The organism is Bellilinea caldifistulae, from assembly GCF_001306055.1.
Lineage (GTDB): Bacteria > Chloroflexota > Anaerolineae > Anaerolineales > Anaerolineaceae > Bellilinea > Bellilinea caldifistulae.
The window spans coordinates 1-52,103 of record NZ_LGHJ01000001.1 but is presented as its reverse complement, the minus strand read 5'-3'; the positions used below and the strand labels follow the sequence as shown (position 1 = coordinate 52,103).

Below are 52,103 nucleotides of genomic sequence, written 5' to 3'. Positions count from 1 at the left end.
TGGAGGTGAAGAGGTCAAATCAAGATACACAGCCCCTTTATTTTAGGGTGGATACCCCATCGGGTGCGGCTTTTCCACCCCTCAAACAGCCTGCTCGGCGTATTACGCTTGATTTTTCAACTCTCTCGTCAATTAGCGGGGCAGCCCTCGTCTTTATCCCAGGTTTCAATGTTCCATAGCGGACTGCGCGCGCCGGCGTCCATCTGAATGCCGCACACCTGCGGGCTGGCGAGGGCAATTTGCAGGCGGAAGTAGAGCGGGACGGCCGGCAGTTCCTCCAAAAAGGTCTGCTGAACGGCTCGCTGAGCCTGCTGGTAGGCGGACGGGTCGCGCGGATCGGCGCGCAGGGCAGCCGCGCATTGGGCATCGTAAACCGGACTGCTCCAACCGCTGATGTTGGTGCCAATCCAGCCGTTGTTGGCGGCAGGAATTTGCGCCGTGGTAAACAGATTGCAGGGCGGTGTGGTGCGTCCGGACTGCCAGGCAAACTGAGCCAGGTCGAAATTGCGCCCGAACAATGCCCCTTCCGGGCCGGGGGCGTAGAGTTCAAATGGTTCAACCAGTTTGAGGCTGACACCCACCCCGCAATTGCGCAAATTTTCGGCGATCATCTCGGCGGTCATTTGATGCAGGTGGTCGGGAGTGGTGCGGTATTCGAACGTCAGGGGAGTATCGTTGAGGACATTCAGCACGCCAACCGCGGTGCGGGGGGTGGCCGGGTCATTGTCCAGATCGCGCCAGCCGGCCTCATCCAACAGACGTTTGCCCAGGTCGGGGTCGAAGGGGGGAGCGCTCAGGTCATCGAAAGCCAGGGGGTGATTGGGCGGGAAAAAGCCGTTCGGCACGGCGGAGTAACCGTACAGCAGCCGATCCACCAGCCCTTGCCGGTCAATGCAGGCGGCAATTGCCTGACGGGTGCGTTTATCCCCAAGGAGATCCTGCCGGTAGCCGCCAAAGGGGGTGTAACCGCCGTCGTAAGCCGCCGGGCGGATGCCAAAGGTCAGTTGCTCCCAGGTGGTGGTCGGTACAGCCTGAATGACGGCGGCCTGCTTTTGCTGCAACTCATTCAGGATATACAGCTGACCCTCCCAGTCCACGGTGTCATCCACAAAGTCACAGTCGCCGCTGGTCAGGGCGGCAATGTTGTTATCGGCCGGTTCGCCGAAGAAGCGGAAAGTGAGCCGGTCGAAGCGCGGCAGTCCTTCGGCAGCGCGGAAGTAATGGGGGTTGCGGCTCAGGCGGATGCTCTCGCCGGGTGTCCAGGTCTCAATCTGGTAAGGCCCCCAGCCCAATGGGTGGCGATTGACTTCCTCGTTTTGCAGCAATTCGGCGGCGGAGAAATTGCCCCACGCGTGTTGGGGCAGCGGCAGAAAGAAGTGCAGGGCGTAGTCGGCTGGCAGATAACCGGGAATGCCCCGCCACTCAACAGTCAGCTCATCCACGGCGCGGTAAGCCGCCGTGCGCAGAGTCAGCCAGCGCACGGCCGGGGTTTGCGGATCGGAGGCAATTTGGAAGGCAAACACCGAATCGGCGGCAGTGAGCGGCACGCCGTCCTGCCAGAGCAGACCGGCTTTCAGGCGGAAGGTGAGGGTCAGGCGTTCCATTTGCAGCGGAGAAACTCCATCCCAGCGGACAGCGCAATCCGCCGAATGACAGCCGGCCGGCAGCACGCGTACGCCGGTATCCAGCACGGCCGGTTCGCCAGCGGCGTCCAGCACATCCTGCCCGCGTTCAACCGAAACGGTCTCGTAGACTGCTCCGCCGTTCTCCGGCGAAGGCAGGCTTTCCAGAATGACCGGCTGGGGCTGGTAAGCCCGGTAATCGAACGGCCCGTCGTAAATCGCTTCCAGAATATTCCACATGGCCCGCGAGCTGCTGCCGCCGTACAGGTACAGCGATTGGGGTTCCTGGCCGATGCAGATGGTCAGCTCGCGCGGGGGCACGGGCGTTAGGGTGGGCAGGGGCGTATCGGTTGGCAGGGGTGCGGTTGGGGTGACGGCCGGTGTATTCACCGGCCCGCCGCTGCAGGCAGCCAGCAGCGTGGCGAGCAGAATGAGCAGCAGGGGTTTCATCAGGCGCATGGTGAGATTCTCCGTGGCAAGTAGCCAGCAGAGATTATAAACTGTAAAAGCAGGATAAACAAATGCTGCTTTGACTTGTTCAAAGCTAGTCAGAAGTTCAACCTGAAATCGCTATTTTCATTCAAGACAAGTAGGTTTCTGGTAGTTGTCATCGCAATGTTCATCTTATGGGTTGTTCTCATCATTTTATGCAAACTCACGGAGAAGGTCTTTCAACGTGTTAACAGCTTTTCTTAATGCTGGCTCGGTCATCTCTTTGAAAAAAGGCTGCTTATGAATTGGCTCGTCAACCTTTCTTTCGCCTTCCAGCAAGGTGATGATATTCAAGTCCACATCGAAATAAGAAAGAAGCGTATGGGTCGAAGGGCTGCCATAAATCACGGGTTTCAATGGCTCACAGTAATCACCGGTTAGCTGGCTTTCTAATTGGAACAATACGCATCTCAAGTTTGGTACAACTTGCTTAAGCAAAGAGAAATCCACCAGAATTCTTTTTAGCATAGCATTTTCGGTGTAAGCCTTACATTCGATACCCATGATAAATCTACCGTCCACATTCACGTGGACATCTGTCCTAAGACCATAAAAATATTGTTCAATATGTGCCTTAATATAGTCTGCCACTTCAACAGGTCGCACTCGCTTCAAATATTCGATTTTCAAGGGGATTCGTATCGTTTCTTTGAAAAAACTTAATCTATTAGGATTTCCTTCTAATTCATCCCATGCAATTTCAACTAAATTTTTAGCAATACTTTCTACAAGAATTCCTTTTGCTGATCTTATAATTCCACCATAAGATCTGTTACCTTCATCGTTTTCTGTATGTGCTCTCTCATCAATACCGCCTACTAAAAGGTTATAAGCATTTCTAATTTCAGCTATACTTTTTGGCATTCCATCCTCCTAAAATAGATCAAGGTTAATCCTCTTTTTTGCTATCTCGCAGTATTCTTGGGAAATATCGATTCCGATAAACTTCCGTCCCAGTTTTTTGGCTACAGCAGTTGTCGTACCAACCCCGTTAAAGGGATCTAACACCACATCCCCCACAAAAGAAAATAATTTGATAACCCGCTCTGCTAACTTTTCTGGAAACATGGCAGGATGTCCAAATTCTTTCATTTTCCGTTCGGGGGCAATGTTCCATTTTGCCACCACCCATTCTTTGAACTCTTCCGCAGAGATATCTACATGTTCAGGTTTCCCTGCTTTTTTCAGTGTCCCTTTGGCAAAAATTTCGATAAACTCCCACGTGTATTTGAGGTAGGGATTACTAGGGCTTTTCCACGACCCCCAAGCAGTGTATTTGCAATTGTAGTTATTTTTTTCCCAGAGTATTTCACCTTTCCAGATCATCTTTCTGGACAGAAAGAAGTTACTAATCATGTGATGAGAGGGAATATAGTCAGAAAACAAGGGCTGAATGTTGACAGCTATTCGACCGCCATACTTCAATACTCTTATACATTCGTCAAAAATGGCAAACAACTTGTCAAAATACTGTTCCCACTTGTGGGCATCGTCTTGTTGATCATATTCCAATCCAAAGTTATAGGGGGGTGATGTAAAAATCAGGTCTATGGAATTATCAGGGACGGTTTTTAAGACATCCCGGCTGTCACCACAAAGGATGGTATTGGTTAACTCTTCTGGTAAGGAATTATTCTCTTTTGAGAAGTTGTTACTGCGGGCATAGTAATACTGAGATCTATTTTCCTCTTTTGTTTTTCTATTCCTTACCTTCCGTTCAGTATTAAAGCCAACGTATTGACGCTTTCCTGCTTTGATGCCATAACTACCAATTTTGCTTACGTTGTCGTAAACGGTTTGGAGGACTTTTGCCACTTTTTCTGAATCCGAAACATGGGTCGGGTCGGCAGAAAAAAGATCACGAGCCGTCAAGGCTTGAAGATGTCTTTTCAGTAATTGCAAGTCAAGCGTATGGAAGTAGAAGACATAGCCATCGGCATTTGGCTCGATATACGGCAATGGTTCGGGTTGCTGTGCCAGATATTGATTAACCCGCTCCACGATCTGGTTATCACATAAAAAGTTTAATGAAAAGTGGATTGATTTATATTCTGACATATCTAAATGCCTTCCCTTTGATTATACTCAATAAGAGCAAAAAACTTTTAGAGAAAACCTCTTACCGCCCATTTTGATTGATGACTCATCCAAACATCCACCTGATCGGGCGGGTGATGATTGCGGCAGCGGTGTGGCTGTACGGGTAGATCGGTGTAAAGATTTTGAGAGTTTCACAAAGAGTTTTACTTCCCGTTCGAAACCTGATAATTCTCTTCCACGTAGATGAATATGGTTTGGGCGCCTTCGCAAGACGCATCAATTCAACTACAGGAAAAAAGGATACTCACAATGAAAACCACAACAAAACCAAAGATTATCGTTTTTCTGTTACTGACCTTTGCCTTAAGCTCGTTTTTTTATGCCAGAATCGTGTCCACTGGTTCGGTTGGCAACTACACAATCGGTTTGATGTGGTGCCCCGGGATTGCCGGCATACTCACCCAGTTGATCTTTGAAAAGAAATTACGCGGTTTGGGATGGAAATTAAGGCCATTTCGCTACCTGCTGCTGGCATATTTCTTACCCGTTATCTACGGACTGGTAGTATACGGTTCGGTCTGGTTGAGTGGATCTGCGCCTCTGAATATAGACCAACTGGCGTTGCAGGTATCTCAACAGACAGGAGAAACAATCAGCCCGCTGAATTTTGTGGTCAGTCATGTTTTGAACATGGCAACTTTCGGAATGCTGTTTTCTACCTTTGCTGCCTTGGGGGAGGAAATTGGGTGGCGTGGTCTATTCGTTCCTGAATTGGCTAAAGCGGGCTCTTTCACCTCAGCATCGGTCATCAGCGGAATTATTTGGGCTGTGTGGCATTTTCCTCTTATTCTCTTTGCCGATTATCACAACCCCGGCACACCTGTGTGGTTTGGACTGGTTTGCTTTACCCTGATGGTGTTGGGAATCAGTTTTACGATGGCGTGGTTGAGGTTGAAATCGGGCAGCCTCTGGCCGGCCGTTTTGCTCCACGCCAGTCATAACATCTTTATCCAGGGGGTGTTCACACCCCTGACGGGTCAATCTTCACTATCACCCTATTTGATTGATGAATTTGGAATTGGTTTGGCGTTGATGGGCTTGCTGCTGATCTGGATCTTCTGGCGGAAACGTGCGGAAGTTGCATCGGTGTGAAAAGGCGAAGTCGTATTTCACCATTTCGCTCTTCAGGTCAAATGCAGTACTCGGATATCCATTCGCTGGCGGCTCAGGCATCCCAGCCAGCGACTGAGGCGGGCAACCCGCCGGAAATAGGGCGGCAATTCGGCCGGGTTGCCCGCCTCTTGAAAACCAAAGCGCGCATAAAACCCGGTCAATTCGGCGCGGCAGGTCAGGTACAGCGGGGGCGGATTTTCCGCCAGCAGTTGACGGATGATGGCGCTGGCCACGCCGCGCCGCCGCCACTCGCCCACCACAGCAATCGAGGCCAGCTCGCGCGAGCCGTCGCGGTGGGGTTTGACCTGCCCGCAGCCGATCATGCGCCCGTCCTCATCCACTGCCAGCCAGAAACGCCGCCAGTCCAGTCCCAGCGGGTTGAGCCGCTCGGCATAAATCAGGCGGCGGATGGCGGCAGCATCATCGGCTTCGGCACGGCGTAAGCGGTACACAGGGCTAAAAATTCCGAATTGAAAAGCATCTGCCAGAATTATATAATAAGCATGGGGTGGTTGTCTGAATCACCTCCCTGCCGGCGGGGGTAGCGGCGGGGTTGTCCATCGTTTTCGGAAAGGAGGGGAGGGCGATGGACGCTGAACTGACTTGTGTACCGGCCAGAGACGAGCAGATTGACGAGTTTCTGGAATTGCTGCGTTTGGATGCCGAAAATTACCTCATTCCCACCATGGAAGTGATGGGCTGGTCGTGGGCGGAATTCGCCCAGCGCGTGCGCGGGGTGGGGCGGGTCTTTTGTGTCTATCAGGGCGAACACAAAGTCGGCTGTTACTGGATTGAGGAGCGCGAGCGGACTTTGCACCTGCACGGGATTGTGGTGGCGCGCGCCTTTCAGGGGCGGGGCATCGGCTCGCGCATCATCCGCCGCCTGGCTGAGGAATACCGCGGGCACATGGACGCCATTGAATTGGGTGTCCATCAATCCAACCAGCGCGCCAAAGCCCTTTACGAACGTCTGGGGTTCGTCACGGTGCGTTATTTGCCCGAGGTGGGATTTTATATCATGCAATTACCCATCCAAGAAGAAAACGAAGCAGGCCGATTGTCTGTGGCGGCTTAATCCATCTGGGGAGGAAGGCGATGAACGAGAGGAGATGCCTTTTCATTCCGTTATGGATTGTCCTGATTGGACTGCTGAGCGCGGTAGGCTGCGGTGGCGGTGGAGTTCCGCCCACCCCCACCGGCGGGACGGCAACTGCCACTCTGACCCCTTCGCCGACCTCCATACCGACCCCCACGCCGACCCTGCTGGCCGCTTCGGCTGCCACTCCGACTCCGCAAATTTCTCCCACACCCTTGTGTACGGATCTGGAATTGGAGATTGATTACCAGCAGGTGCAGCAAGTCGAGGGTCTTTATGCGGAATTGACCGCCAGGGGGCGCATTCCCCTCACCGTGAAAGCCGATTACACGCCGCCGCGTGTGGAAGGAAACGGCCAGGCCGAGGTGGGCGGCGGCGGTCATGCCGGGAATTGCACCTGGGTTTACACCGGATTGCTGGAATACGATTTGAAGGGTGATTTACTGCTCGACCGCCAGCCGCCCGTCATCGCACTGAGCGGCAAACGCGATGCGCGCAACCTGGCGGCAGTCGGATCGGAATGTTACGGCGGGCTGCTCTCGCCGGTCATTTCGGAGGATTTAGCCCTCTTCGAGATCGAGTATCGCGACCGGGCAACCCTGAAATATTCTTTCACTGTCCCCACCATTCACGGCGAAGCGGTCTGGACGCTGCATTTTCGATGCCGCTGATGGCTGACCATACGCCGTTTTGGGGATAAGCAATTCCAACAATCGGTGGAAAATCGTCCTTGCAACTGCGGTAATCACCCTTCAATCTGCAGGAGAAGCATTGCGGAGAAAGAAAGGTGATCTTTGTGGGAGAAGGGTTGGGGATGAGGCCAATCCACAACTATTTGGATTGTGGTTTTGGGAAGATGCTGAACTTTTAAGATTAAGAGGTGTTTTTTCCGCCCCCCTTCAGGTATAATATAAGACAAATGTTCGATATTCGAGGGCGGAAAGATGCCGGTCAACTACCTACAAATTCAAGGACAAATTCAAGCCAAATGTCAGCAAGCCAGTCAGAATCAGCAGGTTTATCAGGATCGGCTGGAGCAGGCCGTCAGGCTGCTCCGCCAGTACGCCGCTGACCTGGATGACCTGCGCGACCGGGTGAATGAAGCCCGGCAGGCGGACCTTTCTCTGCGCTGTGCCGTGCCGTTGACTGAACGGCTGGACACCGTCCGCGATGCGCCGGTGATCCGGGAATTACCGCCGTTGCTGGCGGCGGACGGTTCGCAGGTCAACCCCAGCCGGCATGATGCGGTGGAATTTGCGGTCATCAACACCGGCATCTTTCGGATTTTGCCCGCCACCCATCTCACCCCCAGCGAAGATGCCGAAACTCAACTGTACCTGCTGGATGACCTGCGTAATCCAGATGCGCCGCTGACCGAAGAAGTGGTGGCGCTGCGCCGCGACTTGAACGAGCGCCGCCTGCTGGCCGAACGCGCCGCCCGCGAACCCTCCCAGCCGGTGATCACCTTGACCGACGGGCCGCTGGAACTGTACCGTGAACCGCGCAACAATTCCCAATTTGATCATTTGTTGAGTGAGTACCTGACCGTCCTGCAAAAGACCGGCCGGCAGGGAGCAGTTAGCGCCGGTTACGTGGACAAACCGGGCAGCGACCTGGTGGTGCGCCTGCTGGAGCTGACCGCCGAACCGCGCCAGCCAGTGCAGGAAACCGCCCGCCGCCGGCCGTTGGGCGGAGTGCTGGACCGGGTGATCTTTGCCGGGCTGCTGGCCCCCGGTCAGCGCAGCGCGGTATTTGCCATTCAATCGTCCATGGCGGAGCGTTTTGCGGTTTATGACCCGGCTCTGCAACCCTGTTTCTTTTATCTGAATGTCGGCAACCATCCTGCCCGGCCGTGGATGGCGCGGGTGGAAATTCCCCGCGGTGTTGCTGAACAAACGGACCTGGTAGATGCGCTCCACGCCGTTTTATTGCAGCAGTGCCGGCAGATGGGCAGCAAACCATACCCCTACGCACTGCACCGCGCCCATGAAATTGCCCTGATCACGCGGTTGGAGAAAGAACAGATCGAAACCATGATCGCCCGCGCCATGCGCGCCATGGGTTTAGCGGTGGGGGAGAAAAGTCCCAAGCAGTATCATAAAGACAATTTTTAGGCGGGAGGTGGAAAAATGACCAATTCTTCACTTCACATCGGGCGGCTGCTGCGTTCAACCACCAGCGATTGTGTGATCGGCTGCCGCGCCAGCGAGTTAAACCTGCCGGCTTTTGGCGGCATGGTGCGCATCCCGCTGGCCGAGGGGACGCAGATTTTTGGCCTGATTCACAACATTCAAATCGAGGACGACGGCTTGATCCGCCAGTTGATCACCAGCGACAACGTTCCGCCGGATGTGCTGCTGGATAACCGCAATAACCGCAATGTACCGGTAGAGATTGGCGTGATTTTCATCGGTTACCAACAGGATGGTGTCATCAGCCACCTGCTGCCGCCGCGCCCGCCGCTCAGTCTGGATGAAATTTTCACCTGCACGCCCCAGGAGGTGGTGGCCTTCACCGGCAACGGGCGGTTTGGCTACCTGCGCCACATCCTGCGCCGGGATGATTTGCCGCAGGCCGAACTGCTGGCGGCTCACATCCAGCAGGCCGGGCAGATTCATCTGACTCACGGCAGGCCGGATTGGGTGGAGGCGGTTACCCGCGAGCTGGTCACCCTGCTGCGGGATGATTACGACCGCCTGATGAGCGTTTTGAGCGCAATTGGCGATATCAACCTGTCTTGATTTGGAACGGGAGGAAATGCAATGACCAACAACCCCGAAAACACGTCCGAAAAATCGCTGGGCTATGTGGTCGGCGGCAGCCTGAAAGATTCGCTCAGTGTGCGCCTGACCGTCCCGCCGCAGGAGGTCAAAGAGGGCTCGTTTGTGGTGATCGAAAGCGGCGACTGGCGTTTTTACGGCACGGTAACCGACCTGCAGCTGGGCAGCACCAATCCGCGTTTTGCCGACGAACAAAGCGAAAACCGCTTGCCGCCGGAGGTGGCGTGCCTGCTCCACGGTCAGACCCTGTTCACCAATCTGCAGGTGCTGCCGGCGTTGATGCAGGAAGTCGGTCCCGACCCGGCTTCGCCAGAATATGAGCAGTGGCGCAGCCAGCACCCCGATGACAGCGGACTGCAGCCCCAGCCGGTCAAGACCGTGCCGGCTCATCATGCGCTGGTGCGCAGCGCACGCGCCGAAGATGTGGCCAATATCTTCGGCGAACCCAGTCAGCGCAATTTTGTGATCGGCTACACCCGCGAGCAGAACCTGCCCATCCCGCTCGATCTGGAAAAGTTTGTGCAGCGCTCATCGGGCATTTTTGGAGCAACCGGCACCGGCAAGTCATTCCTCACCCGCCTGCTGCTGGCCGGGCTGATTGAGTACAACAAAGCCGCCACGCTGGTTTTTGACATGCACAACGAATACGCCTACGACGACATCGCCTCGGACACCAAAGAGGTCATCCCCGGCCTGAAAAGCAAATTTAACCCGCGCGTGCGGGTGGTCGGGCTGGGGGCGGGCGCTTCCATCCGCGGCCAGTCGCCCGATTTTAACCTGACCCTGGCGGAAAGCGACATCCTGCCGGAAGACATCGAGATGCTGACCCGCGAGCTCAACCTGCGCGAGACCACCCCCGCCACGCTGGAGGCGTTGTGGCACGATTTTGGGCGGACCTGGTTCAGCGAATTCAAGAAGATGCGCAATGGCGCAATGGAGGAAGACCCGATAACCGGCAAAAAAGTGCCGGCAACCGACAGCGTCGCCTTTTGGGCAAATCAGGCGGGTGTGAATGTGATGGCCGCCGAAGGCCTGCACCAGAAACTGGGACGCCTGTTCAACAAACCCTACATCGTCCCCAACCCGCCGCAGGACAGTCTGGCAGAGATCATCAACCTGCTGGCCAGCGGCAAGCATGTCATCCTCTCGTTTGGCGACCACGAAACCGACCTGGATTACCTGCTGGTGACCAACCTGATCACCCGCCGCATCCGCGATGAGTGGGAAAAGCGCACCAACGCCTACCGCTCCCACCCGCAGAAAAACCCCGAACCGCGCCCGCTGGTGGTGGTGATCGAAGAAGCCCACAAACTGCTCAACCGCGAGATGGCCGCCCAGACGGCCTTTGCCACCATCGCGCGCGAGATGCGCAAGTACTACGTCACCCTGCTGATTGTGGATCAGCGCCCCTCGCAGATTTACGATGAGGTCATGTCGCAGCTGGGCACGCGGGTGAGCGCCTGGCTGGGCGATGAAGCCGATATTGCCGCGGTGCTTTCCGGTCTGGCCGGGCGGGACGCCCTGCGCGGGATGCTGGCACGCCTGCAGCCCAAGGAGGAAGCCCTGCTGCTCGGCTGGGGGGTCAGCCTGCCGATTGTGGTACGTTCACGCCGCTACGACCAGCGCTTTTTCGAGGAGCTGCGCGGCGCGTCGCCACCCGGTCGCAGCGCCGATGACGCCATCCGCGAGCTGTTTGGGTAAGCAGGCGGCGTGGCGGTCTCCCGCAAGGCCGTCGCGGAGGAAGGGCGGGAGGAGAAAAACAATCTTCTTTGCGGCGCAGCGGCATTGAGCCAGTTTTTTGCAACCCATAGATTCTCTTGAACGCCGTGTTTTCTAAATTCCATGGACACGCCTTCGTGTATAATTTTCATAACCAACAGCGAGCGCCACATGCGGGTGTGGCTGGCGGCGGGGTGGAAGATGGAAGCACAGGCAGAAACCGAAGATAGCCGGAGAACCCACTCTGTTGTGGTGTTTTACCTGCTGGCTTTTGTGTTTTCGTGGCTGGGGTGGTTACCGCAGGCTTTGCACGCACGCGGGCTCTTTCCCTTTGACAGCCCCTTGTTCAGTCTGTTGGGCGGATGCGGCCCAACCCTGGCAGCCGTGGTTACACTCTTATTTTTCCGACAGAAGCATCAAATTCCGGCTTTGTTTTCGGCTTTATTCAGGGTGCGGGCTTCAGCGGGGTGGTATTTCTTTGTGGCAGGTTTCTGGTTTGTTGCGGTTGCTCTGGCGCTGGCGGGGATGGGAATTGCCGGCCTACCCCTGCCCGCTTTGAGTTCGCTTGGGTGGTTGAGCCTGATTCCGGTTTTTGTGACCATGGTAATCTCCAACGTTTGGGAAGAAATCGGCTGGCGTGGATTTGCCCTGCCGCGACTTCAAGAGAAATTCTCTGACTTGCAAACCGCGCTGGTCATGGGCCTGTTGTGGAGCGTGTGGCATCTCCCGCTCATGCTCAACCCCCAATCGCCGATGGCTTCCCTGCCGTGGTACGGGGAAGTCCTTTTCAGCCTTTCGTTGACGGTCATTTACATCTGGCTTTACCGCCAGACCGGGGCCAGTTTATTCTTTGTCACCGTTTTTCACGCCATGTCCAACACCGCCGCGTTTGTGCTGCTGGAACTGGGCGTTTTCGTTTCTTCGTATCCCTTTGTGGTGGGGATTACTACCGTTTTTGCGGTTGGGATTATTCTGGGGTTTGGGACAAAACAATTCAGCCGCGCGGCGGTTGGTCAGGCCGGGCGTTGAAGAATCGCTCTCCCCTTCTTGGGGGAAGGGTGTTACCCGTTCCGGCGGCTTTGCTCAATCCAACGCTGCAGCGTCAAACAGGTTTGCGCCATACGTCCGGCATCCAGCAGGCGCAGGTCATCGCGCCGGGTGTGATAGGCACGCCAGAAGGCCGGAGTGCCGCTGGTTTCGATGCCGGTGGCACGAAAGCCGGCCCGCACGAAAGCCTCAAAATCACCGCTCCGCCGCATGGCCAGGTAGGGACGCGCAGAAGGGTCAGCGTTTAGCAGTTGAGCCGTCAAATGCGGGTCGGTGGTAAAGCCCCGCCAGCCGCTCACCCCGCTGAAGACGCGCAGACCGTCCCCGCTGCCTACCATGTCCACGCTCACCACTTCAAGCCGCCCGGCGAGCGGTTTCAGGCGGTTAGCGGCCTGGTAGGCACCAAACAGCCCGCTTTCTTCGGCGCCGGTGAAGAGCAGTCCCACCCGCCGGTGCAGGTGCGGCTGCTTTGCCAGCCAGCCGCCCAGTTCCAGCAGCACGGCAACGCCGGAGGCATTGTCATTGGCGCCCCGCGTAAATGCCCCGTTACTGCCACGCTGATCGTAAAAATCCAGCCCGATGTAGATCAGACCGACTACTCCGAGCAGGGCGCGCACCAGACCGAGCAGAAGCGGGGGAATTGGCATCTGCAAAATGGCCAGCCCGCCGAGAAACGCCGCAATCCAGCCGGCCCGTGTGAGAAGGGCGTGCCAGGTAACCCGCAGGGTGTACGCAAAGCCCTCAACATAGGGTAAAGCGCGTGCCGTATCCACGTGGGCAACCAGCAACAGGTCAAGATCCTCCGGCCGGCTGCCTTCCGGCAGGCACAGCAGGTTTTGACTGTGAGCCGTGCGCGGCAGGCGGTATTGCAGCCACAAACGCAGGGATGGCAGCAAACTGACCCACACCGGAGACAGAACCGCCAGCCATCCGAAAGTCGGCAGCAACCAGGCCGCCGCAATCAGCCAGAGGGCTGCCAGGGTGTAGTAGGGGAAAAAAGCCGGCAGCGGTGCAAAGGCAAATTCCTGCCATTCGGGGCGGTAGCCCAACCCGCCCATCCGTTCGGCCAGCCAGTCCTGAGCCTGTCGTTCAGCCGGGCTGCCGGCCGGCCGTGCGCCGATGGTTTCGGTCAGGTAAGCGGCGCTGGCGCGCAAAGCATCCGGCAGGCCAGGGTTCTCATCCATCGCGGCAGGCAGTCAGCACAAAGCGGTCGAGCGAGTAGCGGAACAGCAGCGGGTCATGACGAAATGCGGCGCGAATCGGGATGCCCTCGGCTTCAAGCAGGGCGCGCTGGGCGGCGTGTTCTTCTTCTCCCTGATTGACAATGATCAGCAGGCCGCCGGGCTGCAGACTTTGCCAGGCGGCTTGCAGCAGGGCGCGCGGCTGGAACAGACTGCCGGGCAGTCCCCATTCAAGGTGGTCCTGACTGAACACGAAGGGAAACAGCATGAAAATCAGGTGAAAAGCGAGCGGCTGGGCGCTGAATCCGCGCGGGATGTAAGTCACGCCCGGCAGGTCGCGGATATGGCCGATGGCGTGATCGTAACGCGAGTGCAGGTCGGCGTAGACGCGGTAGGCGTCAATTTCGTAGCCTTGCAGGTCAATCTGGCGGGGGTGGGGCGTCCGCCACCAGCGCAGCAGAGCCGCCAGCGCCTGCACATAAAACCAGTGGGATGGGCCGATGTCGGCGGCGCGGATTTCCTCCGGCAGGCTGATCTGGCTGGCTTCCAGAGCGCTTTCCAGCAGGTGCAGGTAAAACAGGTTTTCGCGGTAGTTGACCGGCGTGGTTTGGGCGGCGAATTCCTCCAGGTGATAATCCCGCACCAGCCGCCCGGCCAGCGCCACGGCACGCGGGCGTTCCTCGGCCGGCAGGGGCGCAAACGGGTCAACCTCCGGCCGGGGGGAGATGCGGAAACCCGCCCGTCGCCAGCGGAACAACTGACGCAGGGGATAATCCAGCCGGTTACGCACATCGAAAAGCAAGTGACGGAGGAAGTTTTCTCGTCTGCTCATTCAGAATCGGAATATCGTAATTCTTTGACTAAAAATCGGTCTATTTCGTCGTAATTAAGCATGTATTTTGGCGGACGCGGCTGACCGTTGCTGTTTCTGCCCTGATGATAAATTTCCAAAAACTGCTCGTTTTCTCGGTTTATGACGAGGAAAAGAATTTCCAATAAGTCAGCCCGAGTTTTGCGGTACCGCGAAATGCTGGTGCGTTGTAAGCGTTCTATCTCGTATTTCGATTTACCACCCTTAAGCTGCTCATGCCACGTTTGGAAGGTGCGATTATTATCGTTATATTCCACATCGCATAATCCAATGATTAATCCATGAGCACCGTATTGTTCAATTGATCGCTGTATGGCTGACATATCATTGAGAATTGAGCGATGGTCATCGGATTTTATTGCTTTGGCTTTAAGATCCCAATTAATGTTTCTTTTGAGGTCAAAAGAAGCCGTTTTTACCCTTCCAAAACGATCGCCGGGTATTTGAAAATGCTCTCGTAATTTTTGAAAACACAAATACTCAAAATAAAACGACCACCATTCCATTTGCCGCCAGTTATAGTTGGCTGTTTTGAGTTCCAAGATACTTTTTTTCCCATCCCAGAAAGTAGCAAGATTACTTAACCGTTGTAAGGCAATCTCAATATCTTCAAGGACGTCTTGTTGTAGCAGCATTTCTAAAACAATCGCTCCTGTTGGGGATAAACTTCCACTTCCAGTCTTTTCCGGGCAATCTGACAGTATTCTTCACTGATTTCAATGCCGATGAAATTGCGATAATTTTTTCTTGCCATGACGCACGTCGTACCGCTGCCACACATCGGGTCAAGCACTACATCACCGGGCTCAGAAAAACACAGAATCAAATCCTCGGCCAGCCTATCGGGAAAAGTGGCCGGGTGCTGGAGTTTCAGGCGGTTGCCTTCGGTATTACTGGTGGCGTATTGCCAGACTGTGCCGCGGCATTTCATTGGATTGACGGCTTTGGGTTGAATGACCTTGAAACCGCCATTGGTCAGTCGGTCGGTGCCGGTATAGATTTTGCCGGCGTGTTTGCTGGGCACCATCAGATGTTCTTTGTGGAAAGTTTTCGGCTTTTGTCCCTTGAAAAACATGAAGACGTATTCGTGATCCACCCGAAAACGGGTGTTCCACCAGGCGCCGGGGTTGCCGTCGCGTTTGTAGATCACGGTTTCAAACAGCTTCCATCCAATTTGATCCACCCAATTAACCGCCAGTCGAAACGAAGTGAGCGTTTTGGCAAAGTTGCGAGTTGCATCTCCAATCACGACTACCGCTACACCGCCCTCTTTAGTCACCCGTAGCAGTTCTTTTCCCAATGTTTCAAAATCAAAGCGCCAGTTTTTCTTATAATCCCGAATATCATCATAAGGCGGGGAAAATACACTCAAATCCACCGATTCTGGCGGAAAATCGGCCAGTTCTTTCAGGCAGTCCGCCTGGATGATTTGATTCAGACGGGATTGGAGGGGGGGAATATCGTTCATCTTTTCTAGTATAATCGAATCGTGCCGAAAACGCTAATTCAGTACGTTTGCCAGAACTGCGGGCGCACCTCACCGCGCCAGCTGGGACGCTGCCCCTCGTGTGGCAGTTACGGGACGATGGTGGAGGAGGTGATTGCCCCACCAGCCGCCAAATCCAAGCCGGCCCGCGGGCTGAGCAGTCAGTCGCACCCGCGCCGTTTGGCGGAAATTTCCGGCGATGCCGAGGAACGCCTGCCGCTCGGCATGGCCGAGTTTGCCCGCGTGCTGGGCGGCGGCATCGTGCCCGGCTCGATTGTGCTGGTCGGCGGTGACCCGGGTATTGGTAAGTCCACCCTCACCCTGCAAATGACGCTGGAACTGGCGGCCCGCTTTGCCCCGCAGGGCGCGGCGGTGCTGTATGTTTCCGGCGAAGAATCCGAGCGGCAGATCAAAATGCGCGCCGTGCGCCTGCTACAAAACAACCACGCCGATCAGCCCTTGCCGGACAACCTCTTTCTGGTCACCGAGACCAATCTGGAGATCATTTTTGAGCATATCCGGACGGTCGCGCCGCTGTTGCTGGTGATTGACTCGATTCAAACGGTTTATCTGCCAGAACTGGGCAGCAGCGCCGGTTCGGTGGGGCAGGTGCGCGAATGCGCCTCACGCCTGCGCGAACTGGCCAAATCCAGCGGGATGGCGGTGTTCGTCATCGGGCATGTGACCAAAGAGGGCATCATTGCCGGGCCGCGCGTGCTGGAACATATTGTGGACACGGTTCTCTATCTGGAAGGCGACCGTTATCAATCCTTCCGGCTGCTGCGCTCGGTCAAGAACCGCTTTGGGGCCACTTCGGAGGTGGGGGTGTTTGAGATGCGCGAGCGCGGCATGGTGGAGGTGCCCAATCCCTCCGAATTGTTTTTAGCCGAGCGGATGGTCAACGCGCCCGGCTCGGCAATTGCGGTCACGATGGAAGGTACCCGCCCGCTGCTGGTAGAAATTCAGGGGTTGACCAGTTATTCCAACCTCGGCAACCCGCGCCGTACGCCCAACGGGGTTGACCTCAACCGCCTGCTGCTGATCACCGCGGTGTTGACCCGCCGGCTTGGGCTGCGGCTGGCCGATCAGGATGTGTTTGTCAATGTGGTGGGAGGATTACGAATCAACGAACCGGCAGCCGATCTGGCGCTGGCTGCGGCGATTGCTTCCTCAATGCGGGATGTGCCGGTACGTGCCGATGCGGTCTTGATCGGTGAGGTGGGACTTTCCGGTGAACTGCGTTGGGTTGGACAGATGAATGCCCGTCTGCGCGAGGCGGCCAAATTGGGCTTCCGCCGGGCGGTTATCCCGCGCCGTGCCCGCAGCAATGAGCCGTTGCCGGAGGGCATCGAGATTCAACAGGCACGCTCACTGCGCGAGGCTCTGCAACTGGCCTTGTTTGAGGAAGGTTGATCCTCTCCGCCGGGCGGGGATCAAACGGCGCGTCTAATCCATCCTGCCGGGCGGGGTGAGCGGGCTGCTCAACTGGCGGCGCTGACGGATCACCCGGATCATCACAATTGCAAGGGTAAGGGCGGTGATCGGCAGGGCAAAACCGAGCATGATCTGGCTGAACAGCGGCAGAATGGGGTGACGGACGGCATCCAAAATCAGGTAAGCGGTATAGGCAATGTAGTAAAAGAAGAACAACGCCCCCTCGCGGCGTAAAATTTTTGTGCCGGAGAAGAAGATGGGGATGCAGGCCAGCGCCACGGCGGTCATCACCGGCAGGTCGAAGGTCCGCGCACTTTCCGGAATCGCCACGCCGCCGGGGGTGATCAGGGCGGTCAGTCCCAGCACGCCCAGCAGGTTGAACAGGTTGCTGCCCACCACGTTGCCTACGGCAATATCCCGTTCGCCGCGCAGGCTGGCAATCACTGAGGTGATCACTTCCGGCATGGAGGTACCGGCGGCGATGATGGTCAGGCCGATGACCAGTTCGCTGATGCCCAGGGCACGGGCAATCTCAACCGACCCCTGTACCAGCCAGCGCGAGCCGAGTCCCAGCATTACCAAACCGGCAACCGCCAGCAGCGTATTCAACCCCAGCCGGCGCGGCGCGGATTGCGGCGGGCTGCCGAATTCGTGCTCGTATTCCTCTTTGACCTCGGCGCTTTCCCGCTGGCTGATGCGAAACAGCAGGTACAGATAGCCGATTAAACCGGCAAAGAAAATGATCCCTTCCATCTGGCTGAAACGCCCGTCCAGCGTCAGCAGCAGGGTCAACAGGGAAACCAATACCATCAAGGGCACGTCCAACCGCACCAGCTGTTGGGAGATGGTCAGCGGGGTAATCATGGCGGAAAGCCCCAAAATGAACAGCACATTGAAGATGTTGCTGCCGATGACGTTGCCGACCGTCAAGCCCGCCTGCCCGCTCAGCGAAGCGATCAGGCTGACGGCAAATTCCGGCGAACTGGTGCCGAAGGCAACCACGGTCAACCCGATAATCAGGGGAGAGATGCCCAGCGCAGCGGCCAGCCGCGAAGCGCCGCGCACCAGCCCCTCGCCGCCGGCGATTAGCAGGATTAATCCTCCTGCCACCATCAATACCGACATATTTTTGTCCTTTTCGATAGATTATGGCGTATTTTACAACAAGCCTGCCGCGAAATGCAATGAAACGGGTTTGACATTCCCAAACTCCCGGCGCCGGGTTGAAGGAATGCTACCCCGGCACCGCTGAGAGAGGGAAGTGGACTGCATTATAGAAGTATCAGGTTTGGGCGCTGAAAGCGTTTCAGACACACCAGCACAAGGACGGTATCTGCCGCCAGCAGAATCAGCATACCCAGCGTCAAAACGGCATTCAGGTCCAACGTCATCAAGCGGGCGCTCAACCCGGCTTTGATTTCCTCCGGCAGGAATTGGGCAACCAGCATGGGTATGAACCACACGACCAGAAACACCACGCTCATCTTTTGATACGCCTGGCGTGCTGTTTTCGAATGGAGCGAAACCAGAACGCCGATACTGGCAATCAGCACAGAAGCCAGCAAAGAGAAAACCAGAACGGCTGCAAACACCAGCGGGTCGTAAAAAGCCGGCGAACCGGGAAAGGCGAGGTTGACGGTTACGGCTCCCAGCAAAAGGCTGACCAGCATAATGCCCCAGGCGTAGAACACTGCCGCCCCAATCTTGCCGAACAGAATTGCCTGTTCCGGCAGGCGGCTGGCCAGCAGGGTTTCCAGGGTGTGGCGTTCGCGTTCCCCGGCGATGGAGTCGGTGACCATGCCGAGGGTGAGAAAAACCGGCAACCACGACCAGATCAAAATGAGCAGAGGGGTGGTCAGCCAGTCGCGCCCGTTTTGAAACGGCATGAAAATACCCAGCAAAGCCACAATCACCGCCACGCCAAGCAGACCGGATCGCGCCGTGCTGCGGGCAAAAAACATCTCCTTCCATTCTTTGTAAATGATGGTGAGGATGTCAGTGAACATGATTTTCCTCCAGCAAACTTAAGAAGGCTTCTTCCAGTGAAGCCGTGCTTTTACGCACTTCCTCGATTTCTGCTCCCTGCTCGACAAGCAGTTTGACCAGCGCTGCCGTTTCGGCAGGCTCTTTCAGGGCAATTTCCAGATGATCGTTGAGAAACTTAACCCCACCGACGCCGGGCTGGCTCTGCAAGACCGTCAGCGCCCGCTCGTTCAGCCCGCGGCCAAAAACTTGCAGACGCGGCTGCCCGGCGCGCGTGCGCAATTCCACCGGACTGCCCACCGCCAGCAGTTGACCATCCCGAATTACGGCTACCTGGGCGCACAATTTTTCGGCTTCGCTCAGGTTGTGGGTGGTCAAAAAAATGGTGGTGCCTTCCTGAGCAGTCATGCGCAGTAAATCCTCGCGCAGGGCTGCCGCGGTGGGTACATCCAGCCCGGCAGTTGGCTCGTCCAGAAAGATCAATGGCGGACGGTGGAGCAGGACGCGGGCGATCGCCAGCTTTTGTTTCATGCCGCGGCTCCATTCAGCCACGGTTTCTTTGCGTCGTTCCCACAATCCCAGTCCCTCCAGCAATTCCCGAATGCGCTTTTTGCGGCTGGCTGCGTCCATGCGCCAGATGCGGGCATATAAATCAAGATTGTCCTCTGCACTGAGCCGTTCGTACAGGCCGGAATGTTCAAGCAGCGCTCCACAGCGCGAGCGTACGGCTTCCCCCTGTTGCAGCGGATCCATCCCCAGAACGCGCACCTGTCCGGAAGTGGGCGGCAGCAAACCGAGCAGCAGGCGAATGGTGGTGGTTTTCCCGGCGCCGTTCGGGCCGAGCAGACCAAAAATCTGTCCGGCAGGCACTTCCAGCGTCAGGCGGTCCACTGCCCGCAGGCTGCCAAAATCGCGGGTCAGTTGATGGGTTTGAATGGCGTAGTTCATTTCCTGTTTACTCCTGTGAATGTTGGTCCAATTGGTTCAGCCAGTGTTTCATCTGGCTCAGATACCGATCGAGGGCGGTTCTTCCCTGTTCGGTAAGCGAGACTAGCGTCAGGGGCATTTTACCCTTGAAGGTTTTTTCAATCTGGATGTAACCGGCGTTTTCCAGTTTGCTCAGGTGGGCAGAAAGGTTGCCTTTGGTCAGGCTGGTTTCGTGCTGAAGGTAGAGGAAATCGGCTTTTTCGACCACCGCCAGTATGCTGACGATGGCAAGACGAGCCGGTTCGTGCAGCAGCCGGTCAACGGCGCTCCAGTTGGGCAGGGCTTCTTCCTTCATGACTGTTCCTCATCGTTGGCTGGCGGCAGCGGGTTGTTGCGCAGGTAGCCAAGCAGGGTGATTCCCCCGCTGATGAACAGGCCGATACCCAGCGCGCCGAAGAACAAGACCAGATCGTAAGGGGCGGGTAAATTCAAGCGGCTGCCGAGTAAGCCAAAACCAAACTGCCAAACGGCTAAAAGGTAGAAACGCACCAGTCCAATGCTCGCCCCAATCGAGAGGATCAAAATGGCCGTCAGCAAACCGGTCAGGGCGGGGATGAGTCGCTCGGTTTGGGCGGCGGAGAACCAGGCACTCATGATCGTCACGATCAAGGCCACGCCGATGGCGATGCCGGCGCTCAGAAAACGGCGGGTCGGCTTGGGGCGTGGGTATCGGATGTAACCGGTGCGCGGGTAAGTCAGCCGTTCTTTCAGCCTTGCTACCAGCAGGCGGGCAAGAACGCCTCCGCCGATCACCATCACTGGCAGGCCCACCGCCGAAAGCCAGCCTTTCCAGCCCGCTGGTGCGAGCAGGGCAATCGCCAGATTGATCAGCGCCATCAAGAGAATGACAGCGCCGGCCGCCATTTCAGAGAGCCCGTCCTCGTACCAATAACGGCGGGTGCGCTTTTGAGCGGTTTCAAGCGGGGATTTCATGCGGTCTCCTGATTTTATAAACTGGTTTGTATTACAAACTAGTTTATAACAATTTGGAATTTTTGTCAAGAAATTGCCCTTTGGGAGTTGACGGTAAACCACGTCAAGGTTTGGCGAGGGGATTTGTTTCTCTTTTCGACAGCGGGGAAGTCCGTCGCCTCGGCTGATCTTCGCCGTTTTGCGAAATAGCGCATTTCAAAGCAGGTTCAAGGGTGCTTTGACAGATTGGATTGATTCCCTTACCATAAACTTACCGGCGTTCTTTTTTCCCACGAACCATTTTCTAAAGGATCGAATGGCGAGCAACTTTCCCCCTCTGGTCTGCATCGCCGTTTCCGTCCCACTTCTGAAAAACAGGATTGTTCACCTTTTTCGTGGAGGCACACACTGCAGCCCTGGCATGCTCGCCCCGCCAGTAGCGATGGGAGCGTTGATATTTGCCAGTGCAACGGGACTGGTCATGAAACAGTAAAACGGGGCGTGCCAGCGACGTTCGACATGTTTTTCCACACACGAGGGCGGCAAAACAGCCAAAGCACTTCATGGCCAATTCGGCGCACGAAGTTTATCGAATCGCTCATGCCTATGGCGAAGTCAGCCGAATGCTTTCGACAATGGCATCGGCCAGCTGTTGAATTTCGGGCGAAAGCTCGACATCCTCATAATAACGAGAACCAACATCATCCAGACTGATGGTAAAGATCAGATTACCGACCGGGATTTGATAGGGCAAATCCTCTTTGTAGCCGTAGAGGACAACTTTATCCTTGCCCTCGTAGCGGATGATTGTCTTGCGAATGGTTTGACCGACGAACTGCACCGTGCCAACATGAACCGCGTCACCCGCCGGCACGCCGGTTCTTAAGATATGTTTCTTTTCATTCGAGTATTTGAAACGGACTGCCAGACGAATCGAAGGCTCACTATCCGGAAACAGGTATATAGAATTATCACATTCTATGAGATTCCAATCCGAGGGGAATGCTATTGAGAAAGGGTAAAGGTAGTGGTTATATCGAAACCAATTTATTTCCCTTTCAGGAAGGAGCTTCACAGCAGAGACAAATTCCTTGCCACAATATTCTTGGAAAAATATTTCATCCTCTTCCGTAGGGGTTGGAATTCGGGTGGGTTTGAGTGGAATGACCGTTTCAATTTCATCAACCATTTGGGGAGGTGTCGATTTTATCTCTGATGAGGGGGTAATTGTTGGCAAATTTCGAGTCTCAATTGGAGTAGAAGGGAAGTTGTCAATTTCTCCCCTGCAATTGCTTATAAAAACCAACCCTGCAATCAGAAGAAGCTGACGAACAATGCTTTTTATCATCTGCCCTGACCTCCAAAAGAGAAAATCATTAAAACCGAATTGCTCAGTTGTAAATTGTCCACATGTATCCTTCGGGAGCGGTTACACTCAAATTACGCGTCCTTCCGCAGGATGTACAAATCAACATCTCGGTTATGGTTACTGTCCCTCCTCCAGGATAGTTCGCTATAAAGGCAACGTGACCAGGAGATCCTGACCACCACGCGATATTCATCCCTCTATTCGGATATCTTCCCCTGCGCCAATCCGGGTAATCGGGCACTTGTCCATACCACTTACCTGCATCTCCTCGGAACGGCACATAACCATATTTGTAATACACCCACCAGACACAATTTCCCTTGTTGTTACAGCACTCAAAGGGATTACCCGGCGATGTATATCCACAACAGGTTGTGACAAGAGGATTGACTGTGGCAAAGCCTTCCAGCGATAAACCTTGAAACGATTGGGATGCATCTTCCCCCTTGATCGGCTCCTCATTCAAAAAACCAACGGAGTTCAAGACCCTTTTATAAAATTCCTCACCCGATTGATCTCCCCTATGGGTGTACCACAAGCGATAGATATATTTTTCTCCGCTCCACAGGGTCGTCCAAAGAGTGGATTCTTCATAACGAACCGCTTCAATTTCACCGATAGTGATGCGAGACGCAACCGTTCCCAACGGCTGACGGGTATCTTCATACCATTTCATCCACTCATCCATTGTCATTCCCATCGTTTGCCAGATATCCAAATCCAGCAATCCTTGCGAACACCAAGCCGTATAACGCCGGATAATCGCCTGCGGGTCAACAAACGGCTGCGGCTGATCAATCGTAATGCCGATTTGAGCAATCCTTCGCTTCGGTCACAAATTCAGATAACCCTTCCCGGCAGGTTTCATCACGAATTCCCCCATCGGGTAACGGCGCTCCCCCCACCACGGAAAAGCCCACCATAAAGACCAAACCAATCATTCCAAGATTAAAAAGGTTTCTCTTATTCATTACTTCCCTCCCCTTTTCTCTCTTGCACCCATTCGGCCGATTTAAATATACCCTCTCTCAAGACAAACTTCAATATAAGGATTTCCCTTAATTTTTCTCTCGATTTAATTCAACAAAATATGCTGCAACGGCTGCAGTGCGATTGTTCACGCCCAATTTTCGATATACTCTGGTCAGATTAGATTCGACCGTTTTTGGGGAAATTTGCAAGTTTCTCGCAATTTGAGAATTGGTCTTTCCCTCGCACAACAATTCCAGTATTTGCTTCTCCCGTTGGGTCAATCTCAGTTTTATATCCATTCGCCAACTTTAGTTCCAATTTTGTCTTTTAGCGCAAACGGGGGGTGAATAAAAATTCAAAAAATGAAGGAAAAATCCTCTTGCTCAAGGGGGCGATTTTCCACCCACGGTGAGATATAAAAAAGACTAATTTTTTTATAGCAAAAAAGGTCGGCTATAGGAAGTGCCGCCGGTCATGCTCCCCACCATGACTTTGAACATAGCGAAAAAGGGTCCTATTCTCTTCTAAGGATAGACATATTCCACATAAGGGTACTGATGGGTAGAATTCAACGTAAACTGGTGATTACCGAGACTGGCTGTTTTTTTGATATACGAACCACCTGGACATGGGTAATCTTTGTAATAAACATATTTTGAGTCCTCGTAATAACTGCTATTTCGGTTATTTTTATTCTCTGACCGAATATAGTAAGAATAAACATCGTTTGTGCAAATCTGATAAACCGTCCACCAGGTGTAGCCAATAATTGAGATATTTGTGACGGTGCTACTTTTGACAGACGCAGTCCATGTATTGGTGTAGGTGTACACACTTTTTTCTGCAAAATAGGTGATACCCGAAATGGAGCCGGAAACGGTTTTGCTGCCGCCACCAGCCGAACTCTCACCAAATTGGGTGACCAGCAAAATAAAAGCCAGCCATAGAATAAGCCGCTTTTGATGCCTGTTTGTGATCATTGCTTTATCTCGCCGGTGAATCGGGCAACTACCTCGGCAGGCGGGGCAGGTGAATATTCAACTTCCACCTCGAGGCGATTGATTTGTTTATGACTGCCATCGGTCAAAACTGCCCAGTCCTCGCTGAGCAAAAATTGACCAGTTTCCCAGTCATAATAGGAGGTTGAAAAGGATGAAACAATGGCTCCTTCCACCCCTTCGGTATAACCGGCAGAGGGATAGAAATCTTGGGAAAAGACCCGCAGCAAACGCTTGGCACCCTGTTCGATAAGGGAGAAAGTTGCGCTTTTACCGCCATCGTACTCGATCATTCTTTCGAACAGGTCAAGATATAGCCAGTGTTCCTCTTGCCAGCCGGGTAAATTTTCTGGTTGGATCATCTTTCCAAAAGAACCATCACTGACGATTGTCTCAAGTAGAGGTTCTCCTTTAAAACTTTTTACAACAGAATAACCCGCCACTACTTTTAAGTCCTCATTCACCAACAACCATGTTTCGCGCACCCAGTTCTTGGGGATGATTTGTCCGTTCATTGGAACCACAACATATTCCTCGCGGTTGGTGAAGTTCGTCAGCGTCTCGCGCACCATCACCCAGCCGGGTTTGAAGAGATGTTGCTTTGCCCGTTCGACCAAAGCCTCGCGCACCTGTGCCGCGCTCATTTCGACTTCTGCGGCCATGACCGGTGTAACGCTTTGCGCGGCTTGGATCACTTCTCCCACAGCCGTTGGTAAAGCCGTCTGCGCTGCCGCTTCACTTTTTGCCTCACCCGGTTTTTGTGCCATCAACAAGATGAAACCCGCTGCCAGCACCAGCAGCGCAATCAAAACAATATAGGGTTTTCTGTACATATCGTCCTCTCTGCTTCAGCGTTTTTCACCAAAGCCATCATAGCAAATTGAAGAACAAAGGGGAAGTACCGCCGGTCACGCCCCCCACCATGACTTTGAACATAGCGAAAAAGGGTCCTATTCTCTTCTAAGGATAGACATATTCCACATAAGGGTACTGATGGGTAGAATTCAACGTAAACTGGTGATTACCGAGACTGGCTGACTTCTTAACAAAATATCCGGGATTGCAGGAATATTGATAGTGGTCAATCCATTTTATGTCTTCAAAGTAGTTACTGTTGCGGTTACTTTGATTCTCAGAACGAGAGTAATAAGCATAGACATCATCGGTACAGATTCGATAAACCGTCCACCAGGTATAGCCAATGATAGAGATGTTTGAAATTGCGCTACTTTTGGCAGACGCAGTCCATGAGGTAGTATAGGTGTACACACTTTTTTCTGCAAAATAGGTGATACCCGATATCGAGCCGGAAACGGTTTTGCTGCCGCCGGCTGCAATAACCTCACCTGACAGGATTACCAGAAATAGAAAGACAATCGTGAAAACCCTAAATGAGATTGATTTTGATTTCATTATTCCTCCGGCGTGATTGAAAACCCCTCCAAAACCGCATCCGGTGGGGTGGAATTGCAATCAATGCTCATTTCTAGCCGACCAACAAGTTGGCGGTTGCCATCTGTCAGCGTTGCCCACCCCTCACTGAACAGAAACTGACCGATTTCCCAATCATAATGATCCTCAGTGCTAAACGAAATAAGGGGTTGTTTCAGCCCCTCCATACGAATAGGGGAGGGAAAAACGTCTGAATAAACTGCATACAAAACCCGCTTTCCATCCAGCGAAAGAAATTGAAAAACAACCCTTTGAGTCTCACCCTGCTCAATAAGTCGGTCCAAGGTTTCGGTTTTCGTCCAGTAGTCAATCTGAACATTTGGAAGAATTTCGGCATTAAACGCCTTTCCAAAAGATCCATCACTGGCACGCGTCAAAGATACGATTGTGTCATCCAGCATTTTTTTCTCGGAAAACATTGCCTTAACCTGTAAACCTTCATCCACCAACAACCATGTTTCGCGCACCCAGTTCTTGGGGATGATTTGTCCGTTCATCGGAACCACAACGTAGTCTTCGGCCTTGGTGAAATCGGTGAAAGTTTCGCGCACCAGTACCCAGCCGGGTTTGAAGAGATGTTGCTTTGCCCGTTCGACCAAAGCCTCGCGCACCTGTGCCGCGCTCATTTCGACTTCTGCGGCCATGACCGGTGTAACGCTTTGCGCGGCTTGGATCACTTCTCCCACAGCCGTTGGTAAAGCCGTCTGCGCTGCCGCTTCACTTTTTGCCTCACCCGGTTTTTGTGCCATCAACAAGATGAAACCCGCTGCCAGCACCAGCAGCGCAATCAAAACAATATAGGGTTTTCTGAACATATCGTCCTCTCTGCTTCTGCGTTTTTTCACCAAAGCCATCATAGCAAATTGAAGAACAAAGGGGAAGTACCGCCGGTCATGCCCCCTGACATGACTTTGACCCCTATTGACAAATTGGATTGATTCCCTTACCATAAACTTACCGGCGTTCTTTTTTCCCACGAACCATTTTCTAAAGGATCGAATGGCGAACAACTTTCCCCCTCTGGTCTGCATCGCCGTTTCCGTCCCGCTTCTGAAAAAAGGATTGATCGCTTTCCTGAAGGAAGAATTCCCTTCCTTCAAATACCACATTCTCGATGATGATTCGTTCCTCGCTGCCGATTCCCAACGGCCAGAACCGGATGTGCTGATCCTCGATGCACCACGCCTTGCTGCTCTGACTCAGAACGCTTCCGCTCCCCCCCTGCCTACCGCCACAAAGACGTTGCTGATCGCCCCCCACAGCAGCCTGCCGGTCATCCTGCGCGCCGTGCAGCGTATCACCATTCATGCCTGGCTGCCGCTGGAAATTGAGTTGGAAAAATTGGCTAAGGTTATCCAGTTTTTACTGGATGGCCGCACTGATTTCACTTCCCTGCCGGAGATGCTGGACACTTTTCTCCGGGAACGACCGCTGCGATCGCCTTTGAGCAATCGCGAACGGCAGGTGCTGACGTTGATTGCCCTGGGATATGAAAACGCTCGAATTTCTGAACAACTTGCCCTCCAACCCGGCACAATTAAGAACTATGTAACCATGGCTTACCAAAAAATCGGGGTCAAGAGCCGCGCCGGGGCGGTGGTCTATATGTGGAAAAATCCCGACTTATTCCTTCTGCCCGGCGCCGAGGTCACGGATGACCTGCTGGAAGAACCGCCCCCTCAGGGTTAACCGTCACCTGCCGGATATGACACTATTCCTTTCCTTATAAGGGGATATTGTCTGACGACAGGACGCGGTATAATTGAAACAACTTCACCCTGAGGCAAAACCGAATGACCGAACGTAAAATCCGTGTGCTGATTACCAAACCCGGTTTGGATGGCCACGACCGCGGCGCCAAGGTGGTCGCCCGCGCTCTGCGGGACGCCGGCATGGAAGTCATCTACACCGGCCTGCGCCAAACGCCGGAGATGATTGCCGAGGCCGCCTTACAAGAGGATGTGGACGCGGTGGGGCTTTCCATCCTCTCCGGCGCTCACATGGCGCTGGTGCCGCGCGTGCTGGAACTGTTGCGCGCCAACGGACAGGGCCATGTGCATGTCTTTGTCGGCGGCATCATCCCCGAAAGCGACATCCCCGCCCTGCTGGCAATGGGCGTGCGCGCTGTCTACGGCCCCGGCACTTCCACCCAAAAAGTGGTTGAAGACCTGCGGGCTGCCATCTTACAGGAAAACCACGCCTGAGGCCGTCCTTGATGACCACTCTGGCTGAGGAAGTGCTGGCTGGCAGCCGCCTTGCACTGGCGCGTTTGCTGACCTTGATCGAAAACGAGGACCCCCAAGGCGAGGCCGCCCTCGACCGCCTTTTTCCCCACAGCGGACGCGCCCACTGGATCGGTGTGACCGGTTCACCGGGCGCCGGCAAGTCCTCTCTCGTCAACCGACTGGCACAAGCCTTCCGCCGGCCGGCAGACGGCAGTCCGCCGCGCACGGTGGCGATTGTCGCCGTGGACCCTTCCTCGCCCTTCACCGGCGGCGCCCTGCTGGGTGACCGTGTGCGCATGCGCGACCTGAGTGGTGACCCCGGCGTGTTCATCCGCTCGATGGCCTCACGCGGCGCGCTGGGCGGGCTGGCCCGCACCACCCCCGCCGTCGTTCAGGCGTTGGACAGCGCCGGTTTCGACATCATCCTCATCGAAACGGTCGGTGCCGGTCAATCCGAAGTGGAAATTGCACGGCTGGCGCACACCGTCCTGGTGGTCGAAGCCCCCGGCATGGGTGACGATATTCAGGCGATCAAAGCCGGCATTCTGGAAATTGCCGATATCCTGGTGCTGAACAAGGCCGACCTGCCGGGCGCCGAAAATGCCCTGCGCACGCTGCGCGCCATGCTGGAACTGGGCCGCCCGCCCCACGAAGAAACGGCGGAAAGTTTGCCGGTCGTCTGGCGTCCTCCGCTGGTGCCTACCATCGCCACCCAGAACGAAGGCATCGCCGAGTTGCTCGGGCACATTCAGGCACACGCTGCCTACCTCCGCCAGTCCGGCGGCTGGCAGGTGCGCGACCGCAGCCGCCTGCAAACTCAACTGGAAGAATTGCTGCAAACCGCTCTGCTCAAACGCTGGCGCAGCAGCCTGCCAGAGGGGCAGTATCAGCAAATTCTGACCGACCTGCAGGCACGCCGCATTTCGCCCTATCAGGCGCTCCACAGTCTGCTGGGCGAACCCCCTCTGCCGCAATCCATTCAGCGCGGGTCTACTGCGCTGTTCAACGCTTGAATTGAAATCCCAACCCAAAGTGAGGAGAAGAAATCACCATGGAAAGAACCAAAATTGCCGACCTGCGCCAGCACATTGGCGAAAAAGTCAAAGTGCAGGGTTTTTTGCAAACCCTGCGCGATCAAAAGAAAATGCAATTCCTGATCCTGCGCGACCTGAGCGGCCTGGTGCAGGTGGCCTTCTGGAAGGCCAACGACCCGGCCCTGGCGGAGAAAATTTCCGCCACCCCCACCGAAAGCGTCGTTTCGGTCACCGGCACGGTGGTGGATAACCCCATCGTCAAACTCGGCGGGCTGGAAATTCAACTGGAAACTTACGAGGTGATCGGCCCGGCCGAAGCGCCCATTCCGCTCGACCCGACCGCCGAAGCCCTGCCCTCAATTGATTACCGGCTCGATTGGCGCTTTCTGGACATGCGCCGCCCGCCGGTCACCCTGCTTTTCAAGGTACAAACCACGGCTGAAGCGGCCTTCCGCGAATACTGGCTGAAGCACGATTTCATTGAAATCCACTCGCCGAAACTGATGGGTTCACCCAGCGAGTCCGGCGCCGAATTATTCGAGGTGCAGTATTTTGAGACCAAGGCCTATCTGGCTCAGTCGCCCCAGTTCTACAAGCAGATGGCCATGGCAGCCGGTTTTGAGCGCGTCTTTGAAATTGGGCCGGTTTTCCGCGCCGACCCGTCCTTCACCTCGCGCCACATGACCGAGTTCACCGGCATTGACATGGAAATCTCTTACATCGAATCGCATGAGGATGTGATGCGTTTTCTGGAAAACATGCTGCAATATGTTTATCAGCGGGTCAAAGACGCCCACGATGAAGAAATTAAGCAGCACTTTGGGGTGGATCTGCGCGTCCCCAGTGTCCCCTTCCCGCGCATCACCATGGCGCAGGCCCTGGAGATTCTCAAAGAGGTCGGTTATCAAATCCCGCCCGAAAAGAAAGGCGATATTGATCCCGGTGGGGAACGCGCCCTGGCCGACTACATCAAGCGCACTTATGATCACGACTTCTTCTACCTGATTGACTGGCCGATCAGTGTGCGCCCGTTCTACCACATGCGCCACGCCGATCAGCCGCACCTGACCAAGTCGTTTGACCTGATCGCCAACGGCACCGAAATCGTCACCGGCGCCCAGCGCGAACATCGCTACGAGATCCTGCGCCAGCAGGCGATTGAAAAAGGCCTTTCCATCCAGTCCATCCAGTTTTATCTGGATTTCTTCCGCTACGGCTGTCCACCGCACGGCGGTTTTGGGCTGGGGCTTTCGCGCTTGCTGATGGTCATGCTCAACCTGCCCAACATCCGCGAGGCGGTCTTCCTCTTCCGCGGGCCAAACCGCCTGCACCCCTAGGAGGGGCGATGATTTACGGCAATGGATTGCGGCTGCGCGCTGTCGAAAAAGACGACCTGCCCCGTTTTGTACGCTGGCTGAACGACCCCGAAGTACGCGAAAATCTGCTGATGTTCGCGCCGATGTCGCTGGATGAAGAGGAAGAATGGTACAGCAGCTTGTTGAAACGCCCCAAGGAAGAACGTCCGCTGGTGATTGAAATCGAAATCGGCGGGGAGTGGCTGCCCATCGGCAACATCGGTCTGATGAAAATTGAATGGCACGCGCGCCATGCCGAAGTTGGCCTGTTCATCGGCGAAAAGCAGTACTGGAATCGCGGTTACGGCAGCGAAGCCCTGCGCACGATGGTGGGCTATGCTTTTGACTACCTCAACCTGAATAAGGTCTACCTGCATGTCTATGAGACCAACCCGCGCGGCATTCGGGCTTACCAGAAAGTCGGTTTCGTGGAAGAAGGCCGCCTGCGGCAGGATGTGTACAAACACGGCCGTTTCATTGATGTCATTGTGATGAGTGTCCTTCGTTCGGAGTGGTATTCACGCGCCGACTAAGGTATACTTAGGATAGAGAAGAGAATATGCCTACACATAATCATTCCCGCCACGAACGGATGATGTATGGTGACATACGCCTGTATGCAGGCACAGCCTGCCCGGAACTGGCTCAGGACATTGCCAGCTACCTCAATCTGCCCCTGTGCGGTCGGGATGTGATCGAATTTCCCAATGAGAACCTGTTCGTCAAACTGCACGGCAGCGTGCGTGGGCAGGATTGTTATGTCATTCAAACTACCTCGGCACCTGTCCACCGCAACCTGATGGAATTGCTCATTCTGCTGCAAACCCTGCGGCTGGATTCGGCGGCGCGCATCACCGCCGTGGTGCCCTACCTGTGCTACGCCCGCTCGGACAAGAAAGACCAGCCGCGGGTACCGATTACCGCCCGCCTGGTTGCCGATATGATCGAAATTGCCGGCGCCGACCGCTACATCACCATGGATTTACACGCCGGCCAGATTCAGGGCTTCTTTTCCATCCCCGGCGATGTGCTGACCGCCTTCCACATGCTCACCGACTACTTCAAAACCATCCTCAACCGCCTGCACTCGCCGGTGGTGGTCACAGCCGATTTGGGATTTGCCAAAAAAGCGCGCAACTACGCCGCCAAACTGCAACTGCCGCTGGCGTTCATCGAAAAACGGCGGCTGGCTAACAACGCCAAAGCCGAAGCCCTGACGCTGATTGGGGATGTGTACGACCGGGATGTGATCCTGGTGGACGATGAAATTGATACTGGTGGCTCAATCGCCCAGGCAGTCAATCTGGTCAAGGAAAACGGCGCGCGCAACATCTACATTTCCTTTGTCCACGCCGTCTTTTCGCGGGATGCCGCCCAGCGGCTTGCGGCTTTGCCGGTTACCCAATTTGTCACCACCAACACCATCCCCATCCCGCACGAAAAAGCCGCTCTGTTCGGCGAGCGGCTGAAAGTTCTTTCGATTGCCCCCCTCTTGGGGGAAGTCATCCACCGCGCCAATGAAGGGCGCAGCGTGGGTGAGATGTTCAACGAGTAACCCGCTTCCCCGCCCGATCTGTTCGATGAACCATGCCGGAGCTGCCTGAGGTCGAAACGATTGTACGCGCCCTGCAAAACGGCGGGCGGGGAAGTCCCCCGCTGGTCGGGCGCGTGATTGAGAAAGCCGAACTTCACTGGCAGCGCAGCATTGCAACCCCTGAACCCGCCCGGTTCACACAAAAAATCTGCCATCAGCCGGTCAAAAGCATCAGCCGGCGCGGTAAATTCATCCTGATCCATCTCAGCGATGCCGTCCTTTTGATCCACCTGCGGATGAGCGGTGACTTGCGGCTGGAACCCGTCACGGATGAGACCGGCAGCCCGATCCCGCCGCTAATTCACGACCGGGTCATTTTCCACCTGACGGACGGCTGGCGGCTGGCGTTCAACGACCCACGCAAGTTCGGGCGTCTCTGGCTGGTGGATGACCCGCACAGCGTGCTGAACGGTTTAGGCCCGGAACCCCTGGATGAAGGTTTGACCGCCGCAGTTTTTTACCAACACCTGAGCCGTTTTCGGCGCCAGTTGAAGCCCCTGCTGCTCGACCAGTCGGTCATTGCCGGGCTGGGCAACATCTACACCGATGAGGCGCTTCACCTTGCCCGCCTTCATCCGTTGACCCCCTCCAACCTGATCAGTCTCGAAGACGCCGCCCGACTGCTGGACGCCATTCGCAGCGTCCTGCAAGAGGGCATCCGCCGCAACGGTGCCAGCATTGATTGGGTTTACCGCGGGGGGAGTTTTCAAAATCACTTCCGGGCCTACGGCCGCACCGGCCAACCCTGCCCGGAATGTGGCACAAGCATTGCACGCCTGATTGTCGGCCAACGCAGCACCCATTTCTGTCCTGTCTGTCAGCCCCTGAAGGTTGCTCCTGCTGGGGGAAATTCATCCACTTCCTGAAATTTTTGTGAAAGTGAGGCTGTCATGCTCAATCCCGGAAATCTGCTCCTGCCCGCATTGATTTTCACGGCTGTCGGTTTTATCATCGGTGCTGTGGTTGCCTATTTCTTCCTCGACCGGGGAAAAGAACACAGCGAGGAAGAACCTCCCGAACAAAACGATGAAAAACCGGCTCCCAAACCGGCTGCCGAAGAACCCTACACCGGCTTACCGCTGGAACGCTTCAACCCGCTGGTGCGTCTCTACCGTGAAAAATCCACCGGTAAACTGGTGACGGAAATTGACCGTAAAATTTACCTGAGCCGCGAAACCGTGCCGGTGGATCAATTGCGCATGCTGCGCGAGGCTGCCGAATCGTGGACGAATTGGCTGGGAGTTGAAAAAGAAGCACCGCCCCCACAACCCGTACCAACCCCGCCAGCCAGCGTTCCCCTGCCCGACCCATCCGTACTGGCGGCTTCCATCCTGCCGGTGGACAAGCCGCGTGCCACTTCCATCGTCGGGCAAATTGACGAAATCTTGCAAGAAATGCTGGTCAATTCACCCTTTGCCAACCGCACCATCCGCCTGACCCAGGAAGCCAACTTTGGGGTGGTGGTCTGGGTGGATCACGAACGCTTCAACGGCATTGATGCGGTGCCGGATGCCGAAATTCAAACCATCATCCGTGCCGCCGTCAAGAAGTGGGAAGATACCAGCCACACGCTTACGCGTTAACCCGCATCAGAGTTTTCAGCCGGGCCGCGTTGAGAAAGCAAAGGACAATCCACCGCGGCTGAAACCAGCGCGGTAACATCCGGGCGGAACAAACGCGAAAGACTGGTGGAACTGTAGGTTGACCCCATGCCCACCAGATCATAACCCCCGCTGCGGATCTCATCGAGGATCTCGTGCAGAATCAGCCCATGGCGCACCACCACCCGCGCCTCCACACCGAGCCGTTCGGCAAAATCCAATGCCTGCTTCAGGTGACGCGCCTGCGGGGTATCGGTTTGTAGCAGGTGTTCCCAGTGCGAGTGAATTTCCCTTGCCAGGGGGTAATCCAGGGTGATCGGCTCAACCACATGCAGAAAGGTCAACCGTGCGCCGACAGAGCGCGCCAGACGCACAGCCAGCCGCTCCACCGGAATGGTGTATGGCAAACCTCCGCTGCACACGATGATATTTTGCGGCGGCCAGCAGACCTCCCGTACCCGTAAAATTGGCGATGTGAGCGAAGCCTGTAGCCGACGGAAACGCCCAAAGCGCACCCAGCGCCGCCAGATGGGACGGTACTTGTCGCTGATCACCAGCATCGCTTCCGGCATCTGATTCACCTCCCGCAGCACGGCTTTCACCAGATCGCCATCCGCCCAGCGGATGTCCACCAGAACATCCAGCTCCTTCAAAGCCAGTGCGGAACGCTGAACCTGCTCCTCCAGCAGCGCAGATGAGCCAGCCTGACGCATACACAATAGACGAACGGGGGTACGCAGCACCTTTGCCAGATTTTCCCCATATTCCAGCGCTGGAAAAGAGGGATGACTGCTCTGTAATGCAATGAGAAGAGGCGGCAGGTCGTTCATCGCAGCACGATGATCCCCAGTACACCGGCTACCACCAGCACCAGCGGCGGCGGCACTTTGAGGATATAGGCAATCATGGCGCCAGCGGCGATGATGACCGTGAACCAGGTGATGGTTTCACCGGCCTCGCCGCGGAACACATTCCAGGCCACCAGCACCATCAAGGCGGCCACAGCCGGAGCAAGTCCGCGCACAAAGTTACCCACCCACGCTTCACCGCTGATGAAGCGCAGGATGCTGACGATGATCAAAATCAAGATTGTAGGCGGCAGAATCGAACCCAGTAAAGCCACCAGCGCGCCGGGTACCCCGCCGGCACGGTAGCCGACGAACATGGCCAGTTGCAAGGCGTCACTGCCGGGCAGCACGCTGGAAAAACCGACCGCCTCGACAAATTCTTTTTCGGTCATCAATTTGCCCACCGCTTCCTGATACAGCAAACCCACCGAAGCCGGCCCTGAGGTGGTTAATAAATTGACCTTGATGAAAATCCAGAATAACTGCCACAAATTGATCATAGAAACCCAATCTCCAAAATGAAAAGTCCGTACAGGCGGGCTTAATTTGTGCCAGACGGGCAAAATTCAATTACAATAAGCATATCCCATGAAATGCCGATTTACAAGGCTGAAAAATGGCGGCAAGCAGTGAAGAACGACTGAAAATCCTCAAACTGATCGAGGAAAATAAAATCACCCCCGAAGAGGGCATTCGCCTGTTGCAGGCGTTGGAAAAGAGCAGCGCCACCCCCGAAAAAAAAGGCCCTCTGCCTCCACCCCCACCTCCTCCGCCGGGGGAGGCAATCCGGCCGCGGCCACGCTGGCTGCGGGTGCGCATCACCGATTTACGCAGCGGTAAAGTGCGCGTCAACATCCGCCTGCCGGTTACCGTGCTGAACACCGGCATGAAATTAGGCGCCCGCTTCTCCCCGGAAATCGGCGAGGTCGAGATGGGTCAAATTATGGAGGCGATCCAATCCGGCGAAATTGGTCAGATTGTGGATATCTACGACGAAGAGGATCAGGAACACATTGAAGTCGGGCTGGAATGAACCAGCCCGAAATTTTATGAGGCGCTTTCTTCCTCAACGTGGATTTCGGGGAAGAATTGTTTGATGGTGCCTTCCACCCAGCCTTTGAGGGTCACCGGTGAAAGCGGGCAGCCGAGACAGGCCCCGCCCAGGCGCACTTTGACCACTTTGCCATCAAAGCCGATATATTCCACCTCACCGCCGTGGTAAGTTTCGATATAGGCGCTCAATTGCTCGATCAGACCGCGCAATTGTTCCTCAATGCTGTATGCAGGAATTTCAGCGTCGCCCATGTTCAATCCTCCGGTAACAATCCCCATTTTTATCCATATTGGAAGTCAGTACCCGCAACAACTCGCTCTCGGTATGCAAATGTTTTTTTTTGCTCGCCGGCAACCCTGGCCAGGCGCTGGTAAAGCATTGCCCCGGTCTCCGGGCATTCATCACACACGGTTTGCAGACGGCTGCCCAGAATGCGGTACAGGCGGCTAGGTTCCAGAGTCACCGCTGCCGAGGTGTAAATGTGCCTGCCCAGCACCGCCGACCAGCCGAAAATTTCACCCGGCTGAATGGTTGCCACGGTCAGCGGCGGGCCGTCATACGGCTTATATCGAATTATAACCTTTCCGGTAGCCAGAAGGTAGAGATAATCGGCGGAATCGCCCTGTCGGAAGATGGTATGGTTGGCAGGCAGCCACTGCTGCTCGAACTGGCTCGCCAGCCACTCGATTTTGGCAGGGCTCAACCCTTCAAAGATCGAAAAATTGCGAAATTCCGCTGTTGACATTGCACCTATCTTAATAAAAAGCGCGCCTTTCCTGATAGTGGCAAAAATCATGATTAGACAGACAATCATCATCCAAAAAGTCCCACTTTTCGCTGAGGCGGGGGTGAGGTTTACCATATAAAAGACTGCCTGTACAATGACAGGCAGTCTTTTGATTGCGTGAGGGTTGTCTTAATGTTCGTGGGGTTCGAGATTTTCCACGCCGGGCAGTTTACCACTCAATCGCTCCGGCTGATGAATCAAAATGGGCAGGTGCTGGGGGCAAATCCAGAATTGGGTTTCCTGAAAGCGCAGGGACAAGAGGGGAACTTCCTGCGCGCTTCGAGCGCAGTAAACACATTCGGGTTGTGAGGTGTTCATATTCAACTCCATTGACCGGTGAATTTTCTTGGTGGGTTCAGCATACCACATTTTGACCGGCGCTCATTTGCGCCAGAACAAATACGCCGGGGGGATAAACCCGCCACAGACCGCTGTAATTCATCCAGACATTACCAATTTCTTGACCCCATTGCCAGATTAGATTATCATCTAATAAATTAGATAATAATCTAATCGGCCATGCCTGAAATAACTTTTGAAACCGCAACTGCCTACGACTTCTTTATCAGCCTGATTGTGCTGCACAACCCGGCCGATTTTGGTCTGCGGCCCTCGTGGGCGGCGGGGGTGCGCTCGCGCCTGCCGGCCGCACAGCGCGAGTTTTTCGAGCGCAGCCTGCCCTTTCTGGGCGTACCGCTCGGCTGGCTGCACGACTTACCCCTGCCACGCAAAGATGCTGATTCGGTGCTGAACGCGCTGGCACAAATCCCGGCTGCCGAACGCCTGCCCCGTCTGACCTTCACCGCTGAACTGCGCCCGGAAGTGCGCAACGCCCTGCTGGAAATCGCTGCAACCGGCCGGGCAACCCCCGCCATGCGCGCTCTGCTGAAAGCCGAACTGGACAACAAGCGCCACCTCCCGCCGCCCGCCACACTCGAATACTGGATTGAAGCGTGGTCGAACCCGGCCGCCTTTGGCGAGGTCTGGCTGGAGGCCCTGCGCGCTTACCACAACCTGTACTTCCGCGAAGAGGAAAGCCGCCTGCAAACCCCGCTGGAAAACGGGACTCAGCAGGCCACCCGTCTGCTGAATGAATTGCCCCTGCCTCAGGTCATCGAGACCCTCACGCGTGGGGTGAGTATTGCGGAAATCCAGCAAATCCGCCACCTGACCCTGATTCCCTCCTACTGGAGCACGCCCTTCATTTTCTTCCAGCGGTTGGATGGGGAGCGCGCTCTGCTGGTGTTCGGCTGCCGACCGGCTCATCTTTCCCTGGCGGGTGGGGGCGCCGTCCCCCTCGCGCTGGTGGATACCTTCAAAGCCCTGGGCGACCCCACCCGCTTGCGGATTTTGCGCTTTCTGGCTCAGCAGCCGCTCACCCCGGCTGCCCTGGCCGGGCGCCTGCGCCTGCGCGCCCCGACCGTCATTCATCACCTCAATGCCTTACGTCGGGCTGGCCTGGTGCATATCCGGCTGGATGCCGACGGCGAACGCCGCTACGACCTGCGCCGTGAAGGACTGGACGAAGCCCTGACCACGCTCCACAACTTCCTCGACACCAGTGAAGAATCCTGAATTTTCCCCATGGATGGAGGACAACCCTTGAAAATCAGCCGTCTCTTCCCCCGCGCTTCTCGCGTTTTAGCCAGTTATTTTGACCGCGTGCGCGCCTTTCAACCCAACGCCCGTCTGTACCTGACCAGTGTCATCCTCAGCGGTGCAGCCATGGGGGTTTACCGCCTGCTGTTCAATTTTTACGTCCTCTCGCTGGGCTATGACGAAGCCCTGCTCGGTACGTTGATTACCACCTCCAGCCTGACCGCTTTGCTGTCTGCCCTGCCGATGGGTTATCTGGTGGACAACATCGGCCACAAAACCGCCCTGATCATCGGTACGGCTGTGCTGGGGCTGGCGGTGGGGGTGATGGTGCTGTTCCCCTCGGCGCTGACCTTTGTGCTGATGAACATTGTACTGGGGCTGGCACAAAGCCTGACCGGTGTAACGATGGGGCCTTTCCTGATGGAAAACAGCGGCGAAAAAGAGCGTACTTACCTGTTCAGTTTTACCTCCGGATTGCAAATGGCTTCGGCTTTCTTCGGCAACTGGATCGGCGGTTACCTACCCACCTGGATCGGGAGTCTGCAGGGCAGCGCCCCCACCAGTCCTTCGGCTTACGGCGGCGCGCTGGCTGCCATTGCCGTTGCCGGTTCGGTCGGCATTCTGCCGTTGCTTTTTTTGCGCCCGGTGCGCCTGGCCCGCGATAAACGCTCGGTGTTTGCACCGCTGGCATATTTCGGTCAGCACTCGCGCCTGTTGGGCAAACTGATTCTGCCCATGCTGGTAACTTCGCTGGGCGCCGGGCTGATCATGCCCTTCATGAATGTCTTTTTCCGCAATGTGCATCATCAGCCCGACCCGGTAATCGGCGCCATGTTTGCGTGGGGTTCGCTGGCGATGGGGGTCGGCTTACTGATTGCCCCGCCGCTGGCCGACCGGTTTGGTAAGATTCAACTGGTGGTCATCACTCAGGCCCTCTCCATCCCCTTCCTGGTGCTGTTGGGCTTTGCGCCGTGGTTTGCGGTCAGCGCGGCGGCCTACTACATCCGCCTGACCCTGATGAACATGAGCCTGCCGGTTTATCAGACGTTTGTCATGGAGAAAGTCGAGCCTTCGGCACGAGCCACCGTTGCCAGTCTGGTGAGCATGGCCAACAATGTCGGCTGGGCATTTTCCCCGCAAATCAGCGGCTGGATCCAGGTCAACTACGGTTTTCAGCCAGCCTTTGCCGCCACGCTGGTGCTGTATATGATCTCCATTTTCCTGTACTGGCGCTTTTTCTGGTACCCGCTTGGTAAAGAGCAGCCGGTTTCGCCTGTTCCTGCAACCTTAAAGCCCCAGTAGCATCTAACCAAAGGTAAAACTTCATTCTGGAGAGAATTCACACATGGAAATGGTTGTTTACTTCCCCGGCGGTGCGCGGGTGGATGCCCAGTTTGGCCCCTACACCGTTCGCACCGACCAACCCCCGATGGGCGGCGGTGAAGGTTCTGCCCCCACCCCCTTTGCCGTGTTTCTGGCTTCACTGGCCACCTGCGCCGGTATTTACGTGCTGGGTTTCTGCCGTCAGCGCGGCCTGCCCACCGACGGTATTCGGATTGTGCAGCGTGACCGGCGCAATCCGCTGACCGGCATGGTAGAAGAAATCGAGATGGAAATTCAAGTCCCGCCCGAATTTCCGCAAAAGTACTACGATGCGCTGGTGCGCTCGGCTGAACAGTGTGCCGTGAAAAAGCACATGGAGCAGCCGCCGCGCTTCCACATTCAAACCAAAGTGGTCGCCTGAGGCATCATCCCCCCGCCACTGGCGGAAAGAAGTCCAGCACATCCCCGCTTTGGAGGGGTGTTTCCCAACCCTGCGGCAGGGTGCTGACATCCTTGCCGTTGACGAATCCATGCACATGAGCATGGATTTCGTTTTGGGCATTCACCCAGTGCGGGCGTAAATCCGGCAGACGGGCGAGAATTTCATCCACCGCCTGCCGCACGGTTATGCCTTCCGGTAAGTCCAGTTCAAGGCTGCGGGCGCCGGCAATCAGCCGAAAGGTAGCGTAGAGATTGACCTGCATGACTTTTCCTGTGCCCAATTATGCCAGAAAATCAGGCCATCAGCGGCACAACCAGCGGGTATTTTCCATTCGGGCTGCGCATGACCTCCAGCGGTACACCGAATGCCTCGCTCAACATCGCCGGGCGCAGCACATCGCTGACCGTCCCGCAGGAACGCACACAGCCATCCACCATCAGCAGTACCCGGTCGGCATACCGCGCCACCAGATTCAGGTCATGCAGCACCACCAGCGCCGCCGGTGAGTGCGGTTTACCGTTGCCGTTACCGCTGATCGGCTGGCGGACTACTTCCACCACGCGGTTAAGCAGGCCGATTTGGTACTGTAAATCAAGGTGAGTGGTCGGTTCATCCAGCAGCATGACCGGGGTGGCCTGCACCAGGGCGCGCGCCAGCAGCAGGCGCTGCAATTCGCCGCCGGAAAGCTCCCCCACCAGCCGTTCAGCCAGATGAGCCGTATCGGTGCGGCGCATGGCTTCCCGAACCAGCTCTTCATCGGCGGGGCTTAGCTGACCAAACCAGTTCAGGTAGGGAGTGCGTCCCAGCGAAACGACCTGCCAGGCTGTAAACCCGGCCGGCAGGTTACGCGCCTGAGGCACAACCGCGATCATCCGGGCGCGTTCCTGTACCGAAAGCGAGCAAAGGTCTCGCCCGTTGTAGCGGATTGAACCGCACTGAGGCGGCAAAATACCACTGAGGGCGCGTACCAGCGTGGATTTACCCGCACCGTTCGGGCCGATCACCGCCAGAATCTCGCCATCCGCCAGCCGAAAACTGACATCTTTCAAAACCGGCTTGCTGCCGTAACCAACCGTCAGGTGGGAAACTTCAAGCATGGTCAACTCCAATAGGGAAGCGTGCGCGAACGCCGCAAAATCCAGATAAAGAAAGGTGCGCCGGCCAGGGCGGTGATGATCCCAACCGGTAATTCCTGGGGAGTCATGACCACCCGTGCCAGCACGTCCGCAACCAACAGAAAAGCCGCCCCGCCCAGCAAAGAGAGCGGCAGCAGACGGCGGTAGTCGCCGCCGGTCAGCAGGCGCAGCAGGTGCGGGACAATCAGCCCGACGAAACCGATGATGCCGGTAAACGAAACCGCCGCTGCTGTCGCCAGCGAGGAAACCGCAATGATCACCCAGCGGGTCGCCTCAACCGGTAATCCTAACTGCTGGGCCTGCTCATCGCCAAACTGCATGACATTGAGGGCGTGTCCCATCGTCATCAAAATCCCCAGCCCGATCAGCCAGTAGGGCAGCACCGCCAGCACCGGCTGCCAGCCGCCCATCGCCGATCCGCCCATCAGCCAGGCAATCGCCCGGCGCAGTTCACCGGTTGAGCGCAGCAGCAGGAAGGAAGTCATCGCGCCGGTGAAGGAGTTGACCGCCACCCCCGCCAGCAGCAGATTGGTGACCGGCAGGGAGCGCCCAACCCGCGCCAGCATGACCACCATCAAAACCGTAAGGACTGCCCCGCTGAACGAAGCCAGCGGCACAGCCAGCAAGCCAAGCGCATCATAGCGCCAGCGCAGGCTGAGTGCAATCACCGCCCCCAAACCGGCCCCCGAAGCCACACCGATCAGATAGGGGTCGGCCAGCGGATTGCGAAACAGTCCCTGATAGGACGTGCCGCACACCGCCAGCGCCGATCCGGTCAGCGCTACCAGGGCGGTGCGCGGCAGGCGCAGGGAGAAGAGAATGGTATCCGCCACGCGCAGGTCGCCGCCGATTTCGGTTCCGCTCAACCGCGCCGCCACCACCCGGGCCATGTCCATCAGGGAAAGGGACACACTGCCCACCAGCACGCTCAACAGCAGGGCAGCCAGCAGGGCAACCAGAGCGATCCAGAATGGGTGAACAATGCGTCCCTTCATGCCATCCTCATCAAGGCACAGGCACAGCGTGAAGAATGCGCGCCAGTTCTTCCAGCCCGTCCACCAACCGCGGGCCGGGGCGGCTGGCCAGGTCATCGTTGAATGGAAGGACACGCCCTTCTTTGACGGCGGTCAATTCACCCCAACCGGGGCGGGCAGCCACCTGTTCGGGGGTAACCCCAAAATTGGCATCCCCCAGCAGGATGAAGTCGGGGTCGGCTTCCAGCAGGGCTTCGATGCTCATCTGCCCGTATTGGCTGCCCATTGCCCGACCGACATTTTCGGCTTTGGCCATCTCCAACAGCGTGTCAATGAACGTGCCGTTGCCGGTTGTCCACGGTTTGGAGGGATCGGTGCCGTCAATTTCGTAAAAGACGGTCGGCCGCTCTTCAATGTTTGCCAGTTTCTGCTGGACGGCTGCCACCCGCACGCTCAGTTGGGTGACCAGCGTTTCAGCCTCGGCCTTGTGGCCGGTCAGCTCGCCAACCGTGATCAGCATCGGGTACATTTCTTCCATGGTGAGGGGATTTTTCAGGTAAAACACCGTCAAACCGGCATCTTCGAGGGATTTAACCAGCTCCGGCGGGTGAATTTCGGCCAGCAGCACCAGGTCGGGGTTGAGGGCGACGATTTGCTCAATCGAGAAGCCCATAAAATCACCCAGTCCGGGCAGTTCCAGCGCCTCCGGCGGGTAGTTACTGAAATTATCGCGGCCGACCACCTGACTGCCGGCGCCAACGGCGTACAAAATCTCGGTATTGGAGGGCGCCAGGGAAATCACCCGTTGAGCCGGGGCAGCCAGTGTCACCGTGCGGCCGAGGCCGTCGGTCATCACAATGGGGCTGGCAGTGGGGGTTGCCGCCGGCGTGGCAGGCTGAGCGCAGGCGCCCAACACAAGAGTCAGCAGCAAAACAAAGACGAGTAGAACGCCATGACGTTTCATTTCAAAAAACCTTTCCGATTGAATGGGTTTTGGGTTTGGAAACAGGCTGCTGGACGAGCCAGCGGGGTTCAGGGAATGGGAATTTTGGTAAAAGGCGGCGCTGGCTCACCCAACAAAATCTCCCTGCCGGTTGCGGGCAGGGAGGGGAGAGATCGGAATTTGCGGTGTTGCCAGTCCAATGTTCCCCACCTCCTTTCCGCGAGAGTGTGGTGAACGCCTGCCGGGCGGGCGGCCTGGCTTATTCGGCAGGTTTGCCGAAATTACAGTTGCGCGTCAGCACCGGACTTGCACCGGTTTCGCCTTTCAGCCTTTCCATCCGGGGAATGGGGCACCCCGCAGGCACTCATTCAATTGTAACTAGATTGTACGGTTTTCCTGGGTCGGTGTCAAGGAAAATTCCTCCCCCTTCACTCCCTTGTCATGCGGCTGAGCACAAAAATCGTAATCACTCCGGCAATGACGTGGAAGACGATCAGCACACCAAAAGCCTGAGGCGTGCCGCCCGGCATGGGGGCCATTTGGGGATTGCCCATCAAGGCCAGGTTGGGAAGGACGGAAAGCACCAGCGCTACCCAGGCAATCACCTGAAAGGGACGGAGGGGGTTGGGCATCACCCGCGCCATCAGCCAGAAGACCAGCCCGCCCAGCGCCGTGCCGATCAGTGTGAAAACGGCAATGGGGCCGGGGGTGAGCGGTAAAAAGCCGGGCGGGAATTCGATCACCAGCGAAAGCAACTGACGGGCAATCAGGTTGGCGGCTACCGAGTAGCCCACCGCCAGCGCCGCCGCGCGCGGGATTTTGTTCCGGTCCACCGTTGGGGAAGTGTGTGGCGAGTCCAAGTCTTAACCTCCGTTCTGAGATGTGAGATTTTGACGGATCTGCTCCGCCAGAAAGCCGGCCGCCTCGCGCAGCGGACGGGCATCGTGCAGCGTCCGGCTGAGCAGGGTTGCCCCCTCGATGACCGCGACGATCAGCAGGCCGAGCGATTCGGCGGCCGAGGGGTTCACACCCGCCGCCATCAACCGCCGGCTGAACACTGCCTGAATTTGCTGGTAAGCCCGGCGGCAGGCCTGATTGATCGGCGGACTGCTGGTAACCGTTTCCAGCGCCACCAGCATCAACGGCCCGCCGGCGGCGAAACCGGATTGCTCCACCCGCCGGGCAATTTCTTCCAGCAGGGCGCGGATGCCCTCGGCCGGGTCGTCATAACCGGCCAGGTGATCTTCGATGATTCGCGCGGTGGCTTCGGCTGCGCTGTGGACGGCTTCCACGGCAATCTCGGTCTTTCCGCCGGGGAAGTAGTGATACAGCGAGCCTTTCGGCGCGCCGCTGGCCTGGATGATTTCGTTCAGGCCGCTGGCGTGATAGCCCTGCCGTTCCAGCAGGTCACAGGTGGTCAGGATAATCTTTTCGCGCGGACTGGTCATCGGTCAATCTCTATCAAAATATCCTATAAAGATGATTATTATCAATTATATCAACCGGTCTATATATCTGTCAACTGCCCGCCTTCAAATGCAGCATCTTACCGGCAGGAAAGCAGTCCCTTTCACCAACGAGTACCGGCTTCAAGGCAAATCAAACTTGCCTGCTAATCGCTTGCCGAGCATCAACGCAATGATCCAGAGGATTAATCCTTGGTGTGATATTCGGCATAAACTATGGACATTCGTCAGAATTGACATTCTGACTTTCCCCATCTATAATAACCCTAGTTGAATATCAAAAAGCCTTCGGGGCAGGGTGAGGAAGCAGCGCTTCCAATTCCCGATCGGTGGTCAAAACCCACGAGCGCATTTCCGCGCACGACCCGGTGAAATTCCGGGGTCGACGGTACAGTCCGGATGAAAGAAGGCCAAACTTCGCTCCAGCGATTTGTTTACACGCCGCTGCATCCTGCCCCGAAAACCCATCGTTTTCGGGTTTTTTGTTTTACCGGAAAGTGTCAGGAAAATCAACCATGGAAATCAGCATCCCCAACTTGAATAATCTGAAACCCCCGCTGGGGGGAGAGGCCGGCGTTTCGGCCTGGCTGCGCCGCCTGCGTCTTTTTATCACTCCCATCTCACTCCTGCTGGCGCTGCTGATCTGGGAAGGACTGGTGCGCATTGCCCAACTGCCGGCTTTCATTCTGCCCTCACCCGGCCGGGTGGCCAGCCGCTTCTGGCAGGCCCTGACCGACGGCACCCTGCTGCGCCACACCTCCACCACCCTGCTGGAAATCACGCTCGGCCTGCTGGCCGGCACCTTGCTGGCAACCGTGATCGGCTACCTGATTGCCAAATCACCGCTCTTTGAGCATCTGCTGGCTCCCTACCTGGTTGCCAGTCAGGCCATTCCGATTGTCGCCATTGCCCCCCTGCTGGTGATCTGGTTCGGGCCGGGCATTTTTACCAAGGTGCTGATCTGCGCGCTGATCGTCTTTTTTCCCGTGCTGGTCAACACGGTCGTCGGCCTGCGCGCCGTGCCGCAGGAACTGCGCGCCCTGATGCGTTCTCTGCGGGCTACCCCCTGGCAAAATCTGAAGTATCTGGAAATTCCGGCCGCCCTGCCGGTCTTTCTGGGCGGTTTGCGGGTTGGCGCCACCCTCTCGGTCATCGGCGCGGTAATTGGCGAACTGGTGGCCGCCGACCGCGGGCTGGGTTTCCTCATCAATGTGGGACGCGGCCAGTATGATACTGCCCTGGTCTTCGTCGCCGTTTTCACGCTGGTCACCCTCGCCCTATTGCTCTACGGCGTGGTAATCCTGCTGGAGCGCCGCATGTTGGCCTGGCAAAGCGAACCCTACAAACGCAACGGACATAAAATCCTCGACTGACAAGGTGATCGAATCATGCGTAAACTTCATTCCCTCCTCATTGCAGCCCTGCTGCTTGTCATTCTGAGCGGTTGTGCCACACCGGCCACCCCCGCCCCCACCGCCGGCCTGACCCCCATTCGTCTGCCGGTGGGTTTCATCCCCAACATTCAATTTGCACCGCTGTATGTCGCCATCGAGCGCGGCTACTTCCGCGAATTGGGCCTGGATGTCTCACTGGATTACAGCATGGAAAATGACAATGTCGCCCTGGTCGGCGCCGGTCAAATCCCCTTTGCGGTGGTCTCGGGTGAGCAGGTGCTGCTTGGCCGCGCCCAAGACCTGCCGGTGGTTTATGTCATGTCCTGGTACCGCGATTTTCCGGTGGGCATTGCCGCGCTGGAATCGAGCGGCATCCGCCAGCCGGCCGACCTGCGCGGGCGCAAGGTAGGCATCCCCGGCACCTACGGAGCCAGTTACATCGGTTTGCAAGCCCTCTTGAACGCTGCTGGACTGAAGGAAACCGACATCAACCTGCAATCCATCGGTTTCAATCAGGTGGAAGCACTGACTACCGGGCAGGTGGAAGCCGGGGTGGTGTACATCGTCAACGAGCCGATTCAGCTGCGTGCCCTTGGCTATGATGTGCGCGTCTTGCGGGTGGCCGACAGCATTGCCCTGGTATCCAACGGCCTGATCACCAACGAAAAGACACTGAAAGAAAACCCCGATCTCGTCCGGCGCATGATCAGCGCTTTCCTGCGCGGAGTGCAGGATACGGTTGCCGACCCGGATGCGGCCTACGAAATCTCCACCCGTTATGTCGAAAACCTGGCCAGTCTTTCGGAAACCGATGCCGCCACCCAGCGCGGCGTGCTGAGCGCTTCGATTGACCTGTACCAGACCAACCCGTGGGGTCAGTCCAATCCGCAGGCCTGGGAAAACACCTTCAACCTGTTGGTACAGATGAACCTGATTCCTGCCACCCTGGATTGGAAAGCCGCCTTCACCAATGAATACCTCCCCCGCCCGCCGCAGTATTGAGATGACCCATCAACAACTCCCGCCACCGGCGCTGGAAGTGCGCAATCTGAGCATCCTCTTCCCGGCCGAGGGGGGTACTTTTCACGCTCTGCGCGATCTGACCTTCTCGGTGCAGCCGCAGGAATTTGTCTGCATTCTCGGCCCTTCTGGCAGCGGTAAAAGCACCTTGCTGCGGGTGCTGGCCGGTCTGCTGCCCCCCAGCGCTGGTGAAATCCGATACGCGGACGGCAAGCCGCCGCGCATCGGTTATGTGTTTCAACAAGCCAACCTGATGCCGTGGCGCACCGCCATCGAAAACATCACCCTGCCGCTCGAATTACAGGGCATTCCGCGCGCTCAGGCACGCCAGCAGGCCCAGGAATTGATCGAACTGATCGGGTTGAAAGGCTTTGAGGAGGTTTTCCCGCGCGACCTTTCGGGCGGCATGGCTCAGCGGGTAGCGATTGCCCGCGCTCTGATTCAGGATCCGGATCTGCTGCTGTTGGACGAACCGTTTGGCTCGCTGGATGCCCTGACCCGCGAACGGATGGGCAGTGAACTGCTCCACCTGTGGCAGGTGCGCCGAAAAACCGTCCTGATGGTCACCCACTCCATCTCGGAAGCTCTACTGCTTTCCGACCGTGTGCTGGTGCTGACCCCCCGCCCCGGCCGGCTGGCGCTTGACTTCCGCGTACCACTGCCTCGCCCGCGCAGCGATGAGATGCGCTACACCGCCGCGTTTGGAAAACTTTCACGAAGATTAAAAGCTGCAATTGGTTGAGATTTTTTCGAAAAATACTATTGACACAGAACAATTGTTCGTGTATTATAATAGTACAAATGGTCGAATAATTTCAAACAAGGCTTTTTGGTCAAGAAAGTGAGGCAGCATGATGATGGCGAGACGCAGCCAGGGCTTAAGTGAACGGCACCGAAAAATACTGGATTTCCTCACCCGTTTTCAAGAGGAAAACGGCTATTCCCCCTCCATTCGCGAAATTGGGGATAGCATCAACGTCAAATCCACCTCGCTGGTGGATTATTACCTGAACCAGCTCGAGCAGATGGGGTTCATCTCGCGAGATAATCGCGTATCGCGCTCCATCCGCGTGCTGGAACCGGCTGAACGGCTGCTGAACCGGGCCGTCAACACCGTCCGGCAGGCCGGGCGGCAACTGGACGACATCATCCCCATTCCGGTGCTGGGACGGATTGTCGCCAGCGAGCCGATCCCCGTGCCGCCCTCCGATCTGGCGTACTTCGATCCGGACTACAGCGTGGAAATTGCCCGCAGTCTGCTGCCAACTCGCGAACGGCCGGAAGACCTCTTTGCGCTGGAAGTACAGGGGGACTCGATGATTGACGCGATGGTCAACGACGGGGATACCGTCATTCTGCGCCGGGCACAGGAAGCCAACAACGGGGATATGGTGGCTGTCTGGCTGGATGACCGCGATGAAACTACCCTCAAGTACTTCTACAAAGAAAAAGACCGCGTCCGTCTGCAGCCGGCCAACCCGACTATGGGGCCGATCTACGTCGAAAATCCGGCAAGCCTGCGCATCATGGGTAAAGTGGTCATGGTCATCCGCCAGGTCAAATCGGTAGCCGCCTGATTTGCAAAACACAAAACCCCCCGCCTGAAAACGGGGGGTTTTTGATGCTTGCCAGAGGTAAAAAACTAGACAACCTCGACGACCGCGCCAGCCGCTTCCAGTTTGGCTTTGGCATCGTTGGCGGCTTCTTTGCCAACCCCGCTCAGCACTTTGGCACCGGCGGTTTCGGCCATTGTCTTGGCTTCCACCAGACCCAGGTTGGTCAGCTGGCGGATGACCTTGATGGTCTCGATCTTCTTGGGGCCAGCGTCCTTGAGGACGACATCGAACTCGGTCTTCTCTTCCACCGGTTCAGCAGCAGCGGCGGCAGCCGTCGGGGCAACCGCCATAGCAGCCACCGGAGCGGCGGCAGAAACGCCCCATTTCTCTTCCAGCATTTTTACCAGTTCAGCAGCTTCCAGAACCGAGAGTTTGCTCAGTTCTTCAACCAGTTTTTCTAAGTCAGCCATTTCAAATTCTCCTTACAAGAAATTCGTAGTAGTTTGTTTGTTGAAAAGTCCTGTTTGACAGGTAATTGAACCATTGACTAGGCAGCAGCCGGGGCAGCGCTCTTTTCGGAGTAGGCCTTGATGACTGCCGCAAGACCACGGGCGGGCTCGGCGAGGGTGCGAACCAGTTTGGAGGCCGGCGCCGAGATGGTGCCCAGCAGCGTGGCGCGCATGACCGGCAGCGGCGGCAGCTCGGCGAGCGCTTTCACCTGCTCAACGCTGAGAGCCTGAGCCCCCAGATAGCCGCCCTTGATCGCAAAGATCTCGGACTTGGCGGTCGCATCGCTCAACACCTTGGCCAGCGCCGGCGCATCACTGAACGCAAAACCCACCAGTGAAGCGCCATCGAACACCGATTTGTCCTGAATGCCGACTTCTTCCAGCGCCAGTTTCATCAAGGTATTCTTGACGACATGCAATTCAGCGCCGGCTTCGCGCGCTTTGGCGCGCAGGGTATCAATGTCCTTCATCGTCATTTTGTTGTAATTCAGGACAAATACACCCTGGCTCTGCCGCAGCCATTCCACATACTGCGCAACCATTTTGTTTTTGTGCTGTTTTGAGAATGCCAACGAGGATTCACCTCCTTTCTTCTTAAGATAAAAGTCTTTGCCCTGCATTGGCCGGGCAAAGACTTTTAACCACTGCCAGAAGGCAGCCTCAACTTCGCGGAAAAGTCCTCACCTCGGCGGGATATTAAGCCCCTTGCGGGGCACCTGCTTTCAACGGTGCAGGGAATATTCACTTTTCAGGAAATCAGGTTATTTGCCTGTTTCACTCCTTCATTGCCATGCTTTGGGCCTGGATTGCATCCACGCGGATACCGGGACCCATCGTGGTGGTAACCGTCACCTTGCGGATGTAAGAACCCTTGGCAGCCGCCGGTTTGGCTTTTTTGATTGCATCCATCAGGGCTGCCATGTTGTTGTACAGTTTATCGGTGTCGAAGGACACCTTGCCAATCGGTACGTGAATGTTGGCGGTTTTGTCCAGCCGAAACTCAACCCGGCCGGCTTTGGCTTCCTGAATCACGCGCGGCAAATCATCTGCCGGAACCACCGTGCCGGCTTTGGGATTGGGCATCAAGCCGCGCGGGCCGAGCACCCGCCCAAGGCGGCCGGCTTTGCTCATCATGTCCGGCGTGGCAATTGCCACATCGAAGTCGGTAAAGCCGTTTTGAATCTTGGTGATCCATTCGTCGCTGTCGGCCACGTAATCGGCCCCGGCTTCTCTGGCTTTTTCAGCCCCTTCACCCTGGGCAAAGACCAGCACACGCACCGTCTTGCCCAAGCCATGCGGCAGGACGACCACATCGCGTACCTGCTGATCGGCCTGACGTGGGTCCAAACCCATGCGCAGGTGAACTTCCACTGTAGCATCGAATTTGGTAATCGAAGTTTCTTTTGCCAGAGCAAGCGCTTCCTCAGGCGTGTAAGACTTGCCGGGAGAGATTTTTGCACTGGCGGCTAAGTATTTCTTTCCGTGCTTTGCCATGATATCTCCTTCGTGGTGCTAACGGGCCGTAACCTGCCCTCCCACTTTTGCTTAATCTACTACCTGAATGCCCATGTTGCGGGCGGTACCTTCGATCTGCCGCATGGCATCTTCGATGTCCACTGCGTTCATGTCTTTCATTTTGATCTCGGCGATCTCGCGAATCTGAGCGCGGGTGACTTTGCCCACCTTGGTGCGGTTGGGTACGGCTGAGCCCTTTTCAACACCGGCTGCCTTTTTCAGCAGCACCGCCGCGGGAGGCGATTTCAAAATGAAAGTGAAGGAACCATCGGTATAGACGCTGATTTCCGCAGGGATCACTTCGCCGGCGCGGTTTTGTGTGCGGGCGTTGTATTCCTTGCAGAATGCCATGATGTTGATCCCGTGCCCGGCCAGGGCAGGGCCAACCGGGGGTGCCGGGTTTGCTTTGCCGGCCACCAACTGTAACCTTACGACTGCTTTTAGTTTCTTTGCCACTTTTTCTACTCCTTCGTGGTCATAACGGGTGGTTTGGGGAGCACCCTCCCACAAACAATCCTCGTCGCCGAGGATTTATCTACACTGTTTCAGGCTTTTTCCACCTGCAGAAAATCCAGCTCCACAGGGGTTTCCCGGCCAAAGAAATTGACCATGACCCGCACTTTATTGCGCTCCTGATCAATTTCCGCCACGGTACCGCGAAAATCGTTGAACGGGCCATCCACAATCCGGACGCGCTCGCCAACTTTGAAAGTCACCTTGACATGCGGCGCTTCGGCTTCCATGCGTTTGAGGATTTGAGCCACCTCTTCGGGGCGCAGCGGGGTGGGCTGGTTGCCCATGCCGACAAAGCCGGTCACGCCCGGGGTGTTGCGCACCACGTACCACGACTCTTCGGTCATGATCATGTTGACCAGCACATATCCCGGAAAGACGTGACGTTCCACCGTGCGCCGTTTGCCGTCCTTGACCTCAATTTCTTCCTGGGTGGGGATGACCACGTCGAAAATCTTGTCCTTCATCCCCATCGTTTCGATGCGTTGTTCCAGATTGTGACGCACTTTGTTTTCGTAACCGGAGTAGCAATGCACCACGTACCAGGCCCGCTGTTCGGTACCCGGTTCCTCAAAGGTGGGGAGCTCCTCTTCCGCAGGCGGTTGCTGTGCAGCTGAGCGGGATGCGCCGGTCGAACCGGTTGTCTTTTTGACCTCCGGTTGCGGTTGAGGGAGGGGTTTTTCCTGCCCTTCCTCAGGCTCTTTCATTTCGTCATACGCATCCTGCATTCCCATCTACTCCTTTACGGTTGACTTTCTGCCACATTATCCCAACAGCAAACCAATCAAAGCCGAGAAAACATAATCCAGCAAACCCAAAAAGACTGCCATCAAGAACATGACCACCAGCACAATTCTGGTCAAACGCCAGGCTTCCTGGGTAGTTGGCCAGGAAACTTTACGCAATTCGCCAATCGTTTCACGCCAAAAACGCACCAACCGGTTGGGTTGTTTGCTTTTTTCAGCCGATTTGCTCTTTTCGGGCTGCTTGGTTTTTTCAATCGTTTTGCTTTTTTCGGTTTTCTCAGCCACACAAAGCTCCTTCTTACTCAGGCTAAAACGCCGCTTTCCTGCTGATTGCACCTCCGAAAGGTACGTCGGGCCGGAAAGGGCGTTGCCCGGATTGAGGCAGGCCAGGCAGGAGTCGAACCCACAACCCCCGGTTTTGGAGACCGGTGCTCTGCCAATTGAGCTACTGGCCTACGGCAGGGTGAGACAGCCAAGAAATTACGCATCTGCCTCACCCCGATTATACCCTACTTCGTTTCGCGATGCAGTGTGTGTTTACGGCAGCGCGGGCAGTACTTGCTCAATTCCAGACGCCCCGGATCGTTGCGGCGGTTCTTCTCGGATGTGTAGTTGCGCTCTTTGCACTCCGAGCATGCCAGAGTAATTACCGGGCGAATATCTTTCTTCTTGGATGCCATACTTTCACTTGCGGCTTATTGAATTAAGCCGACACTCCTTCTCAGTCGAGAATCTTGGTAATCACACCCGCGCCGACGGTCAAACCGCCTTCGCGAATGGCGAATTTCGAACCCTGTTCCAGCGCCACCGGCACGATCAATTCCACTTCCATGTTGACATTGTCGCCCGGCATCA

Annotated in this window: 64 protein-coding genes, 1 tRNA gene and 2 riboswitches; of the genes, 24 read left to right on the top strand and 41 right to left on the bottom strand. The window is 56.1% G+C overall.

Annotated elements, in window-relative coordinates; genetic code table 11:
• Window positions 1-128: 128 nt before the first annotated feature.
• From AC812_RS00305 to AC812_RS00295, 3 genes are all read right to left on the bottom strand, one after another.
• A complete protein-coding gene (locus AC812_RS00305) occupies window positions 129-2,081 on the bottom strand; it encodes a peptide ABC transporter substrate-binding protein (protein ID WP_061912975.1) in 1,953 nt (650 codons plus the stop codon).
• A 186-nt stretch (window positions 2,082-2,267) separates the two neighbouring features.
• Window positions 2,268-2,978, bottom strand: a complete 711-nt coding sequence (locus AC812_RS00300; RefSeq protein ID WP_061912974.1) for a hypothetical protein — start codon at window positions 2,976-2,978, stop codon at window positions 2,268-2,270.
• A 9-nt stretch (window positions 2,979-2,987) separates the two neighbouring features.
• Window positions 2,988-4,172, bottom strand: a complete 1,185-nt coding sequence (locus tag AC812_RS00295; protein WP_061912973.1) for a DNA-methyltransferase — start codon at window positions 4,170-4,172, stop codon at window positions 2,988-2,990.
• Window positions 4,173-4,463: 291 nt separating this feature from the next.
• Here AC812_RS00295 and AC812_RS00290 point away from each other — a divergent pair, with 291 nt between their 5' ends.
• On the top strand, window positions 4,464-5,306 hold the full coding sequence (locus AC812_RS00290) for a CPBP family intramembrane glutamic endopeptidase (protein ID WP_061912972.1): 843 nt from the start codon (window positions 4,464-4,466) through the stop codon (window positions 5,304-5,306).
• Window positions 5,307-5,338: 32 nt separating this feature from the next.
• Here AC812_RS00290 and AC812_RS00285 read toward each other — a convergent pair whose 3' ends face one another.
• Window positions 5,339-5,779 carry a GNAT family N-acetyltransferase gene (locus tag AC812_RS00285; RefSeq protein ID WP_061912971.1) on the bottom strand — a complete coding sequence of 147 codons (441 nt, stop codon included), beginning with the start codon at window positions 5,777-5,779 and terminating at the stop codon, window positions 5,339-5,341.
• 134 nt (window positions 5,780-5,913) lie between these two features.
• On the opposite strand from AC812_RS00285, the gene AC812_RS00280 reads away from it, so the two are divergent.
• From AC812_RS00280 to AC812_RS00255, 6 genes are all read left to right on the top strand, one after another.
• Entirely contained in the window at window positions 5,914-6,402 is a 489-nt protein-coding gene (locus AC812_RS00280; protein WP_061912970.1) for a GNAT family N-acetyltransferase, read from the top strand.
• A gap of 20 nt (window positions 6,403-6,422) precedes the next feature.
• Window positions 6,423-7,094 (top strand): hypothetical protein, encoded by a 672-nt coding sequence (locus tag AC812_RS18215; RefSeq protein WP_061912969.1) that lies wholly within the window; start codon window positions 6,423-6,425, stop codon window positions 7,092-7,094.
• 273 nt (window positions 7,095-7,367) lie between these two features.
• A complete protein-coding gene (locus tag AC812_RS00270; RefSeq protein WP_061912968.1) occupies window positions 7,368-8,537 on the top strand; it encodes a DNA double-strand break repair nuclease NurA in 1,170 nt (389 codons plus the stop codon).
• 15 nt (window positions 8,538-8,552) lie between these two features.
• Window positions 8,553-9,164: a hypothetical protein gene (locus tag AC812_RS00265; RefSeq protein ID WP_061912967.1), complete on the top strand. Its 612-nt coding sequence runs from the start codon at window positions 8,553-8,555 to the stop codon at window positions 9,162-9,164.
• Window positions 9,165-9,185: 21 nt separating this feature from the next.
• The gene (locus tag AC812_RS00260; protein ID WP_061912966.1) at window positions 9,186-10,904 is read left to right on the top strand and encodes a helicase HerA domain-containing protein; all 1,719 of its coding nucleotides are present in this window, start codon (window positions 9,186-9,188) and stop codon (window positions 10,902-10,904) included.
• Between the two features lie 189 nt (window positions 10,905-11,093).
• Window positions 11,094-11,951: a CPBP family intramembrane glutamic endopeptidase gene (locus AC812_RS00255; RefSeq protein ID WP_169787236.1), complete on the top strand. Its 858-nt coding sequence runs from the start codon at window positions 11,094-11,096 to the stop codon at window positions 11,949-11,951.
• A gap of 32 nt (window positions 11,952-11,983) precedes the next feature.
• Here the strand turns inward: AC812_RS00255 and AC812_RS00250 are convergent, their stop codons facing one another.
• From AC812_RS00250 to AC812_RS00235, 4 genes are read right to left on the bottom strand one after another with little or no spacing between them, the layout of a single operon-like run.
• Complete coding sequence (locus tag AC812_RS00250) at window positions 11,984-13,153, bottom strand: M28 family metallopeptidase (RefSeq protein WP_061912964.1); 1,170 nt, start codon at window positions 13,151-13,153, stop codon at window positions 11,984-11,986.
• Window positions 13,146-13,982 carry a hypothetical protein gene (locus AC812_RS00245; protein ID WP_061912963.1) on the bottom strand — a complete coding sequence of 279 codons (837 nt, stop codon included), beginning with the start codon at window positions 13,980-13,982 and terminating at the stop codon, window positions 13,146-13,148. Before AC812_RS00245 ends, AC812_RS00250 begins: the two co-directional genes overlap by 8 nt.
• Complete coding sequence (locus AC812_RS00240) at window positions 13,979-14,656, bottom strand: hypothetical protein (protein ID WP_061912962.1); 678 nt, start codon at window positions 14,654-14,656, stop codon at window positions 13,979-13,981. The genes AC812_RS00245 and AC812_RS00240 overlap by 4 nt, the downstream gene beginning before the upstream one ends.
• A 2-nt stretch (window positions 14,657-14,658) precedes the next feature.
• A complete protein-coding gene (locus AC812_RS00235; RefSeq protein ID WP_061912961.1) occupies window positions 14,659-15,489 on the bottom strand; it encodes a DNA-methyltransferase in 831 nt (276 codons plus the stop codon).
• 21 nt (window positions 15,490-15,510) lie between these two features.
• Between AC812_RS00235 and radA the strand changes: the two genes are divergently transcribed.
• A complete protein-coding gene (gene radA / locus AC812_RS00230; RefSeq protein WP_061912960.1) occupies window positions 15,511-16,920 on the top strand; it encodes a DNA repair protein RadA in 1,410 nt (469 codons plus the stop codon).
• Between the two features lie 33 nt (window positions 16,921-16,953).
• Here the strand turns inward: radA and AC812_RS00225 are convergent, their stop codons facing one another.
• The 13 genes from AC812_RS00225 to AC812_RS00175 all read right to left on the bottom strand — a co-directional run bounded on the left by AC812_RS00225 (window position 16,954) and on the right by AC812_RS00175 (window position 26,429).
• Window positions 16,954-18,066 (bottom strand): calcium/sodium antiporter, encoded by a 1,113-nt coding sequence (locus tag AC812_RS00225; RefSeq protein WP_061912959.1) that lies wholly within the window; start codon window positions 18,064-18,066, stop codon window positions 16,954-16,956.
• Between the two features lie 146 nt (window positions 18,067-18,212).
• Window positions 18,213-18,947: an ABC transporter permease subunit gene (locus AC812_RS00220; protein WP_061912958.1), complete on the bottom strand. Its 735-nt coding sequence runs from the start codon at window positions 18,945-18,947 to the stop codon at window positions 18,213-18,215.
• The gene (locus AC812_RS00215) at window positions 18,937-19,872 is read right to left on the bottom strand and encodes an ABC transporter ATP-binding protein (protein WP_061912957.1); all 936 of its coding nucleotides are present in this window, start codon (window positions 19,870-19,872) and stop codon (window positions 18,937-18,939) included. The genes AC812_RS00220 and AC812_RS00215 overlap by 11 nt, the downstream gene beginning before the upstream one ends.
• A 7-nt stretch (window positions 19,873-19,879) precedes the next feature.
• The gene (locus AC812_RS00210) at window positions 19,880-20,206 is read right to left on the bottom strand and encodes a winged helix-turn-helix domain-containing protein (protein ID WP_061912956.1); all 327 of its coding nucleotides are present in this window, start codon (window positions 20,204-20,206) and stop codon (window positions 19,880-19,882) included.
• Window positions 20,203-20,844 (bottom strand): hypothetical protein, encoded by a 642-nt coding sequence (locus AC812_RS00205; protein ID WP_061912955.1) that lies wholly within the window; start codon window positions 20,842-20,844, stop codon window positions 20,203-20,205. The genes AC812_RS00210 and AC812_RS00205 overlap by 4 nt, the downstream gene beginning before the upstream one ends.
• A gap of 583 nt (window positions 20,845-21,427) precedes the next feature.
• On the bottom strand, window positions 21,428-22,171 hold the full coding sequence (locus AC812_RS17760; protein ID WP_145962463.1) for a hypothetical protein: 744 nt from the start codon (window positions 22,169-22,171) through the stop codon (window positions 21,428-21,430).
• Window positions 22,172-22,214: 43 nt separating this feature from the next.
• Complete coding sequence (locus AC812_RS00195) at window positions 22,215-22,910, bottom strand: CHAP domain-containing protein (RefSeq protein WP_145962461.1); 696 nt, start codon at window positions 22,908-22,910, stop codon at window positions 22,215-22,217.
• Between the two features lie 76 nt (window positions 22,911-22,986).
• The gene (locus AC812_RS17370; protein WP_157235350.1) at window positions 22,987-23,163 is read right to left on the bottom strand and encodes a hypothetical protein; all 177 of its coding nucleotides are present in this window, start codon (window positions 23,161-23,163) and stop codon (window positions 22,987-22,989) included.
• 87 nt (window positions 23,164-23,250) lie between these two features.
• Window positions 23,251-23,463, bottom strand: coding sequence for a response regulator transcription factor (locus AC812_RS18420; RefSeq protein WP_061912952.1), 213 nt, complete (start codon window positions 23,461-23,463; stop codon window positions 23,251-23,253).
• 225 nt (window positions 23,464-23,688) lie between these two features.
• Window positions 23,689-24,144, bottom strand: coding sequence for a hypothetical protein (locus AC812_RS00190; RefSeq protein ID WP_061912951.1), 456 nt, complete (start codon window positions 24,142-24,144; stop codon window positions 23,689-23,691).
• Window positions 24,141-24,995: a hypothetical protein gene (locus AC812_RS00185; RefSeq protein WP_061912950.1), complete on the bottom strand. Its 855-nt coding sequence runs from the start codon at window positions 24,993-24,995 to the stop codon at window positions 24,141-24,143. The genes AC812_RS00190 and AC812_RS00185 overlap by 4 nt, the downstream gene beginning before the upstream one ends.
• Before the next feature lie 127 nt (window positions 24,996-25,122).
• Entirely contained in the window at window positions 25,123-25,575 is a 453-nt protein-coding gene (locus AC812_RS00180; RefSeq protein ID WP_061912949.1) for a hypothetical protein, read from the bottom strand.
• Window positions 25,575-26,429 carry a hypothetical protein gene (locus AC812_RS00175; RefSeq protein WP_145962458.1) on the bottom strand — a complete coding sequence of 285 codons (855 nt, stop codon included), beginning with the start codon at window positions 26,427-26,429 and terminating at the stop codon, window positions 25,575-25,577. The genes AC812_RS00180 and AC812_RS00175 overlap by 1 nt, the downstream gene beginning before the upstream one ends.
• 184 nt (window positions 26,430-26,613) lie before the next feature.
• Here AC812_RS00175 and AC812_RS00170 point away from each other — a divergent pair, with 184 nt between their 5' ends.
• The 8 genes from AC812_RS00170 (at window position 26,614) to AC812_RS00135 (ending at window position 33,405) form a co-directional block, all read left to right on the top strand.
• Entirely contained in the window at window positions 26,614-27,303 is a 690-nt protein-coding gene (locus tag AC812_RS00170; RefSeq protein WP_061912947.1) for a helix-turn-helix transcriptional regulator, read from the top strand.
• A gap of 104 nt (window positions 27,304-27,407) precedes the next feature.
• A complete protein-coding gene (locus tag AC812_RS00165; protein ID WP_061912946.1) occupies window positions 27,408-27,818 on the top strand; it encodes a cobalamin B12-binding domain-containing protein in 411 nt (136 codons plus the stop codon).
• Between the two features lie 11 nt (window positions 27,819-27,829).
• Complete coding sequence (meaB, locus tag AC812_RS00160) at window positions 27,830-28,852, top strand: methylmalonyl Co-A mutase-associated GTPase MeaB (RefSeq protein WP_061912945.1); 1,023 nt, start codon at window positions 27,830-27,832, stop codon at window positions 28,850-28,852.
• A gap of 38 nt (window positions 28,853-28,890) precedes the next feature.
• Window positions 28,891-30,210 carry an aspartate--tRNA(Asn) ligase gene (gene aspS, locus AC812_RS00155; RefSeq protein WP_061912944.1) on the top strand — a complete coding sequence of 440 codons (1,320 nt, stop codon included), beginning with the start codon at window positions 28,891-28,893 and terminating at the stop codon, window positions 30,208-30,210.
• An 8-nt stretch (window positions 30,211-30,218) separates the two neighbouring features.
• Window positions 30,219-30,761: a GNAT family N-acetyltransferase gene (locus AC812_RS00150; protein WP_061912943.1), complete on the top strand. Its 543-nt coding sequence runs from the start codon at window positions 30,219-30,221 to the stop codon at window positions 30,759-30,761.
• A 26-nt stretch (window positions 30,762-30,787) separates the two neighbouring features.
• Window positions 30,788-31,783, top strand: a complete 996-nt coding sequence (locus AC812_RS00145) for a ribose-phosphate diphosphokinase (protein WP_236839227.1) — start codon at window positions 30,788-30,790, stop codon at window positions 31,781-31,783.
• A 32-nt stretch (window positions 31,784-31,815) separates the two neighbouring features.
• Window positions 31,816-32,688 carry a bifunctional DNA-formamidopyrimidine glycosylase/DNA-(apurinic or apyrimidinic site) lyase gene (mutM, locus tag AC812_RS00140; RefSeq protein WP_061912942.1) on the top strand — a complete coding sequence of 291 codons (873 nt, stop codon included), beginning with the start codon at window positions 31,816-31,818 and terminating at the stop codon, window positions 32,686-32,688.
• A gap of 24 nt (window positions 32,689-32,712) precedes the next feature.
• On the top strand, window positions 32,713-33,405 hold the full coding sequence (locus tag AC812_RS00135; protein WP_061912941.1) for a hypothetical protein: 693 nt from the start codon (window positions 32,713-32,715) through the stop codon (window positions 33,403-33,405).
• Here AC812_RS00135 and AC812_RS00130 read toward each other — a convergent pair.
• The gene (locus tag AC812_RS00130; RefSeq protein ID WP_061912940.1) at window positions 33,402-34,253 is read right to left on the bottom strand and encodes a universal stress protein; all 852 of its coding nucleotides are present in this window, start codon (window positions 34,251-34,253) and stop codon (window positions 33,402-33,404) included. The two genes, AC812_RS00135 and AC812_RS00130, sit on opposite strands and share 4 nt — an antisense overlap.
• Window positions 34,250-34,771, bottom strand: a complete 522-nt coding sequence (locus AC812_RS00125; RefSeq protein WP_061912939.1) for a chromate transporter — start codon at window positions 34,769-34,771, stop codon at window positions 34,250-34,252. Before AC812_RS00125 ends, AC812_RS00130 begins: the two co-directional genes overlap by 4 nt.
• A 116-nt stretch (window positions 34,772-34,887) precedes the next feature.
• Between AC812_RS00125 and AC812_RS00120 the strand changes: the two genes are divergently transcribed.
• Complete coding sequence (locus AC812_RS00120; protein WP_061912938.1) at window positions 34,888-35,304, top strand: SHOCT-like domain-containing protein; 417 nt, start codon at window positions 34,888-34,890, stop codon at window positions 35,302-35,304.
• 14 nt (window positions 35,305-35,318) lie between these two features.
• Here the strand turns inward: AC812_RS00120 and AC812_RS00115 are convergent, their stop codons facing one another.
• The 3 genes from AC812_RS00115 to AC812_RS00105 all read right to left on the bottom strand — a co-directional run bounded on the left by AC812_RS00115 (window position 35,319) and on the right by AC812_RS00105 (window position 36,430).
• Window positions 35,319-35,576: a NifU family protein gene (locus AC812_RS00115; RefSeq protein WP_169787235.1), complete on the bottom strand. Its 258-nt coding sequence runs from the start codon at window positions 35,574-35,576 to the stop codon at window positions 35,319-35,321.
• A 29-nt stretch (window positions 35,577-35,605) separates the two neighbouring features.
• On the bottom strand, window positions 35,606-36,070 hold the full coding sequence (locus AC812_RS00110) for a cyclic nucleotide-binding domain-containing protein (protein WP_061912936.1): 465 nt from the start codon (window positions 36,068-36,070) through the stop codon (window positions 35,606-35,608).
• A gap of 171 nt (window positions 36,071-36,241) precedes the next feature.
• Complete coding sequence (locus AC812_RS00105; RefSeq protein WP_061912935.1) at window positions 36,242-36,430, bottom strand: hypothetical protein; 189 nt, start codon at window positions 36,428-36,430, stop codon at window positions 36,242-36,244.
• A 201-nt stretch (window positions 36,431-36,631) separates the two neighbouring features.
• On the opposite strand from AC812_RS00105, the gene AC812_RS00100 reads away from it, so the two are divergent.
• Genes AC812_RS00100 through AC812_RS00090 form a run of 3 tightly spaced genes read left to right on the top strand, consistent with a single transcriptional unit; the run spans window position 36,632 to window position 39,455 of the window.
• Window positions 36,632-37,687 carry an ArsR/SmtB family transcription factor gene (locus AC812_RS00100; RefSeq protein ID WP_061912934.1) on the top strand — a complete coding sequence of 352 codons (1,056 nt, stop codon included), beginning with the start codon at window positions 36,632-36,634 and terminating at the stop codon, window positions 37,685-37,687.
• 27 nt (window positions 37,688-37,714) lie between these two features.
• The gene (locus AC812_RS00095) at window positions 37,715-39,013 is read left to right on the top strand and encodes an MFS transporter (RefSeq protein ID WP_061912933.1); all 1,299 of its coding nucleotides are present in this window, start codon (window positions 37,715-37,717) and stop codon (window positions 39,011-39,013) included.
• 43 nt (window positions 39,014-39,056) lie between these two features.
• Window positions 39,057-39,455, top strand: a complete 399-nt coding sequence (locus AC812_RS00090; protein ID WP_061912932.1) for an OsmC family protein — start codon at window positions 39,057-39,059, stop codon at window positions 39,453-39,455.
• Between the two features lie 4 nt (window positions 39,456-39,459).
• Here AC812_RS00090 and AC812_RS00085 read toward each other — a convergent pair whose 3' ends face one another.
• The 6 genes from AC812_RS00085 to AC812_RS00060 all read right to left on the bottom strand — a co-directional run bounded on the left by AC812_RS00085 (window position 39,460) and on the right by AC812_RS00060 (window position 43,977).
• Window positions 39,460-39,738: a ubiquitin-like small modifier protein 1 gene (locus AC812_RS00085; protein WP_061912931.1), complete on the bottom strand. Its 279-nt coding sequence runs from the start codon at window positions 39,736-39,738 to the stop codon at window positions 39,460-39,462.
• A 31-nt stretch (window positions 39,739-39,769) separates the two neighbouring features.
• Window positions 39,770-40,573, bottom strand: a complete 804-nt coding sequence (locus AC812_RS00080) for an ABC transporter ATP-binding protein (RefSeq protein ID WP_061912930.1) — start codon at window positions 40,571-40,573, stop codon at window positions 39,770-39,772.
• A 2-nt stretch (window positions 40,574-40,575) separates the two neighbouring features.
• Window positions 40,576-41,721 (bottom strand): FecCD family ABC transporter permease, encoded by a 1,146-nt coding sequence (locus AC812_RS00075; RefSeq protein WP_145962456.1) that lies wholly within the window; start codon window positions 41,719-41,721, stop codon window positions 40,576-40,578.
• Window positions 41,618-42,550 carry an ABC transporter substrate-binding protein gene (locus tag AC812_RS00070; protein WP_061912928.1) on the bottom strand — a complete coding sequence of 311 codons (933 nt, stop codon included), beginning with the start codon at window positions 42,548-42,550 and terminating at the stop codon, window positions 41,618-41,620. The genes AC812_RS00075 and AC812_RS00070 overlap by 104 nt, the downstream gene beginning before the upstream one ends.
• Before the next feature lie 206 nt (window positions 42,551-42,756).
• A riboswitch (cobalamin riboswitch) is annotated at window positions 42,757-42,901 on the bottom strand.
• A 56-nt stretch (window positions 42,902-42,957) separates the two neighbouring features.
• Window positions 42,958-43,389 carry a DUF6069 family protein gene (locus AC812_RS00065; protein WP_145962454.1) on the bottom strand — a complete coding sequence of 144 codons (432 nt, stop codon included), beginning with the start codon at window positions 43,387-43,389 and terminating at the stop codon, window positions 42,958-42,960.
• A gap of 3 nt (window positions 43,390-43,392) precedes the next feature.
• Window positions 43,393-43,977, bottom strand: a complete 585-nt coding sequence (locus AC812_RS00060; RefSeq protein ID WP_061912926.1) for a TetR/AcrR family transcriptional regulator — start codon at window positions 43,975-43,977, stop codon at window positions 43,393-43,395.
• Window positions 43,978-44,275: 298 nt separating this feature from the next.
• Window positions 44,276-44,410: riboswitch (FMN riboswitch) on the top strand.
• 100 nt (window positions 44,411-44,510) lie between these two features.
• Here AC812_RS00060 and AC812_RS00055 point away from each other — a divergent pair.
• The 4 genes from AC812_RS00055 (at window position 44,511) to lexA (ending at window position 47,986) form a co-directional block, all read left to right on the top strand.
• Entirely contained in the window at window positions 44,511-45,368 is an 858-nt protein-coding gene (locus AC812_RS00055; RefSeq protein WP_082148847.1) for an ABC transporter permease, read from the top strand.
• A 15-nt stretch (window positions 45,369-45,383) separates the two neighbouring features.
• Entirely contained in the window at window positions 45,384-46,391 is a 1,008-nt protein-coding gene (locus tag AC812_RS00050) for an ABC transporter substrate-binding protein (RefSeq protein WP_061912925.1), read from the top strand.
• Window positions 46,360-47,151 carry an ABC transporter ATP-binding protein gene (locus tag AC812_RS00045; RefSeq protein WP_061912924.1) on the top strand — a complete coding sequence of 264 codons (792 nt, stop codon included), beginning with the start codon at window positions 46,360-46,362 and terminating at the stop codon, window positions 47,149-47,151. The genes AC812_RS00050 and AC812_RS00045 overlap by 32 nt, the downstream gene beginning before the upstream one ends.
• Before the next feature lie 109 nt (window positions 47,152-47,260).
• Entirely contained in the window at window positions 47,261-47,986 is a 726-nt protein-coding gene (gene lexA, locus AC812_RS00040; RefSeq protein ID WP_061912923.1) for a transcriptional repressor LexA, read from the top strand.
• A gap of 65 nt (window positions 47,987-48,051) precedes the next feature.
• On the opposite strand, the gene rplL is transcribed toward lexA, so the two are convergent.
• The 9 genes from rplL to AC812_RS17005 form a co-directional block, all read right to left on the bottom strand.
• On the bottom strand, window positions 48,052-48,435 hold the full coding sequence (gene rplL / locus AC812_RS00035) for a 50S ribosomal protein L7/L12 (RefSeq protein WP_061912922.1): 384 nt from the start codon (window positions 48,433-48,435) through the stop codon (window positions 48,052-48,054).
• Window positions 48,436-48,512: 77 nt separating this feature from the next.
• Window positions 48,513-49,046, bottom strand: a complete 534-nt coding sequence (gene rplJ, locus AC812_RS00030) for a 50S ribosomal protein L10 (protein ID WP_061912921.1) — start codon at window positions 49,044-49,046, stop codon at window positions 48,513-48,515.
• Window positions 49,047-49,248: 202 nt separating this feature from the next.
• Complete coding sequence (gene rplA, locus AC812_RS00025; protein ID WP_061912920.1) at window positions 49,249-49,968, bottom strand: 50S ribosomal protein L1; 720 nt, start codon at window positions 49,966-49,968, stop codon at window positions 49,249-49,251.
• A 51-nt stretch (window positions 49,969-50,019) separates the two neighbouring features.
• Window positions 50,020-50,445 (bottom strand): 50S ribosomal protein L11, encoded by a 426-nt coding sequence (gene rplK / locus AC812_RS00020; protein WP_061912977.1) that lies wholly within the window; start codon window positions 50,443-50,445, stop codon window positions 50,020-50,022.
• Between the two features lie 89 nt (window positions 50,446-50,534).
• Window positions 50,535-51,236, bottom strand: coding sequence for a transcription termination/antitermination protein NusG (gene nusG / locus AC812_RS00015; protein WP_346265121.1), 702 nt, complete (start codon window positions 51,234-51,236; stop codon window positions 50,535-50,537).
• Window positions 51,237-51,266: 30 nt separating this feature from the next.
• Entirely contained in the window at window positions 51,267-51,533 is a 267-nt protein-coding gene (gene secE, locus AC812_RS00010) for a preprotein translocase subunit SecE (RefSeq protein WP_061912919.1), read from the bottom strand.
• Window positions 51,534-51,630: 97 nt separating this feature from the next.
• Window positions 51,631-51,703: transfer RNA gene (locus tag AC812_RS00005), tRNA-Trp, on the bottom strand.
• Window positions 51,704-51,757: 54 nt separating this feature from the next.
• Window positions 51,758-51,928 (bottom strand): 50S ribosomal protein L33, encoded by a 171-nt coding sequence (gene rpmG, locus AC812_RS17010; protein ID WP_082148844.1) that lies wholly within the window; start codon window positions 51,926-51,928, stop codon window positions 51,758-51,760.
• 41 nt (window positions 51,929-51,969) lie between these two features.
• Window positions 51,970-52,103, bottom strand: a 134-nt coding sequence (locus AC812_RS17005) for an EF-Tu C-terminal domain-related protein (RefSeq protein WP_082426480.1), incomplete at its 5' end; no start/stop codon positions are given.

What these genes read in the sequence shown, in the direction of transcription:
- AC812_RS00305 (WP_061912975.1), bottom strand. Translation starts at nt 2,081, where the DNA reads ATGCGCCTGATGAAACCCCTGCTGCTCATTCTGCTCGCCACGCTGCTG.
- AC812_RS00300 (WP_061912974.1), bottom strand. Translation starts at nt 2,978, where the DNA reads ATGCCAAAAAGTATAGCTGAAATTAGAAATGCTTATAACCTTTTAGTA.
- AC812_RS00295 (WP_061912973.1), bottom strand. Translation starts at nt 4,172, where the DNA reads ATGTCAGAATATAAATCAATCCACTTTTCATTAAACTTTTTATGTGAT.
- AC812_RS00290 (WP_061912972.1), top strand. Translation starts at nt 4,464, where the DNA reads ATGAAAACCACAACAAAACCAAAGATTATCGTTTTTCTGTTACTGACC.
- AC812_RS00280 (WP_061912970.1), top strand. Translation starts at nt 5,914, where the DNA reads ATGGACGCTGAACTGACTTGTGTACCGGCCAGAGACGAGCAGATTGAC.
- AC812_RS18215 (WP_061912969.1), top strand. Translation starts at nt 6,423, where the DNA reads ATGAACGAGAGGAGATGCCTTTTCATTCCGTTATGGATTGTCCTGATT.
- AC812_RS00270 (WP_061912968.1), top strand. Translation starts at nt 7,368, where the DNA reads ATGCCGGTCAACTACCTACAAATTCAAGGACAAATTCAAGCCAAATGT.
- AC812_RS00265 (WP_061912967.1), top strand. Translation starts at nt 8,553, where the DNA reads ATGACCAATTCTTCACTTCACATCGGGCGGCTGCTGCGTTCAACCACC.
- AC812_RS00260 (WP_061912966.1), top strand. Translation starts at nt 9,186, where the DNA reads ATGACCAACAACCCCGAAAACACGTCCGAAAAATCGCTGGGCTATGTG.
- AC812_RS00255 (WP_169787236.1), top strand. Translation starts at nt 11,094, where the DNA reads ATGCGGGTGTGGCTGGCGGCGGGGTGGAAGATGGAAGCACAGGCAGAA.
- AC812_RS00250 (WP_061912964.1), bottom strand. Translation starts at nt 13,153, where the DNA reads ATGGATGAGAACCCTGGCCTGCCGGATGCTTTGCGCGCCAGCGCCGCT.
- AC812_RS00245 (WP_061912963.1), bottom strand. Translation starts at nt 13,982, where the DNA reads ATGAGCAGACGAGAAAACTTCCTCCGTCACTTGCTTTTCGATGTGCGT.
- AC812_RS00240 (WP_061912962.1), bottom strand. Translation starts at nt 14,656, where the DNA reads ATGCTGCTACAACAAGACGTCCTTGAAGATATTGAGATTGCCTTACAA.
- AC812_RS00235 (WP_061912961.1), bottom strand. Translation starts at nt 15,489, where the DNA reads ATGAACGATATTCCCCCCCTCCAATCCCGTCTGAATCAAATCATCCAG.
- AC812_RS00225 (WP_061912959.1), bottom strand. Translation starts at nt 18,066, where the DNA reads ATGTCGGTATTGATGGTGGCAGGAGGATTAATCCTGCTAATCGCCGGC.
- AC812_RS00220 (WP_061912958.1), bottom strand. Translation starts at nt 18,947, where the DNA reads ATGTTCACTGACATCCTCACCATCATTTACAAAGAATGGAAGGAGATG.
- AC812_RS00215 (WP_061912957.1), bottom strand. Translation starts at nt 19,872, where the DNA reads ATGAACTACGCCATTCAAACCCATCAACTGACCCGCGATTTTGGCAGC.
- AC812_RS00210 (WP_061912956.1), bottom strand. Translation starts at nt 20,206, where the DNA reads ATGAAGGAAGAAGCCCTGCCCAACTGGAGCGCCGTTGACCGGCTGCTG.
- AC812_RS00205 (WP_061912955.1), bottom strand. Translation starts at nt 20,844, where the DNA reads ATGAAATCCCCGCTTGAAACCGCTCAAAAGCGCACCCGCCGTTATTGG.
- AC812_RS17760 (WP_145962463.1), bottom strand. Translation starts at nt 22,171, where the DNA reads ATGATAAAAAGCATTGTTCGTCAGCTTCTTCTGATTGCAGGGTTGGTT.
- AC812_RS17370 (WP_157235350.1), bottom strand. Translation starts at nt 23,163, where the DNA reads ATGAATAAGAGAAACCTTTTTAATCTTGGAATGATTGGTTTGGTCTTT.
- AC812_RS18420 (WP_061912952.1), bottom strand. Translation starts at nt 23,463, where the DNA reads ATGGATATAAAACTGAGATTGACCCAACGGGAGAAGCAAATACTGGAA.
- AC812_RS00190 (WP_061912951.1), bottom strand. Translation starts at nt 24,144, where the DNA reads ATGATCACAAACAGGCATCAAAAGCGGCTTATTCTATGGCTGGCTTTT.
- AC812_RS00185 (WP_061912950.1), bottom strand. Translation starts at nt 24,995, where the DNA reads ATGTACAGAAAACCCTATATTGTTTTGATTGCGCTGCTGGTGCTGGCA.
- AC812_RS00180 (WP_061912949.1), bottom strand. Translation starts at nt 25,575, where the DNA reads ATGAAATCAAAATCAATCTCATTTAGGGTTTTCACGATTGTCTTTCTA.
- AC812_RS00175 (WP_145962458.1), bottom strand. Translation starts at nt 26,429, where the DNA reads ATGTTCAGAAAACCCTATATTGTTTTGATTGCGCTGCTGGTGCTGGCA.
- AC812_RS00170 (WP_061912947.1), top strand. Translation starts at nt 26,614, where the DNA reads ATGGCGAACAACTTTCCCCCTCTGGTCTGCATCGCCGTTTCCGTCCCG.
- AC812_RS00165 (WP_061912946.1), top strand. Translation starts at nt 27,408, where the DNA reads ATGACCGAACGTAAAATCCGTGTGCTGATTACCAAACCCGGTTTGGAT.
- meaB (WP_061912945.1), top strand. Translation starts at nt 27,830, where the DNA reads ATGACCACTCTGGCTGAGGAAGTGCTGGCTGGCAGCCGCCTTGCACTG.
- aspS (WP_061912944.1), top strand. Translation starts at nt 28,891, where the DNA reads ATGGAAAGAACCAAAATTGCCGACCTGCGCCAGCACATTGGCGAAAAA.
- AC812_RS00150 (WP_061912943.1), top strand. Translation starts at nt 30,219, where the DNA reads ATGATTTACGGCAATGGATTGCGGCTGCGCGCTGTCGAAAAAGACGAC.
- AC812_RS00145 (WP_236839227.1), top strand. Translation starts at nt 30,788, where the DNA reads ATGCCTACACATAATCATTCCCGCCACGAACGGATGATGTATGGTGAC.
- mutM (WP_061912942.1), top strand. Translation starts at nt 31,816, where the DNA reads ATGCCGGAGCTGCCTGAGGTCGAAACGATTGTACGCGCCCTGCAAAAC.
- AC812_RS00135 (WP_061912941.1), top strand. Translation starts at nt 32,713, where the DNA reads ATGCTCAATCCCGGAAATCTGCTCCTGCCCGCATTGATTTTCACGGCT.
- AC812_RS00130 (WP_061912940.1), bottom strand. Translation starts at nt 34,253, where the DNA reads ATGAACGACCTGCCGCCTCTTCTCATTGCATTACAGAGCAGTCATCCC.
- AC812_RS00125 (WP_061912939.1), bottom strand. Translation starts at nt 34,771, where the DNA reads ATGATCAATTTGTGGCAGTTATTCTGGATTTTCATCAAGGTCAATTTA.
- AC812_RS00120 (WP_061912938.1), top strand. Translation starts at nt 34,888, where the DNA reads ATGGCGGCAAGCAGTGAAGAACGACTGAAAATCCTCAAACTGATCGAG.
- AC812_RS00115 (WP_169787235.1), bottom strand. Translation starts at nt 35,576, where the DNA reads ATGGGCGACGCTGAAATTCCTGCATACAGCATTGAGGAACAATTGCGC.
- AC812_RS00110 (WP_061912936.1), bottom strand. Translation starts at nt 36,070, where the DNA reads ATGTCAACAGCGGAATTTCGCAATTTTTCGATCTTTGAAGGGTTGAGC.
- AC812_RS00105 (WP_061912935.1), bottom strand. Translation starts at nt 36,430, where the DNA reads ATGAACACCTCACAACCCGAATGTGTTTACTGCGCTCGAAGCGCGCAG.
- AC812_RS00100 (WP_061912934.1), top strand. Translation starts at nt 36,632, where the DNA reads ATGCCTGAAATAACTTTTGAAACCGCAACTGCCTACGACTTCTTTATC.
- AC812_RS00090 (WP_061912932.1), top strand. Translation starts at nt 39,057, where the DNA reads ATGGAAATGGTTGTTTACTTCCCCGGCGGTGCGCGGGTGGATGCCCAG.
- AC812_RS00085 (WP_061912931.1), bottom strand. Translation starts at nt 39,738, where the DNA reads ATGCAGGTCAATCTCTACGCTACCTTTCGGCTGATTGCCGGCGCCCGC.
- AC812_RS00080 (WP_061912930.1), bottom strand. Translation starts at nt 40,573, where the DNA reads ATGCTTGAAGTTTCCCACCTGACGGTTGGTTACGGCAGCAAGCCGGTT.
- AC812_RS00070 (WP_061912928.1), bottom strand. Translation starts at nt 42,550, where the DNA reads ATGAAACGTCATGGCGTTCTACTCGTCTTTGTTTTGCTGCTGACTCTT.
- AC812_RS00060 (WP_061912926.1), bottom strand. Translation starts at nt 43,977, where the DNA reads ATGACCAGTCCGCGCGAAAAGATTATCCTGACCACCTGTGACCTGCTG.
- AC812_RS00055 (WP_082148847.1), top strand. Translation starts at nt 44,511, where the DNA reads ATGGAAATCAGCATCCCCAACTTGAATAATCTGAAACCCCCGCTGGGG.
- AC812_RS00050 (WP_061912925.1), top strand. Translation starts at nt 45,384, where the DNA reads ATGCGTAAACTTCATTCCCTCCTCATTGCAGCCCTGCTGCTTGTCATT.
- AC812_RS00045 (WP_061912924.1), top strand. Translation starts at nt 46,360, where the DNA reads ATGAATACCTCCCCCGCCCGCCGCAGTATTGAGATGACCCATCAACAA.
- lexA (WP_061912923.1), top strand. Translation starts at nt 47,261, where the DNA reads ATGATGATGGCGAGACGCAGCCAGGGCTTAAGTGAACGGCACCGAAAA.
- rplL (WP_061912922.1), bottom strand. Translation starts at nt 48,435, where the DNA reads ATGGCTGACTTAGAAAAACTGGTTGAAGAACTGAGCAAACTCTCGGTT.
- rplA (WP_061912920.1), bottom strand. Translation starts at nt 49,968, where the DNA reads ATGGCAAAGCACGGAAAGAAATACTTAGCCGCCAGTGCAAAAATCTCT.
- nusG (WP_346265121.1), bottom strand. Translation starts at nt 51,236, where the DNA reads ATGGGAATGCAGGATGCGTATGACGAAATGAAAGAGCCTGAGGAAGGG.
- rpmG (WP_082148844.1), bottom strand. Translation starts at nt 51,928, where the DNA reads ATGGCATCCAAGAAGAAAGATATTCGCCCGGTAATTACTCTGGCATGC.